Raw genomic sequence first — 57,237 nt, forward strand, 5'->3', positions numbered from 1 at the left:
CCGACCCTGCTCATCGCCGGCACGCGCGACGTCGAGCGACACCGGGAGTCGCGCGACGCCGCCCGCCGCATGCCCACCGCCGCCTTCTTCGAGCTCGTCGGCCAGGACCATGCGTCGTCGCTCATGCCGGTCGACCAGGTCACCGACCTGCTGCGCACCTGGCTCGAGGCCCTCGACGCCTGAGCCGGCACGACCCGAGCACCACGCGCGACCCCGGCACGACCCCGGCACGACCCGAGCACCACGCGCGACCCCGGCACGACCGGGCCGCGACGCGGCGCACGCCCGTCGCCCTGCACGGGCCCGCCCTGCGATGATGGAGCCACCATGGTCATCAGTCGTCGCGCGTTCCTGACGGGGTCGGCCTCGGCGGCGGCCGTGGCGTTCCTCGCGGCGTGCACGACCGACGCCCCGACGCCCGCGCCGAGCACGCCGGGGCCGACCCCGACGCCCTCCCCCACGGCGACGGCCACGCCGACCGCCGGGCCTGCTCCCTCGGCGTTCCGTCGCAGCAGCTGGGCCGACGACCCCTTCGCGCGCGGCTCGGGCAGCTACCTCACGACCTCGTCGAGCGCCGCCGACCGCGAGGCCCTGCGACGCCCCGTCGACGACCGGGTCTTCTTCGCCGGCGAGGCGACCGCGCGCACGGCCCCCGGCACCCTCGGCGGCGCCCGGGTCAGCGGGTTCGACGTGGCCGAGGCGGTCGCCGCCGTCGCCGAGCCGGGCGAGCGCATCGCCGTCGTCGGCGCGGGCATGGCGGGCGCCACGGCGGCCCGCAGCCTCGCCGGCCGCGGCTACGACGTCGTCGTGGTCGAGGCCCGCGACCGGGTCGGCGGCCGGGTGGCGACGCACACCGGCGACGACTGGCCGTTCCCCGTGCAGATGGGCGCCGCCTCCCTCGACGGCGAGGCCGCCGTCGCCCTCCGGGCCGCATTGGCCCTCGACCGGGTCGCGACGGTGCCCCTCGGCGACGCGCTCGAGGTGCGGTCGACCGCGGGGCAGGCGACGTCGCTCGGCGACGTGTCCGCCCGCTCGCTCTCGGCGGCCGCCGCCTGGGCCGACGACCAGGCGGCCGCCGTCACGGTCGGCCAGGCCGTCACGGGCGCGGGCGTCGGCCCCGAGCGGCAGTCGCTCGAGCCGGACTCCGCGGGGGTCTCCGACGCCGACCGCCTGCTCTTCGTGCTCGACGAGGCCCTGCCGGTGCGCTGGGGCGCGTCGGCCGACGACCTCGCCGAGCGGCAGGACTCCGGCGACGTCGCCGCGCAGGCCGCCGCCGACCCCGACGGGCTGTTCCCGCTGGGCACCCCGTTCGTCACCGGCGACCTGTCGGCGTTCGTCGAGGCCCAGCTCGACGGCCTCGACGTGCTGCCCGGCAGCACGGTCGCCCGCGTCCAGTACGGCGACCGCGGCGTCGGCCTGCGCCTCGCCACCGGCGAGAGCCTGTCGGTCGACCGCGTGGTGGTCACCCTGCCGCTCGGCGTGCTCAAGGAGGGCACGACCGAGTTCTCGCCCGAGCTGCCGACCGCCCACACGGCCGCCGTCGAGACCCTCGGCGTGGCCCAGCAGGAGGTGCTGTGGCTGCGCTTCGACGAGCGCGTGTGGAGCACGGAGGCGTCGGTGCTGACGGTCGTGGACGGCTCGTCGACCTGGCGCGTCTTCGTGAACCTGTTCCCCGCCACCGGCGAGCCCGTGATGGTGGCGCTGGCCGGCGGCGACGACGCCGTCGCGAGCCTCGAGCTGAGCGACGACGAGGCCCTCGCCGACGCCCTCGCAGGCCTGGCGCCCTACCTCGACCTGGTGCCCGAGTCGTCGCCCGCGCCCGGCGACCCGTCGTCCACCGACGAGCCCGCCACCGGCGGCGCGGAGTCACCGGCAGCCTGAGCCCCGGCAGCCTGGGCCCCGCCGGCCCGAGCCCCCGTGCCCGCCGACGCCGCGGCGCCCGCGCCGACGTCGAGCGCCCCGCCGGCGTCGAGCGCCCCGCCTGCCTCGACCACCCCGCCGGCCCCCCGCCGCAGCAGCAGCAGCACGCTCGGCCGCGGCCCGGGCCGCAGGTGGCTGAGCGCGATCAGCCCGCTCATCACCCCGACGATGACGCCGAGCGCGATGGCGTTGTACATGACGAACTCGTCGGGCCAGCGCACCTGCGCCGGGTCGAGGAAGAAGTACGGGTACCACCCGACGTCCGCCCCGCGGACGATCGTCGCGATGCCCCAGACGACCGGGAAGACGAGGACGACCGACAGGATCGACCAGCTGACCCGGGTGCGGCCCGGGGCGAGGACCCAGTCGACGACGAGGAACCCGGGGATCCAGAAGTGCAGCACCTGGGTCGACCAGGGCACCCCGATCGCGAAGTCGTTGCTGAGCGACTCGACGAGGATGACGCCGTAGACGATGCCCGACACGACCACGTACGTCGTGACGAGCGCGTGCACGGCGGCGAACGCCCGCCCCTCGCGCCGGCCCCGCAGCGCCAGCACGCCCGAGACGGCGAGCACGACGACGTTCGCGATGTTGCTCTGCTGCGTGAAGTACGCGAAGTAGTTGAGCGTCGAGAAGGTCGAGAAGCCGAGCACGTAGACGAAGTACGACACGAGCGCCGCGGCGCCCAGGGCGGCGACGACGAGGCGCAGCACGCCGACGACTGTTCGCACCCTGTTCACTCGCTCCTGGTAGCGCGGGGACGCCTCGGGTGGCCTCCCGTGCAGACGACGACCCTACTAGGACGGGCCGGTCTCCCCCTGCGGGGAGACCGGCCCGTCGGCACAGCCGGGGCCCGGCCGACGCGCGCCGGCCCGAGGGCGGGACGCGTCGGCCGGGAGGCGTCAGCTGGGGATGTAGTCGAACGTGTCGGGGTCGGGGCCGGTGCGCTCGTTCTTGTCGAGGTCGGTGATCGCCGCGACGTCCGACTCGGTGAGCTCGAAGTCGAAGAGCGCGAAGTTCTCCTCGACGCGCGAGCGCGTCACCGACTTCGGGAACACGATGTCGCCGCGCTGCACGTGCCAGCGGAGCGTGACCTGGGCCGTCGAGCGGCCGACGCGCTCGGCGATCTCGACGAGGGTCGGGTCGTCGAGCACCTTGCCCTGGGCGATGGGCGACCAGGCCTCGGTGTGGATGCCGTGCTCGACGCCGAAGAGGCGCAGCGAGTCGTTGGCGAGGTAGGGGTGCACCTCGATCTGGTTGACGGCGGGGACGACGTCGCCCTCGTCGAGGAGGCGCTGCAGGTGCGCCTGCTGGAAGTTCGAGACGCCGATGGCCTTGGCGCGGCCGGAGGCGTGGATCTCCTCCAGGGCCTTCCAGGTCTCGAGGTAGTCGACGTCGGTGGTCGGCAGCGGCCAGTGGATGAGGAACAGGTCGACGTAGTCGCTCTGCAGCGCCTCGAGGGTGCCGTCGAAGGCCTTGAGCGCGTCGTCGCGGCGGTGGAACCCGTTGTTGAGCTTCGAGGTCACGAAGACGTCGGAGCGGTCGAGGTCGGAGGCGCGGATGGCCTCGCCGACGCCCGCCTCGTTGCCGTACATCTGGGCGGTGTCGATGTGGCGGTAGCCGACCTCGAGGGCCGTGAGCGTCGCGTCCTTCGTCTGGTCGGGCTCGACCTGGTAGACGCCGAAGCCGAGCTGGGGGATCTCGACGCCGTTGTTCAGGGTGATGGTGGGGATCGTGGTCATCAGCCCATCGAACCACCGCCTCCACGGGCGTTCCCAGCCAGGTCGCCGACCGGGCCTGGTGCTCCCGGCCTCGGCGTGTTACCGTTGCAGGTCGCTTGGCAACGATCCTCTCAGATCGTTCCCGACTCACGGCCCGTCGTCCACACGCAGGCCGAGTCGAACAGCCTGCAGACCTCGTCTGCAGTCTCGAGTGCACCACCGGTCCGAGCCCCATCCGCTCGGCTGCTCACCGGTCGCTGCCCGAGACGAGGCCCGACCAGGCTCCCTGAGCCTGAGGACATCCGTCCGCCCCACCGCCGAGAACGGCGGTCCACGCACGCCCCGCGCTGCGTGCCACGACGCTGAGCAACACAGCACACATCGAAGAAGAGAACACGCATGAACGAGAACATCATCACCCTCACGGGCACGGTCACCACCGCGCCCGTCCTGTCCACCGCCCGCCTCGCCGAGTTCGTCGTCGTCGACGCGTCCGGCGCCGAGTTCGTCGTCCGCGCCTGGAGCGACGTCGTCACCGACGACGTCCACGTCGGCGCCGTCGTCACCGTCGAGGGCGCCCAGGGCTGGGTCATCCCCGGCCGCAGCTGGCGCCGCGAGCCGAGCCGCACCATCGTGCAGGCGTACGCCGTCGGCGCCCACGCGCTCGCGCTGGCCGCGTAGGCGGGCCTCGAGGAGGCGCGTCCCGCCTCCTCGGGTCCGGTCGCGCCACGGCTCCGGCCGGCACCGCACCGCGCCACACCACGACGCACCACGACGAGAGGCCCCGCTGCACGCGCAGCGGGGCCTCTCGTCGTCGTGGCCCGGGGCAGGGAGCCGGCTAGGCCGTGACGAGCCCCGTCGCCCGCACGAGGATCGGCCGGTGGTCGCTGACGCCGGCCGGCAGCGTGACGACGTCCTCGATGGTGAGGTCGTAGCTCGTCGCGAAGTCGAAGTGCCCCTTGACGTACTTGTAGCCGAGGTAGGTCGGCGTGCTGCTGCGGGTCAGCACGAAGCCGTCGCGCTCGATGCGCTTCTTCAGCCCGCCGTGGAACCACGGGTAGTTGAAGTCGCCGACCATGAGCATCGGCGCGCCGGGGGCGAGCGCCCGCATGAGCTGGTGGGCCGACTCGACCTGCTTCTTGCGCAGGGCGTTCGTGGCCGTCAGCGGGGCGGCGTGGAACGAGCCGATCAGCACGTCCTGCCCCGAGACGCGGTCGTGCAGGTGCATGGCGAGCAGGCGCTCGTGCGCCGGCGACATGACCCGGTCGTGCATGCTCTTCTTCAGCGCGTAGACGTTGGTGCCGAGCAGCTCGAACCGCGACCGGCGGTAGTAGGCCGCGAGGCCCAGCCGGTTGTTGCGGGTCGCCGCGGCCAGCGAGAACTCGCCGAACTCGTCGGGGATGTCCTTCGTGTCGGCCTCCTGCAGGCAGAGCACGTCGGCGTCGTGGTCCTCTGCCAGGGCCCGGATCTCGCCCTTGGCCGTGTGCTCGCGCAGGTTGTAGCTCACCACGCGCATGGTGTTGCCGCTCTGTCCAGTCACGAGTGTCGAACCTAGTCCCTCCGTGTTCCCGACAGGTGGACCCTTCGCTCAGAGGACGACGCGCCGCGGCGCGGGCGACGGACGAGGAGGCGGTCCGCACCCTCCCGAGGGAACGTGCGGACCGCCTCCTGCGCCGTCAGCTCACGCCGTCAGCCCGTGGCCCGGGCTCAGCGCCAGGGCAGGCCGGGGAACCAGTGGTGGAACAGGTCGCCGATGGCGTTCCAGATCCAGCCGATCAGGCCGGGCAGGTCGAACCCGCCGTGGCCCGGTCCGCCGTGGCCGGGGCCGCCGGGCTCCCCCGGGCCGGGGCCCGGGTCGGTCGGCGTCTCGGGCTCCTCGCCGGTGGTGACCGTGAGGTAGCTCGCCGTGCCCGTGTCGCCGTAGACGACGCGGCCGAGGTAGCTGCTCTCGTACGCGAGGCCGGACCAGGAGGCGGTGACCGTCGTGGTCTCGCCGAGGCCGGCCTCGAGCACGGCCGGGTCGAGGGCGAGGCCGCCCTGGGCCGCGGCCGGGTCGAGGAGGTACGACGTCAGCGTGTAGCCGAGGTCGCCGGCGCCCGAGTAGAAGTCGACGAGCAGCACGTACTCGCCTGCCTCCGGGGCCTCGACGTCGAGCTGCTCGTCGGCCGAGCCCGTGGCCGCCGCGTCGACCAGCTCGTCGGGCTGGCCCGACGCGTCGGCCGTGTAGAGCAGCAGGTCGAGGTCGGCCGTGTCCTCGGCGGAGTCGAGCACGAAGCGGGCGTGCGTCGTGCCCTCGGCGACCGTCAGCGGCACCTGGGCCGCGTCGGCGCCGGCCGTGCCGGAGCCCGTCGCGACCTGGCCGAGGGCGAGGCCCTCGGCGCCGAGCGGCAGCGACAGGGCGTCGCCGGCGGTCACGTCGACCGTGGCCTCGCCCGTCACGCCGGTGCCGGCGAACTCGGCGGCGACGTCGAGCTGCACGGGGCGCACCGCGAGGGGGCTCCGGGCGTCACGGGTGCCGTCGGTCCAGGTGAGGTACCCGGTGGCGAACGCGTCGAGCGCGGCGGTGGTGCGGGTGAAGGTGACCGTGTAGTCCTGCGTCTCGCCCGCCTCCCCGAAGGTCAGCGTCGACGGCGAGACCGCGGCGGTGACGCCGGCCATCTCGACCGGCTCGGCCGTCCAGGTGCCGGGGCCCGTCGCCGTGACCGACCGGGTGACCGTCGTCGTGCCCGCGAGCGAGCCGACGCTGATCGACGGCAGGTTGAGCGACGAGTCGGTGCCCTCGACCGTGTCGATCGAGTCGACGTACGCCTGCCAGTCGGCCGACCCGCTGCGGTACAGCAGGCCGGGGTCGAGGAACGCGGTGGGGTCGACGTGGCCGGCGCCCTGGGCGAAGACGTCCTGCGTGGGGGCGCCGTCGGCGCCGACGAGGTCGTAGGCGGTGGTCATCATCGCCGACTTCACCTCGGCCGGGGTCCAGTCGGGGTGCACCGTGCGCGAGAGGTACAGCGCCGCGAGGCCCGCGACGTGCGGGGACGACATCGACGTGCCCGAGAGGAACTCGTAGCTGCCGGGCTCGCCCGCGGCGTTGGCGCCGTCGGCGAGGATCGCGACGCCGGGCGCCGAGATGTCGGGCTTGAGCAGGTTGCCGCCGTCGGCCGTCACCGGGCCGCGCGACGAGAAGCCGGCGATCTGCGGGGTGGCGGGCTCGGGCAGGCCGGCCGGGTTGCCGTCGACCAGGGTGACCGTCGCGCCCTCGGTGGCCGCGTAGGCGTGCAGGGCGTCGTGGGCGGCCGCGTCGACGTGGACCGTCGGCACGCTGTGCTCGTCGAGGTCGACCGAGCTGGGGGTCGGGTTCACGAGCAGCATGCCGACGCCGCCGATGCGGTCGACCTCGGCGCTCTTCGCGACCCGGTCGTAGACGCCGCGGTCGCAGAGCACGACCGCGCCGGCGGCCGTGGCCGCGTCCGCGTCGAGCGAGTCGGGGCGGCAGAGCGCCGCGTCCTCCGCCGAGGCGCCGTCGACCGCGAGGGTCGCCGCGTCGACGAGGGGGCCGCTGACGCCCTCGGTGCCGGTCGGCACCGTGATGCTGCCGCCGAGGTACGACTGGCCGTCGCCGGTCAGCGCGGTGGCCGCGTAGCTCGGCACCGTGCTCGCGGCGACCGTGGTGATCCACGGCGCGGCGTTGTCGGCCGTGGTCGGCGCGGGGCCGTCGTTGCCGGCCGAGGCGGCCACGAAGACGCCGGCCGAGGCCGCGCCGAGGAACGCCTGGTCGGTGGCCGAGAAGGTGCTCGTCGCCCCGCCGCCGCCGATCGAGTAGTTGATGACGTCGACGCCGTCGGTCACCGCGGCCTCGATGGCCGCGACGAGGTCGAGCGTCGCGCAGCCGTCGTCGTCCGTGCCGACGCGGTCGGGACCGTCCCAGCAGACCTTGTACGCCGCGATCTTGGCGGCCGGGGCGACGCCCGAGATGGTGCCGAAGTCGCGGTCGCCGATGGTCACCTCGACGTCGGCGTTGCCCGCCGCGGTCGAGGCCGTGTGCGAGCCGTGGCCGTTGCCGTCGCGGGGCGAGAGGTACTCGCCCTGTTCCTCGGTGCCGATGTTGCCGACGCCGAAGCCGTCGACGAAGTACCGGGCGCCGATGAGCTTCGTGTTGCAGTCGGAGGCGGTGAACTGCACGCCCGTCTGGCACACGCCGGTGAAGGTGCCGCCGTCGCCCTTGTCGTAGACGATCGAGTCGCCGTCGAGGTGCGGTTCGGCGCTGTCCTGCTCGCCGAGGGCGTCGCCCGCGAACGAGGCGTTGCCCGCCGCGATGCCCGAGTCGATGATGCCCACGACCACGCCGTCGCCGGCCGCGTCGCGCCCGCCGATCTCGTCCCAGACGCCGCCGTTGCCCTCGGCGTCGCCGAGCCCGAGGAACTCGGTCGAGGGCGTCGCCTGCAGCTTGAGCAGCTCGTTCTTCGACACCGCCGCGACCGACGGGTCGGCGGCCAGCGCCCGCGCCTGGTCGGCGCTCAGGTCGGCGGCGAACGCGTTCGTCGTCACCGAGAAGTGCGCGTCGACGGTGGCGCCGACGGCCTGGGCGACGTCGGCCTGGGTCTGCTCGAGGTGCTCGGACCACTCCTGCACCGGCGCGGCCTGCGCGTCGAGGCGCGCGCCCTCGGGGGCCGCGGTGCGGGCGAAGCCCGCCTTGCCGCCCTCGTAGGTCGCGGCCGCGGGCTCGCGCAGGGTGACGATGTACGAGCCGCTCGAGAACTGCGAGTCGCCGACCACGGCCGGGCCGTCGGCGGCGAGGGCCGAGGTGGCCGGCAGCGCGACGACGCCCGCGGCGACGAGTCCCGAGATGAGCAGGGCGGAGAGTGGAGCCTTCGGCCGCCGTCGGCCGGACGTTGTGATCACAGGGTGCCTTCCGGATGCCGCACCCGGTCGGGCACGGTCGATCCGTAAGAGTTACCTGAGAATTCGACGCCCCTCAACCGGGGGGCATGGCCGGTCGCGGCCACTGGCCGGGTTCGGCCAGATGATTTACACGGTGGCACCCGAACGGGGTACACGCGGTCCCCCACGATGCCCACTGGACAGGCCCGCCGTGCCGACCCGCGCCTCCTGCGGGGTACGACCCGAGGAGGCGCGGGTCGGGTGCAGCCCGGAGCTCAGACCCAGCCGCGTCGCGCCGCCTCGACCCCCGCGTGGAACCTGTTGCTCGCGCCCAGCTCGTCGAACAGGTCGTGCAGCCGACGGCGGAGGGTGCGGGGCGAGATGCCGAGCTGGCGGGCGATGACGTCGTCGGTCGCGCCCGCCGCCACGAGCGCGAGCAGGTCGCGCTCGTCGACGGTCGGGGCGCGGAGGCCGCTCGCAGGGACGGGGACGCCGTCGGCCGCGCCGAGGCCCGCGGAGGCGAGGAGGGCCGCGTCGGCGGCGCCGGTGCCGCCGGAGCCCTGCGTCGCCGCCGCGAGACGGGCCGCGACCTCGGCCCAGTCGACGGCGCCCGCGGCGGCCCCCGGCTCGGCGAGCGCCGGCACGGGCACCGCGGTGCGCCAGCGCGACTCGAAGAGGTCGCAGAGCGCCGCGATCAGGGCGGGCGACTCGGTGAGCAGCGCCTCGGGCTCGGCCGACGCGTCGTCGAGCGGCCCGACCGAGACGAGCGCGACCTGGCGGTCGGCGACGGCCAGCTTCACCGGCAGGTCGTGGGTGACCCGCGCCTCCTCGCCGTCCGCCCCGAGGCGGTGCACCCCCTGCAGGCTGCCGTCGACCGTGAAGCTGGCCACGGTGTAGATCGCCCGCCAGTGCACGCCGCGGTTGAGGGCTCCACGCTCGACGGACTCGTTCGTCGCGACCACGTAGGGCGGGCGGTCGAACGCGAGGAACTCGTCGCGGGCGCGGTGCTGCAGCCGCGAGTACCAGTCGCCGACGGCCGCGTGGCCCGTGAGGACGGTCGTCGTGCCCGAGGGGTCGGCGACGCGGCGGCCGTCGTCGAAGAGGGCGCCGAGGCCGGCGACCGCGGTGCGTGCGTCGGACAGCTGCTCGTCGTGGGCGGCGACGAGCGCCGAGACGGCGACGCGCGGGTCGACGGCGCCGTAGCCCGGGGCGTGACGGCCGTGGCCCTCGGCCGTGCGGTGCACGAGGCCGATGTTGCGGAGCTGCTCCAGGGCCGTGACGACGACGGCGTCGTCCAGCTCGCGGGCGGCGGCGATGGCGGCGACGTCGACGGTGTCGCCGCAGGTCAGCACGAACTCGTAGACCGCGGCCGTGACCGGGTCGATGCCGAGCGCGGCGAGGGAGGGCAGGGTCATCTGGACATCGTGCCCTGCCGGACGGCCCGGTGGCGACCCGGCAGGCCCGCCGGGGGTAACGTCGTGCGGATGACCGTCTCCGAGGTCGGCCCGTGAGCGACGGGGCGACCACCGCCTCCTCGCTGCGCCCGGCGGTCCGTCGGCGACGGTCGCCCGACCTCGCGGCGTGGCTGCCCGCCCGGTGGTCGACGGTGCTCGCCGTCTACCTCGCCTCGCGGGCCTTCTCGCTCGTGCTGCTCGCCGTCGTGTGGGAGGTCGGCCACCTGACGGGCTTCGAGTTCCGCACGCCCGGCGCCGAGCTCTCGCTGCTCGACTTCACCGTCTCGTGGGACGCCGACCGCTACCGCACCATCGCGCTGCACGGCTACCCCACCGTGCTGCCCACGGACTCCGCGGGCCACGTGCTGCCCAACGAGTGGGCGTTCCTGCCTGCGTTCCCGACGCTGTGCCACCTGCTCATGGTCGCCACGGGCATGTCGTTCGGGGCCGCCGCCCTGCTGCTGTCGACCGCCGCCGGCGCCGGCGCCGTGCTCGTGCTCTACCGCCTGGTCGACTCCGCCGTCGGCCACCGCGGTGCGATCTGGGCCGTGCTGCTGCTCTGCTTCGGCCCGCTCGGGTTCCTGTTCTCGGTGGGCTACGCCGAGGGGCTCATGCTGCTCGCGCTCTTCGGGGGCGTGCTCGCGATGCGGCAGCGGCGCTACGGGCTCGTGCTGGCCTGCGGCGTCGTCGCCGCCTTCACCCGGCCGGGCGCACTCGCGCTCGCCCTGGCCCTGGCCGTGCACCTCGTCGTGCGCTGGCGGACGGAGCGGCCGGAGGCGGAGGTGCGGACCGCGGGCACGCTGCGGACACCGACGGAGGGTCCGGAGGCGGCGGTGCGGACCGAGGGCACGGCGCGGACCGAGGGGGCGGCCTGGACCGCCCCGTGGCACGTGCTGCCCCGGCGCGAGCTCGGGCAGATCGTGGTCGCCGGGCTCGCGATCGCGGCCGCAGGGCTCGCCTGGCCCGTGGTCGCCCACCTCGCCACCGGCCGCCCCGATGCCTACCTGCAGACCGAGATGGCCTGGTGGGTCGACTACGTGGGGCGCCCCGACTTCGTGCCGCTGACGCCGTGGTTCCTGCTCGCCGGACGCTGGCTCGGCCTGGCCGGCATCGCCCTCGTGCTCGCGCTGCTCGTGCTCGCCGCGATCTGGTTCACCCGCCGGTCGACGCTGCGGCTCGGGCACGAGACCGTGGCCTTCACCGCGAGCTTCGCGCTGTACCTCGTGGCGGTGTTCCTGCCGCAGCAGAGCCTGTTCCGGCTGCTGCTGCCGCTGAGCCCGCTGCTCGGGGCGCCCGCGGTGTCCGAGCGGCCGGCCCTGCGCCGCACGCTGCTCGTCGGCGGGATGGCGCTGCAGCCGGTGGCCGTCGTGCTGCTCTGGCTGTACGTCGCGCCGTAGCCCGGCGCCCTCGAGCGCGCCGAGTCCTGGCTCGGCGCCGTCCCCCGTCCGGGGGTGTTCATCTGCCGCACCGCCCCCGTTCACCCGGACGACACGGGCGGGCGGTCAGCTGTGCGCGGACGTGCAGCGACTGCACGTCCGCCCTCCCCCCGATCACTGGAGCAGACACGTGACACCCACGAGCACCCGCCGCCGCCGCGCGGCACTGGCCACGGGGGCGGCGGCGACCCTCGCCTCCTTCGCCCTCGTCCTGAGCCCGGCCGTCGCCCTCGCGGCGACGCCGGCCGACGTCGCCACGAACGGCGGCGCCGCCCGCAGCGCCGACGACAGCACCGCCGCCCTGCTCGAGTCGGTGAAGGCCGGACCGGCGAAGAACGTCATCCTGCTGATCGGCGACGGCATGGGCGACAGCGAGATCACGTCGGCCCGCGACTACGCGTACGGCGCGGGCGGGACCCTGCCGGGCATCGACGCCCTGCCACTGACGGGCCAGTACACGACCTACTCCCTCGGCAAGGACGGCAAGCCGGACTACGTGCCCGACTCCGCGGCGACCGGCTCGGCCTGGGCCACCGGCACCAAGACCTACGACAACGCGATCTCCGTCGACATCGCGGGCACCCCGCAGGACACCCTCGTCGAGATCGCCAAGGCCAACGGCCTCAAGACGGGCAACGTCTCGACCGCCGAGCTGCAGGACGCGACCCCGGCCGTCCAGGCCGCCCACGTCGCCGCGCGCAGCTGCTACGGCCCCGACACCGTGACCCAGTGCGGCGCCGACGCCCTCGACCAGGGCGGCCTCGGCTCGATCAGCGAGCAGATCATCGGCACCCGCGCCGACCTCACGCTCGGCGGCGGGGCCGCGTCGTTCCGCCAGACGGCGCGTGCCGGCCAGTGGCAGGGCGAGAGCCTCGACGCCCAGGCCTCCGACCGCGGCTACCAGCGGGTCACCGACCAGGCCGGCCTCGACGCCGTCACCGCAGCGGACCAGACCGCGCCCGTGCTCGGCACCTTCGCGGACGGCAACTTCCCGACGCGCTTCGCGCCCACGACGGCGACCGTGGGAGGCGCGGACCTGGCACCGCAGACCTGCCAGCCGAACCCGGCGCGCCTGAGCACCGACCTCTCGCTCGCGTCCCTCACCGAGAAGTCGATCGACCTGCTCGACGGCGACGACGGGTTCTTCCTGCAGGTGGAGGGCGCCTCGATCGACAAGCGCGACCACAGCGCCGACGCGTGCGGCCAGATCGGCGAGGTCCTCGACCTCGACGAGGCCGTCCGCTCGGCCCTCGACTTCGCCGAGGCCGACGGCGAGACCCTCGTCATCGTCACCGCGGACCACGCCCACACGAGCCAGATCGTCGACTCGACTCCCCCGGCCACGCTCAGCACCGCGCTGACCACGGTCGACGGCAGCACCCTGAAGATCGCCTACGGCACGGCGGCCGCCGGCGGGTCGCAGCAGCACACCGGCACGCAGCTGCGCGTCGCGGGCTACGGCCCCGGCGCCGCGAACGTCGTCGGCCTGATCGACCAGACCGACAACTTCTTCACCATCGCGAACGCGCTGCAGCTCGACCGTGACCTGCCCTCGCTGAGCGCCGACGCGACGATCTCGGCCCCCGCCGAGGTGGCGCCGGGCGCGACCTTCGACGTCACGGTCTCCGGCCTCGACGGCGACCGCCAGGCGTCCGGCACGTACGGCGACCTGGACCTCGGCACGGTCGACGTCATCGACGGCGTCGCGACCTTCACGGTCACCGCGTCCCAGACCCTCGGCGACGCCACGGTCACGGTGACCGGCGTGCAGACCGGCACCGCCCGGCAGGCCGTCGTCTCGGTGGTCGAGGCGCCCGTCGCCCCGGCGCCGGCCGACCCCGCCCCGGGCGGCGCGGCCGGCGGCTCGGGCTCGGGCACCGGGGCCGGCACGGCCGCCGGTGCCGGCGGTGCGGGCACGGCGGGCTCCGGCCCCCTCGCCTTCACCGGCTCGGAGGCCCTGCCCGCCCTCGTCCTGGCGCTGCTGCTCGCGGGCGCCGGCACGGTGCTCGTCGCTCGCCGCCGTCGCCGCGTGCTGATCGACCACTCGGGGCTGTAAGCCCAACGGCACGGTCACAGGAGGCGCGGGTCCGACAGGGCCCGCGCCTCCTCGGCGTCCGGCCGCCGTGCCCCGCTGCGCCGCGGCTCGGCGCGCGTCGCGGCGTCGAGCATTCAGGTCACGTCGCCGTCACCCGGCCGCGACGCCCGCGGGCAGGGCCGGCCGCGACGCGCGCGCCTGAGACCTCGACATGCACACGGCGGACGGCGATGCCGCACCGCCCCGCGCCGCGCCGCGTCGACCATTCAGGTCACGTCGCCGTGACACGGGCACGGTGCCCGCCGGCGGACCCGCCCGCGACGCACACACCTGAAACCTCGACACGCCCGCGGCGGACATCGCTGCCGACACCTCGCCGCACGGCACTGCGTCGACCATTCAGGTCACGTCGCCGGCACCCGGGCGCGACGGCCGCGGGCAAGGCCGAGCGCGACGCGTGCGCCTGAAACCTCGACACGCACACGGCGCACGGCGATGCCGCCGCGCCGCGCGTCGCGGCGTCGACGATTCAGGTCACGTCGCCGTCACCCGGGCGCGACGGCCACGGGCAGGGCCGCCGCCGACGCCGGCACCTGAGTGCTCGACGCGGCGGCCGCCCCGGGTCGCGGGCTACGCCGCGACGCGGGCGTGCGCGTCGGCGAGCAGCTCGACCGAGCGCAGGCGGTCCGACGTGGCGAGCGACGAGTGCGCGACGATGACCTCGTCGGCCTCGGCGCTGCGGGCGAACTCGGCCACGTAGTCCGCGACCTGCTCGCCCGTGCCGACGCCCGTGAAGGTCGTCATGCTGGCCACGTGCCCGCCGACCGGGGTGCGCAGCAGGTGGTCGAGCTCGTCGTCGCCGAAGGTGCGGTCGACGGTGATCTGACCGCTCTGGCGCAGCAGCATGAGCAGGCGGGCTCGCTTGACGTCCGCGAACTGCCGGTGCGCCTCGTCGGCGTCGTCCGAGGCGATCGCGTTGAGGCCCGCGATCACGTACGGCGCGTCGAGCTGCGTCGACGGCTGGAACTCGCGGCGGTAGATCGCGACGGCGTCGTGCAGCATGTCGGGCGCGAAGTGCGAGGCGAACGCGAAGGGCAGTCCGAGCGCCGCGGCGAGCTGCGCCCCGAAGGTCGACGAGCCGAGGATGTACAGCGGCACCTCGGTGCCGGCCCCCGGCGTCGCGCTGACGCCCGGCACGCGCGACTGGCCGGCGAGGAACGCCTGCAGCTCGACGACATCCTGCGGGAACCGCTCCGACGAGGCCGGGTCGCGCCGCAGGGCGCGGAACGTCGCCTGGTCGCTGCCCGGCGCCCGCCCGAGGCCGAGGTCGATGCGACCCGGGTGCAGCGTCTCGAGGGTGCCGAACTGCTCGGCGATGGTGAGCGGCGAGTGGTTCGGCAGCATGACGCCGCCCGAGCCGAGGCGGATCGTCGACGTCTGGCTCGCCACGTGCGCGATGAGCACCGACGTCGCGCTCGACGCGATCGACGACATGTTGTGGTGCTCGGCGTACCAGACCCGCCGGTACCCGCTCTTCTCGGCCTGCTGCGCGAGGGCGACGGACGCCGCGAAGCTGTCGCGCGCCGTCTCTCCGGGAGCGATGGGGGCGAGGTCCAGGATCGAGAGGGGAACGGTCATGGGGTCTGCAACCACGGAGGCGCGGGCGGTGTTCCCGAGCCAGGTCGCGGACCTGCCCGGAGGCCCGCCGCTACTGCTCGAGGTCGTCCGGGCTGAGCCGGTCGCCCGGCTCGGGGGTGCGGAAGAGCGGGTTCTCGGGCAGGCCGGCGAGGTCGTCGTCCGCCCCCGACTCGCCCTCGGCGACCGGGGTGCCGTCGACGTCGAGGTCCTCGTCCGCCGACGCGGACCCGGGAGCGGCCGAGGCGTCGTCGCGGTCGTCGGCGTCGGCGTCGGCCGCGAGGCCGCCGTCGATCGTGAGGTCGTCGTCGGGGACGACGTCCCCGGCGTCGGACGGCTCGGGCAGGTTCGGCTGGAAGGGCTCGGACATCGACATGACCCGAGCATGCGCCCGCGCGGCCGCCCCGTCCGCGGTGTTCGTCGAACGTTCAGGTGACGGCGGCCAGGTCCGCCCGGGGGGCACGCGGCCCGGCACGCCCGCGACGACGTCGCCTGAGTGCTCGACGGCGCCCCAGCACCCCGGCGCCCCGGCACCCCGGCTCGACGGCACCACCGCGCCCCGCCACGACGCGGCGGAGGCGGCCCGCGCCGCCCCTCGGGACCGCACGGACCGCCTCCTCGGCGCCCGGCTCGGGCTACAGCCCGCGCGCCAGGCGGTGGTAGGCCGCGTTCCAGCGCACCTCGCGCGTGAACTCGCGCATGGTGGTGTGCTCGTCGATGACCAGCAGCTCGGTCTCGAGGATGCGCGCGAGGTCCTCGAACGCCTCGAGGCCGACCGCGGTCGACATGACGGTGTGGTGCGCGGCGCCGGCGGTGAGCCAGGCCTCGGCCGAGACGGCGAACGACGGACGCGGCTCCCACACGGCGCGGCCGACGGGCAGGTTCGGCAGGTCGGCGTCGGGCGCGACGACGTCGACGACGTTGACCGTGAGGCGGAACCGGTCGCGCACGTCGCTCATCGCGACGACGACGGCCTCGCCCGGGTCGGCCGTGAAGACCAGGCGCACCGGGTCGTCCTTGCCGCCGATGCCGAGCTCGTGCACCTCGAGCGAGGCGCGGCCGGCCGTCAGCGACGGGCTCACCTCGAGCATGTGGGCGCCGAGGATCTTCTCGGCACCGGGCACGAGGTGGTAGGTGTAGTCCTCCATCAAGGAGGCGCCCCCCGGCAGCCCTGCGCCCATCACGGCGGCGGCGCGCACCAGCACCGCGGTCTTCCAGTCGCCCTCGGCGCCGAAGCCGTAGCCCTCGGCCATGAGGCGCTGCACCGCGAGGCCGGGCAGCTGCTTCAGCGCGCCCAGGTCCTCGAAGTTCGTCGTGAAGGCGCCGAAGCCGCCTGCCTCGAGGAACGTGCGCAGGCCGATCTCGATCGCGGCGCCGTCGCGCAGCGACTGGTGGCGCTCGCCCCCGGCCCGCAGCTCGGGGACGACGTCGTATTCCCGCTCGTAGAGTGCGACGAGGTCGTCGACCGCGGTCTCGGGGGCCGCGGCCACCGCCTCCGCCAGCTCGTTGACGCCCCAGGTGTTGACCTGCACGCCGAACGCGAGCTCGGCCTCGGTCTTGTCGCCCTCGGTGACGGCGACGAAGCGCATGTTGTCGCCGAAGCGGGCGAGCTTGAGCGAGCGCATCGCGGCGGCGCCGGCCGCCGCGCGCATCCAGGTGCCGACCTGGCGCTGCACGCGGGGGTCGCTGACGTGGCCGACGACGGTCTTGCGCGGGGCGCCGAGGCGCGTCTGCACGTAGCCGAACTCGCGGTCGCCGTGCGCGGCCTGGTTGAGGTTCATGAAGTCGAAGTCGATCTCGCCCCAGGGCAGCTCGACGTTCGCCTGCGTGTGCAGGTGCAGCAGCGGCTTGCGGAGGGCGTCGATGCCGCCGATCCACATCTTGGCCGGGCTGAAGGTGTGCATCCACGCGGTCACGCCGATGACCGAGTCGTCGAGGTTGGCCTCGAGCATCGTGCGCTTGATCGTCTCGGCGTCGGTGAGGACGGGCTTCCAGACGAGCTCGACCGGGACGTCGGAGGCGGCGGCCAGCTCGTCGGCGATGGCCCGCGACTGCTCGGCGACCTGGCGGAGGGTCTCCTCGCCGTAGAGGCCCTGGCTGCCGGTGAGGAACCAGACCTGCTTCGACGCGAGGAACGCGGCGGGGTCGACGGGGGCGGTGGTGGGTTCGGTGGTCACTGGAGTTCTCCTGCTGGCGCTTGGCCGTAGACGTTCTGGTACCGGTCGAAGAGGGCGTCGATGCTCTCCTGCGGGATGGGGAGGGGCTCGCCGAGCTGGCGGCTGAGGTGCACGGTGCGGGCGACGTCCTCGGTCATGACGGCGGCCTTGACGGCGTCGCGGGCGTCCTTGCCGATGGTGAAGACGCCGTGGTTCTGCATCAGCACGGCACGGCTGCGGTGGCCCTCGAGGGTCGCGACGATGCCCTCGCCGATCGACTCGTCGCCGATGATCGCGAACGGACCGACGGGGATCTCGCCGCCGAACTCGTCGGCCATGGCCGTGATGACGCACGGGATCGACTCGCCGCGGGCCGCCCACGCCGTGGCGTAGGTCGAGTGCGTGTGCACCACTCCCCCGACCTTCGGCATGGCCCGGTACACGTGGGCGTGCGCCGCGGTGTCGCTCGAGGGGCTGCGCTCGCTGCCGGGGCTGCCCGCGACGACGGTGCCGTCGAGGTGGCAGAGGATCTGGTTCTCGGGCGTCAGGTCGTCGTAGTCGACGCCGCTCGGCTTGATCACGAACAGGTTCGTGCCGGGCACGCGCTGGGAGACGTTGCCGCCCGTCCAGACGACGAGGCCGTAGCGGGTCAGCTCGGCGTGCAGGTCGCAGACGGCGCGACGCGTGGCGTCGATGGCCGACTCGGTGGCGCGGTCGACGAAGCTCACGCGGTCACCCCCGCGGCGTCCGCGGACGAGGCCGACGAGGCCGACGAGGCGGCGGGCGCCTCGGGCTCGGCGACCGGCGCGCTCGAGCCGCCCCGCGCCTCCCTGCTGATGGCCTTGAGCCGGTGCATGACGTCGTTGCCGCCGCGGCCGAACCAGTCGTGCAGCAGCAGGTACTCGGCGTAGAGCGCGTCGTAGGCGTCGGCGGCTGCGGGGTCGGGCGTGTAGGAGGCGCGGTCCACGCTGCCCATCGCGTCGGACGCCACGCGGGTGTCCGGGTAGGCGCCGGCCGCGACGGCGGCGTGGATCGCCGAGCCGAGGGCGGGGCCCTGCTCGCTGCGGATCGTCGAGATCGGCATGCGCAGCACGTCGCTGTAGGTCTGCATCAGGTGGCGGTTCTTGAGCAGGCCGCCGGCGGCGATGAACTCGGTGACGGGAACGCCCGAGTCGTTGAACGCCTCGACGATGCGGCGCGTGCCGAAGGCCGTGGCCTCGAGCAGGGCGCGGTAGCCGTCCTCGGGCGCGGTGCCGAGGGTCTGCCCGACGATCACGCCGCTGAGCTCGTGGTCGACGAGCACCGAGCGGTTGCCGCTGTGCCAGTCGAGCGCGACGAGCCCGTGGGCGCCCACGGGCTGCTCGTACGCGAGGTCGGTGAGGTACTGGTGCACGCTGGTGCCCGCGGCCTCGGCCGCGTCGACGGCCGACTGCGGCACCTGGTTGCGCACGTACCAGGCGAAGATGTCGCCCACGCCCGACTGGCCCGCCTCGTAGCCCCAGAAGCCGTCGGTGATGCCGCCGTCGACGGCGCCGCACATGCCGGGGACCTCGGCCAGCTCGGAGCCGTTCATCACGTGGCAGGTGCTCGTGCCCATGATGGCGACCATCTGGCCGGGCTGGGTGGCCTTGGCGGCCGGGGCGGTGACGTGCGCGTCGACGTTGCCGACCGCGACGGCGATGCCCTCGGGCAGGCCGGTCCACGCCGCGGCCTCGGCGGAGAGGGTGCCGGCGGCGTCGCCGAGCGCGCCGATCTCGTGGGCGACCTTGGTCTCGGCGAAGTCGGCGAAGTCGGGGTTCAGCGCGGCGAGGAACTCGCGGCTCGGGTACTCGCCATCCTGCAGGATCCCCTTGTAGCCGGCGGTGCAGGCGTTGCGCACGTACCGTCCGCTGAGCTGCCAGACGATCCAGTCGGCGGCCTCCACCCAGTGCTCGGTCGCCGCGTAGACCTCGGGGTCCTCCTCGAGCAGCTGCAGGCCCTTGGCGAACTCCCACTCGCTCGAGATGAGCCCGCCGTAGCGGGGCAGCCACGACTCGCCGCGCTCGCGGGCGAGCTCGTTGATGCGGTCGGCCTGGCCCTGCGCCGCGTGGTGGCGCCACAGCTTGACGTAGGCGTGCGGGCGGTCGGCGAACTGCTCGAGCTCGTTGAGGGGCGTGCCGTCGGCGGTCGTCGGCACCATGGTGCAGGCCGTGAAGTCCGTGCCGATGCCGACGACGGACGCCGGGTCGACGCCCGAGGCGGCCAGTGCCCGGGGCACGGCGCTCTTGAGCACGTCGACGTAGTCGCTCGGCACCTGCAGCGCCCACTCGGCGGGAAGGCGTTCGCCGCTGGTGGGGAGGGTGCGGTCGACGACGGCGTGCGCGTACTCGTGGGTGGCGGTGCCGAGCTCGGCGCCGTCGGAGACGCGGACGACGACCGCCCGTCCGCTCAGCGTGCCGAAGTCGACGCCGACGACGTGTGCGTCGGGCGCGGCGGTGGTGTCTGCCATGGAACGTCCTTGTCCTGGTGGTGCATGCCCCGGAGGAGCGGGTCGAGTGGGGTGCCCACGCGAAAGTGAGCGCTCACATTGTCGCACGGCCGAGGCGCCGCGTGCAACGCGGACGGGCCGTCGGCGAGCGGGCTCAGCCGCGCGGAGCCGAGGTCGAGCGACGCACGACGAGCTCGGGCCGCATCGGCGCGACGGCCTCGTCGTCGCCGGCGAGGACCGCCTCGACCGTGTCCATGATCCGGCGGCCGAGCGCCTCGAAGTCCTGGCGCACGGTCGTGAGCGGCGGCAGGTAGTGGGCCGCCTCGGGGACGTCGTCGAAGCCGACGACGCTGACGTCGCGCGGCACGTCGAGGCCGGCGTCGCCGAGGGCGTGGACGGCCCCGAGCGCCATCTGGTCGTTGGCGCAGAAGACGGCGGTGACGTCGCCGCGGGCGGCGAGCTCGGCGCCGAGCCGGTGGCCGGAGGCGGGGGTCCAGTCGCCGCGCAGCAGCGGACCCGGCTCGAGCCCCAGGCGCTCGCACGCCCGGCGCCAGCCCCGTTCGCGGTCGCGGCCGTCCATCCAGGCCTCGGGCCCCGCCACGTGCGCGACCGAGCGGTGCCCCAGCGCGGCCAGGTGCTCGACGGCGAGCTCGGCACCGGCCGCCTGGTCGATCGACACCGCGTGGTGGCCGTCGTCGGCGACGCTGTCGGCGGTGACCAGCGGGACGGACACGCGGGAGGAGCGGAGCACGTCGAGCGCCTCGGCGTCGGGGGCGATGAGCACGATGGCCGCCACGGCCTGGCCGACGAAGGCGTCGACCGCCTGCTCGACCGCCCGGGTGTCGTCGCCGTCGAGGGTGGCCATCGACACCTGGTAGCCGGCCCGGCGCGCGGCGCCGTTGAAGCCGTGCATCGTGCTGGACGGGCCGTAGAAGGGGAACCCGGTGCTGATCAGGCCGATCGACCGGGTCTTGCGACTGGCGAGCGCTCGGGCCGTGAGGCTCGGCCGGTAGCTGAGCTTCTCGACCGCGGCGTCGACCTTGGCCTTCGTGGCGGGCCGGACGGTCGGGTCGCCGTTGACGACTCGCGACACCGTCTGGTGCGAGACGCCGGCCACGGCCGCGACGTCGAAGAGGGTTGCCACTGTCTGATCCTAAGGTCGGCGGGTCCGGGCAGCCGTGGTGCGGCGGCGGCGGGCGACGGGGTGCGAGGGCGGGCGGGCGAGGCCGGGCGAGGGCGGGCGACGTCGAGCGCTCAGGCACGGGCGACGGCGTCGCCCGGAGACGACGGAGGCGCGGTCCCCCCTGGGCCGCGCCTCCTGAGTCGTCGACCGACCGACCGGTCGACGAGCCTCGCCGTGCTGCTGGTTACTTGCCGCTGGAGGCGGCGCGACGCTTGTTGAAGACGTCGAACGCGACCGCGGCGAGCAGCACGAGCCCCTTGATGAGGCTCTGGTACTCGGTGCCGACGCCGAGGATCGACATGCCGTTGTTCAGGATGCCGATGATCAGGCCGCCGACGATGGCGCCGGTGACCGTGCCGATGCCGCCCGTGACCGCCGCGCCGCCGATGAAGACGGCCGCGATGGCGTCGAGCTCGAACCCGTTGCCGGCGCTGGGGCTGGCGAGGTTCAGCTGGCCGGTGAAGACCAGGCCCGCGAGGGCGGAGATGACGCCCATGTTCACGAACAGCAGGAACGTGACGCGCTTGGTCTTGATGCCGGACAGCTCGGCGGCGTGCAGGTTGCCGCCGATGGCGTAGACGTGGCGGCCGAACACCGAGTTCTTCATGACGGTCGAGTACACGACCACGAGCACGGCGAGCACGACCAGGACGATCGGGGTGCCCGAGTAGCTGGCGAGCAGGAACCCGATGTACATGACGAGCGCGACGGTGAAGACCATCTTCGTGATGAACCAGAGGAACGGCTCGTCCTCGAGCTGGTACTTGCGACGGGTCGCACGACCGCGCAGGCCGGTGCCGATCAGGGCGATCGAGGCGATCAGGCCGAGCACGAGCGTGAGCGGCTCGTAGCCGGTGGTGCCGAACGCGGGCAAGAAGCCCGAGCCGATGTCGCGGAACCCCTGGGGGAAGGGCGAGATCTGCTGGTTCTGCAGGGCGATCTGCGCGGCGCCGCGGAACGCGAGCATGCCGGCCAGGGTGACGATGAACGCCGGGATGCCGAAGTAGGCGATCCAGAAGCCCTGCCACGCGCCGACGAGTCCGCCGAGCACCAGGCACAGCACGACGGCGACCGGCCAGGGCAGGCCCCACTGGGTGATCATGACGCCGGCCATGGCGCCCGTGAACGCCACGATCGAGCCGACCGAGAGGTCGATGTGCCCGGCGATGATCACCATCACCATGCCGATGGCGAGGATCAGGATGTAGCTGTTCTGCACCACCAGGTTCGACACGTTGATCGGCGCCAGGGTGATGCCGTTCGTCGTGATCTGGAAGAACAGCACGATGACGATCAGCGCGATGAACAGGCCGATCTGGCGAAGCTGTCCGCCGAGGTACGAGACCGCGCCGAGGAGGGGGTTCCCGCCGGAGCCGCTCTGCGGCTGACGGGAGGTGGGCGACCCGCCCGTGGGCTTCGGGTCGGTGGCCTGGGTGGGGCTAGGCGCGCTCATTGACGGGGCTCTCTCGTTCGAGGGTCATGTACTTCAGGAGGAACTCGGGGGTCGCCTCGGCGATCGGCACGTCGGCCGTGATGCGGCCCTCCGAGAGGGTGTAGACGCGGTCGCAGATGCCGAGCAGCTCGGGCAGCTCGCTCGAGATGACGATCACTCCCTTGCCGGCGTCCGCGAGCTGGTTGATGATCGTGTAGATCTCGTACTTGGCGCCGACGTCGATGCCGCGGGTGGGCTCGTCGAGGATGAGCACGTCGGGGTCGGTGTACATCCACTTCGACAGCACGACCTTCTGCTGGTTGCCGCCCGAGAGCTTGCCCGTCAGGGCGGCCACGTTCGGCGCCTTGATGTTCATGCTCTTGCGGTACTTCTCGGCGACCGTGCTCTCTTCCGAGCTGTTGACGAAGCCGGCCTTCGCGAGCTTGCGCAGGGCCGAGCCCGAGACGTTGCGGGTGATGTCGTCGATCAGGTTGAGGCCGTACTTCTTGCGGTCCTCGGTGGCGTAGGCGATGCCGGCCGCGATGGCCTTGCTCACCGTGCTCGTGTCGATCTTCTCGCCCCGCTTGTAGACGGTGCCCGAGATGCCGGTGCCGTAGCTCTTGCCGAAGACGCTCATGGCGAGCTCGGTGCGGCCGGCGCCCATCAGGCCCGCGATGCCGACGATCTCCCCGGCCCGGACGTTCAGGTTCGCCTGGTGGATGATCTCGCGGGTCGCGTCGAGCGGGTGGTGCACCGTCCAGTCCTCGATGCGCAGCAGCTCCTCGCCGACGTGCGACTCGTGGGCCGGGTAGCGGCTCTCGAGGTCGCGGCCGACCATGCCCTTGATGATGCGGTCCTCGGTGACCTCGCCGGCGTGCATGTCGAGGGTCTCGATCGTCTTGCCGTCGCGGATGATCGTGACCTTGTCGGCGATCGCCTTGATCTCGTTGAGCTTGTGGCTGATGATGATCGACGTGATGCCCTGCCCCTGCAGGCTCTTGATCAGGTCGAGCAGGTGGGCCGAGTCGTCGTCGTTCAGGGCGGCCGTCGGCTCGTCGAGGATGAGCAGCTTCACCCGCTTCGAGAGCGCCTTGGCGATCTCGACGAGCTGCTGCTTGCCGACGCCGATGTCGGTCACCTTCGTGACGGGGTTGTCGCGCAGGCCGACGCGGGCCAGCAGGCCGGCCGCGTCGAGGTTCGTCTTGTTCCAGTCGATGAAGCCGCCCTTGGCCTGCTCGTTGCCGAGGAAGATGTTCTCGGCGATCGACAGGAAGGGGCTGAGCGCGAGCTCCTGGTGGATGATGACGACGCCCGCGGCCTCGGAGTCGTTGATGTTCTTGAAGTCGACGGGCTGGCCGTCGAGCAGGATCTGGCCGTCGAAGGAACCCGAGGGGTAGACCCCCGACAGCACCTTCATGAGCGTCGACTTGCCGGCGCCGTTCTCGCCGCAGATCGCGTGGACCTGGCCGCGCTCGACCTCCAGCGTGACGTCCTGCAGGGCCTTGACGCCGGGGAACGTCTTCGTGATGTCGCGCATCTCGAGGATCGTGTTCGCCACGTGTTCCTTCTTTCGTGCATGGGGTGGGGCGGTGCGGTGGGACGCAGGAGGTGCGGGGCGGCTGCACCGCACCTCCTGCGTCCCGAGGGAGGGGGACCTACTTGAGGTCGGCCTCGGTGTAGTAGCCGCTGTCGACGAGGACTTCCTTGTAGTTGTCCTTCGTGACGATCGTGGGCTGGAAGAGGTACGTCGGGACGACCTTCTCGCCGTTGTCGTACGTCTTGTCGTCGTTCGTCTCAGGCGTCTTGCCGTTGAGGATGTCGTCGGCCATCACGACGGACTGGTCGGCGAGCTGACGGGTGTCCTTGTAGATGGTCGAGTACTGCTGACCGGCGATGATCGACTTGACCGAGGCGGCCTCGGCGTCCTGGCCGGTGACGACCGGGAGGGCGTCGCTGGCGTAGCCGGCGCCCTCGAGCGCCGAGATGATGCCGATCGAGATGCCGTCGTAGGGCGAGAGCACGCCGTCGAGCTTGGTGCCGCCCGAGTAGGTCGAGGCGATCAGGTTCTGCATGCGCGCCTTGGCGGTGGCGGGGTCCCACTGCAGCGTGGCGGCCTGCGTGAACTGGTCCTGGCCGGAGCCGATCGTGAGCGAGCCGTCCTCGAGGTAGGGCTTGAGGGTGTCCATCGCGCCGCCGAAGAAGAAGTTGGCGTTGTTGTCGTCGGGGCTGCCGGCGAAGACCTCGATGGTCTTCTTCTCGGCGCCGTCGACCTTCTTGCCGTCGGCGTCGGCGAGGCCGAGGCCGGTGAGCAGGCTCGTGGCCTGGTCGACGCCGACCTTGTAGTTGTCGAACGACACGTAGTAGTCGACGTTCTCGTTGCCCGTCAGCAGGCGGTCGTACGAGATGACCTCGATGCCGGCCTTGGCGGCCGAGTCGAGCTGGTCGCTGAGCGAGCCGCCGTCGATCGACGCCACGATCAGGACCTTGGCGCCCTTGGTGATCATGTTGCTGACCTGCTGGACCTGCTGCGGGATCTTGTTGTCGGCGTACTCGAGGTCGACCTTGTAGCCCTTGTCCTCGAGCGCGCTCTTGACGGCGTCGCCGTCCTTGATCCAGCGCTCGGAGACCTTGGTGGGCATCGCGACGCCGACCAGGGCACCGGCGTTGTCGCCGCTGTCGCTGCCGCTGCCGCTGTCGGCGCCACGGCCGCCGCCGCCGGCGCAGCCGGCGAGGGAGACGGCGAGGCCTGCGGCGACGATGCCGACGAGGAGCTTCTTGTTGTTCACGGGGATTCCTTCGTGTCCGTGTCATCTCGACGGCGTCGTCGATGACGGATGGTGGTGCTGTGGGGTGGTGCAGGGATCGGCTGGCCGGGCGGCAGGACGTCGCGGGACCGGGCCGGGGTGCGGCGGGACGCGACCGGGGTCGTGTCGGGCCGGCCGACGCGCGGTGAGGCGCGCCGGAGCTGGGGGCCTAGGCGGGCGAGGTGGCGCGGGCCGAGGAGGCGCGGGTCGGCAGGGCCGAGGAGGCGCGGGTCGCCGACGGGGCGACGGTCGCGTCGGGCGACGCGGGCACGCGGTGGCTGGCGGGTGCGCCGGCGTGCGGGGCGGCGGGTGCGGTGCGGTTCACGGGTGACCTCTTCGTCAGGTGGTGTGTCGCGGGTGCGGCTGCGCTGGGTGTGTCTCGGGTGCCGACCGTACCGTGGAGCGGGCCGTGGGTGCGGTGGCCGCGCCGAGCGGTGCCGGGCGATGTGACCGTTTCATGTGAGCGCTCACATCTGTGGTCCGGGGCAACTATGAACGAGGCCGTGACCGATGTCAAGTCGCGCACACGGGGGTCAGGGTTCACACGCCGGATACACGCCGTTCACGGGCCTGAGCGGAACGCGGTGCACCATGTGCCCATGATGACCGTCACGGCCACCGTCCACACCGCGCACGACAGCGCCGGACTGTTCTGGCTGTCGCGGCGGCTGCTCGCCGAGCACACGACCGCCCGGGTCGACGAGGGCCAGTACCTCGTGCAGCTCGCCGACGCGGGCACCGTGCTGCTCACCGAGCTGCCCGACATGCTGCGCTTCGACGTCGTCGTCCGCGACGAGCTCGCCGGCCGGCGCACGCGCCGCGCCCTCGAGGGCGTGCTCGCGCGCTGGTCGCTCGGCGCCGTCTCGGCGGTCACGTGGCAGACGGCGCCGCTCGGGGCGGAGCCGCTCAGCGCGTAGGCGACCCGGCCTGCGGGCCCTCGGCGCGCCCCCTCGGGGCCAGGGCCGCCCGCGGGGGCGACCTGGCCTGCGGGGCCGCGCCGCGCCTCCTCGGGTTCGGCGACCGAGTCAGGCGACGGGGTCAGACGGTGGCGGTCAGGAGATCGCCGCGATGGTCCACGACGCCGTGTGCGACTCCCCCGGCGCGAGGCGGACGAGGTCGACCCCGCTCGTGAAGGCGTCGGGCGGGCAGGTCATCGGCTCGACGGCGAGGCCGAGGCGGTCGAGCTCGGGCTCGGGCCGGTCGCCCGTGTGCACCTGCACCCAGGGCAGCTCGGACACGGCCCACGACATGGCGACCCCGCGCCCGTCGCCGGCGACGACCTCGACCGTCGCACGCCCGTCGGGCCCGCCCTCGATCTCGGTGAACGCGTGGTCGACGAACAGGTCGCCGACGACGCGCGCCTCGCGGAAGTCGAAGCCCTCTCGCTCGGTGACGCCGTGCACGCCGGTCGGCACGAGGCGGTCGTCGGTGACCTCGAGGTAGCTCGCCGCGGGCAGCCGCAGCGACCAGTCGTCGACGCGCCCCTCGCCCGCGACGAGGTAGGGGTGCGGGGCGACCCCGTACGGCGCCGTGCCCTGGCCGACATTCGTCGCGGTGACCGTGGTGACGAGCCCCGTGTCGCCGAGCTCGTAGGTCGCCCGCAGCTCGAGGCGGAACGGGTAGCCGTCGCTCGGCGCGAGCGTCGTCACGAGGGAGGCGCGGTGCGGCCCCTCGGAGCCGGCCGCGTCGACGTCCCAGTCGCTCCACTGCACGAGGCCGTGCAGGGCGTGGCCCCGCTCGACCTCGGTGATCGGCAGCTGGCGCTCGACGCCGTCGTCGTCCTCCCACGAGCCGTCGACGACGCGGTTCGGCCACGGGGCGAGCAGGGCGCCGCGGTACAGCGGACGCACCTCGTCGAGGCCGAAGGGCACGACCAGGTCGCGGCCGTCGTGCGTCAGCGAGCGCAGGGTCGCGCCGACGCCGGCGAGCTCGGCGCGGTAGGGGCCGTGCTCGAGCACCGTGCGGGCGCCGCTGACCGGGAGGGTCGCGGCGGTCGTCGTCGGGGCGTCGGTCGTCGGGGCGTCGGCCGTCGTCTGGGCGTCGGTCGAGCTGTCGGTCGAGGTGGTCTCAGGCACGGGGTGCTCCTCCGAAGACGGTGCGGTCGAGGTGGGCGTTGCGGAAGCGGCCCTCCGGGTCGACGGCGGCGGCGTGCGCCGCGAAGTCGTCGAGACGAGGGTAGCGACGACGCAGCACCCCGTGGTCGAGGGTGGCCACCTTGCCCCAGTGCGGGCGGGCGTCGAACGGGGCCAGCGCCTCCTCGACGCTCGGCAGCACCGCGAGCACCGCCTCGGTGTCGCGCCTCCAGGTGAAGTGGAACGCGATGCTGTCGCGTTCGCCGCTGGGGCTGAGCCAGGCGTCGTCGGCGGCGACGCCGCGGATCTCGCTGACGAAGATGACGTCGGCCAGGCTCTCGCCGATCGCGCGGAGGGCCTCGGCCGCGGCCGGGGCGTGCTCGGCGGGGACGAGGTACTCGCTCTGGATCTCCTCGCCCGCGCTCGGCGTGAACTCGGCGCGGAAGTGCGGCAGGCGGTCGAGCCACGGCCCGGGCACGCCCAGCTGCGGGGTGACGGCGTCGGCGGCGGTGTCGGGCAGCATGTGCACGGCCTCCGACGCGGGACGGGCGCCCAGCGCGACGAGGTCGAGCGGCGTGGCCAGGGGCGCGTCGCCGACGCGGGCCTTCGCCCAGACCTGGCCGACGTGGTCGCCCGTGAAGCGGGTGAAGAGGCTGACGCTGTAGGCGTGCGCCATGAGGCGGTCGAAGTGCTCGAGGGCCGCGTCCCAAGGGAGGTCGTGGTGCACGGTCTGGACGACGTCGAACGTCGGCACCGTGTCGAGCACGAGGGCGGTGACGACGCCGAGGGCGCCGAGGCCCACGACGGAGGCGCCGAACGCGTCGTCGCCGCGACGGACGACGTCGAGCGAGCCGTCGGCCCGCACGATCTCGACGGCCGCGACGGCCGACGACAGCGCGGGGTTGCGCACCCCCGAGCCGTGGGTGCCCGTCTGGACGGCCCCGGCCACGCTGATGTGCGGCAGCGACGCGAGGTTCGACAGGGCGCGACCGCGGGCCTGCAGCTCGCGGGCGAGGACGGCGTGCGTCGTGCCGGCGCCCACGCGCACGGTGCCGGCGGCCTGGTCGAGCTCGATCGGCAGGCCGAGCGCCTCGGTCGAGACGAGCACCCCGTCGGTGTCGGCGATGCGGTTGAACGAGTGCCGCGAGCCGATGGCCTTCACGCGGCGGCTGGACGCGACGACGTCGCGCAGCTCGTCGACCGAGGTCGGGGTGCGGAGGTCGGTCGTCGTGTACTCGACGTTCTCGGCCCAGTTGTGCATGAGACTCCTTCGACTCGGTGACGGCGCCCAGTCTAGTGAGCGCTCACTCCTCGCGGCCCGCGGCGGGCTCGGGCGGGCGGGCGCGCGGCGGCGCGTCGAGGACTCAGGTGGCGCGGGCGGAGGCGCGCGCGGCGGCCCGGCGGCTGGCCGGGCGACGACGCCGAGACCTGAACCCTCGACGGGGCCGCCCGCGGTCGGCCGTGTCGAGGACTCAGGTCGCGACGCCGACCCGGGCCCGCGCGGCCCGGCGCCCCGCGGGGCCGTCGCGTCGTCGCCTGAGCCCTCGACGGCGCCGCCCGGAGGCCGGCCGCGAGCGCCCTCGGTCGCCGCCGGCGGCGCCGTGTCCCCCTCACTGGGGACCGGCTACCCCCCGGACTGGGCCCGCGTCCCCCGTTGTCCCCCACGCCCGGACGCGGTTCGCTGGGTGCAGGCCCCGGGAGACCGCCGCCGACCGACCACGACCAGGGGAACACCACGATGGACTCGACCGCACACGGCACCGACGCCGTCCGCGCCTCCGCTCCGCTGCAGCTCGCTGACGACCGCCGGGTCCGCCTCGAGCGCACGGTCCGCCTGCACCGCGCCCCCGTCTTCGTGCTCACCTGGCTCGACCTGCCGAACGACGGCTCCGACCCTGCCCTGCCCCTCGGCACCTGCCTCGTGCTGCGTCGCGTCGGCGGCCAGACGCCCCGCGACGTCGTCGTCGACCTGCCCGGTGGCGTCGCCCGCCGCACGGACGCGCTGCGTCGCCGCTCGACGATGGGTGTCGCCACCCCGACCGAGATCGGCGCCCTCGCCGAGCACGGCACCCTGTTCGTCGAGTGGACCTCGTCGGACGGCGTGCGCCGCACGACCTGGCTGCGCGTGCCGACCGTGCCCGCGCGCTACCGCGTCCGCCCCTCCGCGTAGCGAACCGCGGGCGCCTCCGGGCCGCCCGTCACCGCCGGCGCGCTGCCGCCGGCCGTCCCGTCAGCGCCGGTGCGCCGCCGCCGGGTGCGTCGCGGGCAGGCGCGGACCGCCTCCCGTGAGCCGCTCGCGCAGCGTCTCGCCCGGCACGTACGCCTCGCGCACCCGGCCCCGCCGCCGCAGCTCGGGCACGACCAGCTCGACGAAGTCGCGCAGGGTGTCGAACGAGTGGTACTGCCGCAGGTTGATGCCGTCGATCCCCTCCTCGTCGAGCCAGCGCTCGATCTCGTCCGCCACGACCGTGGGGGTGCCGGCGACGAAGAACGCCCCGCCCCACGCCTCGTCGACGCTCGCCACGAGCTGCCCGACGGTGATGTCGAGGGGCAGGGAGGCGGCTCCCGGGTGGTCGAGACGACCCTCGGCCGTGAGCGCCTCGCGCACCGTGGTCGCGGGGTCGTGCGACAGCGCGTCGAACGGCACGCTGCGGTGCACGAGCGCGCCCTGCTCGCTGGCGAACGACTTGTAGCGGGCCAGCTTCTCGGCCACCGCCTCCTCGGTCTCGGCCGTGACGACCCCCGCCTGCACGATGAAGCGGACGTCGTCGGCGGCCCGGCCGAGCTCGACGGCGGCGGCGCGCGTCGCCTCGGCCACGCGGGCCACCGCCCGGCCGCCCGTGAAGACGACCTCGGCGTTGCGCGCGGCCTGCTCGACGCCGGTCGGCGACGCGGTCGCGAGGAACAGCACGGGCGTGCGCTGCGGCGAGGGCTCGCTCAGGTGCGGGCCGACCACCTTGTAGAAGCGGCCGTCGTGGTCGATCGTGTGCACCTTGGTCGGGTCGGTGTAGACGCCCGAGCCGGGGGCCAGGCCGTCGGCGGTCGGGTCGGCGACGACGGCGTCGTCCTCCCACGAGCCCTCCCAGAGCGCGTAGACCACGTCGAGGTACTCGGCGGCGCGCGCGTAGCGCTCCTCCTTCGGGATCTCGGCGTCGAGGCCGAAGTTCCGGGCCGCGCTGGGCAGGTACGACGTGACGACGTTCCAGCCGACGCGCCCCTTGGTCAGGTGGTCGAGGGTCGACATGCGGCGGGCGAAGGCGAAGGGCGGCTCGTAGCTGGTCGAGGCGGTCACGCCGAAGCCGAGGTGCTCGGTGACCGCCGCCATCACGGGCACGACGAGCATCGGGTCGTTCGCGGGCGCCTGGATGCCCTCGAGCAGCGCCGCCTCGGGGCCGTCGCCGTAGACGTCGTAGGTGCCCAGCACGTCGGCGAGGAACACCGCGTCGAAGCCGCCCCGCTCGGCGAGCCGCGCGAGCTCGGTCCAGTAGGCGATGTCGGTGTACTCGCGGCGGTGGTTGCCGGGCAGCCGCCAGAGGCCGTGCGTGATGTGGCCGACGCAGTTCATCTCGAACAGGTTCAGGATCAGCGGCTTCTTCGCGGCCGCCGGGGCTGCGTCGGTCTCGGGTGCGGTGTCGTCGGTCACCCCGACGACACTGCCACAGCAGGAGGCGCGGGCCGAGGCCCGTGACGCCCCGCGTCACGTGGTACCCCGGTACCACGACGACGGCACCGCGCTCCGACGAGGGCGCGCGTCGCGCTCCGTAGCGTCGGGGACATGATCGAAGCCAGCCACCTCACCAAGCGCCACGGCGCCTCCCTCGCCGTCGACGACGTGTCGTTCACCGTCGCGCCGGGCACCGTCACCGGGTTCCTCGGGCCCAACGGTGCCGGCAAGTCGACCACCATGCGCATGGTCGTCGGGCTCGACCGGCCCACCTCGGGCACGGTCACCGTGAACGGCCGTCGGTACGCCGACAGCCCCGCCCCGCTGCAGGAGGTGGGGGTGCTGCTCGACGCCGGCGCCTCCCACCCGGGACGCACCGCCCGCGCCCACCTGCGCACCGTGGCCCGGACGCACGGCATCCCCGACCGCCGCGTCGACGACGTCATCGCCCTCACGGGCCTCGAGCCGGTCGCACGTCGCCGCGCCGGCACCTTCTCCCTCGGCATGCGCCAGCGCCTCGGCATCGCCACCGCGCTGCTCGGCGACCCCTCCACGATCGTCCTCGACGAGCCGGTGAACGGCCTCGACCCCGAGGGCGTCGTCTGGGTGCGGCGGCTCTGCCGCTCGCTCGCCGCCGAGGGACGGGCCGTGCTGCTCTCGAGCCACCTCATGAGCGAGATGGCGCAGACCGCCGACCACCTCGTCGTGCTCGGCCGGGGCCGCGTCATCGCGGACGAGTCCGTCGCGGACGTCATCGCCAGGGCGGGCGGCGACCGCGTCGCCGTCCGGACCGACGCGGCCGACCGCCTCGAGGCCCTGCTGCGGCCCCTCGGCGCCACCGTCGCCCACCTGCCCGACGGCCGGCTCGAGGTGGGCGGCCTCGGCACGGAGCAGATCGCTGCCGCCGCCGGGCCGGCCGGAGTGCTGCTGTACGAGCTCACGCCGGTGCAGCCGTCGCTCGAGGACGCCTTCTTCGGCCTCACCGACGACTCGGTCGAGTACCGGTCCGGGTCGACCAGTCAGGTGTGACCGGCCGCGCCGCCCCCGGGAGGTGCGTCGCGGCGGCGTCGTGACCGGCGCCTCCTGAGACCTTGACCGGCTCGGCGCCGTCGGCCCGCGCCCGGGTCGCCCTCGGCCGCACTGCCGCGGCTCTCCCACCTCATCCCCTTCCCCTCGTTCGGAGACCACCATGACCACGACCACGCCCCTGCTCCGCCCGCTCGACCGGGCACCGCGCCTCACGTTCGCCCACGTGGTGGACTCGGAGCGGACCAAGCTGCTGACCCTCCGCTCGACCGCGCTCGTCGGGCTGCTCGTCTTCGCCCTGACCGCCGCCGCCGGCGCCTCGGTCGCCGCCACCGACGCGACCGACCCCGCCGGGGCGCTCGCCGACGGCGTCGCGACCACCGTCCGCACGATCTCGTACGGCGACCTCGTCGGCCAGCTCTTCGTCGCCGTGCTCGCGGTGCTCGTCGTCACCCAGGAGCACGCGACCGGCCAGGGCCGCACCACCTACGCGGCCGTGCCCCGGCGCCTGCCCGTGCTCGCGGCCAAGACCCTCGTGGCCGCGGCCGGCGTCGCCGTGCTGTCGGTCGTCTCGTCGATCGCGGCCTGGGGCGCGTCGACCGCCGTGCTGTGGAGCACGGGCCTGCGGACCTCGCTCCTCGCCCCCGAGGTGCTGCAGGTCATCGGCGGAACGGCCGCGTGGCTCGTGCTGCTCGCCGTCGTCTCCGTGATGATGGCCACGCTGCTGCGCAACTCAGCGGCGGCGATCGCGGTCGTGTTCGGCCTGCTGTTCGTGCTGCCCCTCGCGGTGACCGTGCTCAGCCAGGGCGCCGGGTCCGACCTCTCCGTGTACCTGCTGACGTACGCTGGCGGCACCATGGACCACCTGTTCACGGGCACCGAGCCCGCCGCCGACCTGGGCCGCGACCTCGCGGTCGTCGCCGCGTGGCTGGTCGTCCCGGCCGTGGCCGCGGGCTGGGCCACCGTCCGGCGCGACGTCTGAGATGCGCGTGCGCCGCGCCTCCTCGGCTCCCGGGTCTGCGTCGTCTCCCGGCGCGGCCGGCGGGTCTGCCGAGCTGACCACGTCGGCCGGCGGGGGCGCGGGCCGAGCCCCCGCCGGCGGTGCGCCGGGCGGGGGCTCCGCCGTCGAGGCGCTGCGCCCGCCGGGGGCGATCCGCCGACGCCTCGCCGCCCACCCCGTCGCGACCGACGTCGTCGTCGCCCTCGCGGCCGCGGCCCTCGGCCTCGTCAGCGGCGTCGCCAAGATCGACACGTGGGTCGTCGTCCCGTCCGCGCCGTGGCCCTGGTACGTGCTCTGGCTCGTCTCGTACGGCAGCCTCCTCGCGCGTCGCCGGGCGCCCGTCGTCGTCACGGCCGTCGCCTTCGCCGCGCTCCTCGCCCAGACGGCCACGGGCCAGGTGACCCTGCCGTGGGCGGTGCTGATCGCGCTGTACTCCGTGGCGGTGCACCGGGGAGCCCGGTGGGCGTGGGGCTGCGCGGCCGCCGTCGTGGGGCTCATCGCGGTCGCGTCGCCGGTGGTCCCGCAGCTCGAGCCGCCCGTGGGAGCGGCCTCCGGCATCGTCGTCGTCGTGCTGGTCGGCCTGAACGTGCGCAGCCGGCGCCTGTACCTCGCGGCCCTGCTCGACCGGGCGGCCCAGCTCGAGCGCGACCGGGACCAGGAGGTGCGCCTCGCGACGGGTGCGGAGCGCGCCCGCATCGCCCGCGAGCTGCACGACGTCGTCGCCCACGGCATGTCCGTGATGATCAGCCTCTCGGACGGGGCGGAGGCGGTCGCCGACCTCGACCCCGCCCGCAGCCGGGACGCGGTGCGGCAGATCGGCGTCGTCGGGCGCGAGTCCCTCGCCGACATGAGGCGCCTCCTCGGGGTGCTGCACGAGGGCGACGAGACCGCCGCCCTCGCGCCCCAGCCGGGACTCGACGACCTCGACGCGCTCGTCGAGACCTACCGGTCGGCGGGACTTCCGGTCGCACTGACGCGGGTCGGCGAGCTGCCGACGGGGTCGGCCGTGCAGGTGGTGCTGTTCCGGACCGTGCAGGAGGGGCTGACGAACGCCCTCCGCTACGCCGAGCAGCCGGGACGGGTGTCGGTGGTGCTGCGCGCGGCGGGGGTGGACGTCGGTGCGGGTGCGGACGGTGCTGCTGGCGCGGCTGCGGGCGGGGTGGGTGGTGCGGCTGGCGCGGCTGCGGGCGGGGTGAGCGTCGAGGTCGCCGACGACGGCCGGGGCACGATCCCGGCCGCGTCGGTCGGGACGGAGCGCGGACTCGTCGGCCTGCGTGAGCGCGCCGCGCTCTTCGGGGGCACGCTGGAGGCCGGACCCCGTGCCGAGCTCGGCGGTCGGGGCTGGCGCCTCCTGCTGACGTTGCCGGGCACCGGCCAGGTGGACGGCGCGGCGGGTGCCGACGCCGGAGGCGGGGCGGTCGGCGACGGCGGTTCGCCCGGATCCCCTGAGGAGCACGAGGAGGCCCCGTGACCGACACCACCGTGATGCTCGTCGACGACCAGGACCTGCTGCGCACCGGCATGGCGATGGTGCTCGGCGCCCAGCCAGGGCTGCGGGTCGTGGGCGAGGCGTCCGACGGCCTCGCGGCCGTCGAGCGGGACGCCGAGCTGCGCCCCGACGTCGTCCTGATGGACGTGCGCATGCCCGGACTCGACGGCATCGAGGCGACGCGCCGCATCGTCGCGGCCCGCCCCGAGGCCCGCGTGCTCGTGCTGACCACCTTCGACCTCGACGAGTACGCGTTCGGCGGCCTGAACGCGGGCGCGAGCGGGTTCCTGCTCAAGGACGCCCCGCCCGCCGAGCTCGTCGCGGCCATCCGCACCGTCGCCGCGGGCGACGCGATCGTCTCGCCGCGGGTGACCCGCGCGATGCTCGACCTGTACCGAGGTCGGCTGCCCGACGCCGGGGACGCCCGCCGTCCCTCCTCGCTGGACTCCCTCTCGGAGCGCGAGCGCGAGGTCCTCCTGGCCATCGGACGCGGGCTGAGCAACTCGGAGATCGCCGGTGAGCTGTTCCTCTCGGAGTCGACCGTCAAGACGCACGTCGGGCGCGTGCTCGCCAAGCTCGAGCTGCGCGACCGGGTGCACGCGGTGATCTTCGCGTACGAGAACGGCCTCGTCGGCGGCTGAGGCGCGCGGGCCGGCGGCCCGCCCCGCGCGGGCCGCGCCGGACAGGCGTCGAGGATTCAGGTGCCGATGGCCGGGTGCAGCCTGCTCCCCCTCACCGGAGCGGCGCCCGGCGACCCCGCCTGAACCGTCGACGCGATGCGGGGTTGGGCGGGGGCGGACTGGCGGGCGGCGGGCGGCGGGCACGCGAGCGGGGTCGAGCCGGGCCTGGCCAGGCCGGGCCCCGCCTGGCCGCGACGACGGGCTCGTCGACGCGTCGAGGACTCAGGCGACGATGGCGGACAGCCGCGCGCTCGCCCCGCGCCGCGGAGGCGCCCGGCGCACCGCGCCTGAATCCTCGACACGACTGATGCGACGCGACCGCGACGCGACGCGACCGCGACGACACGCGACGTCGGCGCGGCTGCGGGCGCTCCGCGCCTCGCGCGCGCCCGCTCAGCGCGGGCGGCGCCCGCCCCGCACCGCGGGCCCCGCGGGCACCGACCCCGTGCGCGCCGCCTGCACCGTCGCGATCGACTCCGTCACGACCGACACGGACGAGGTGATGGTGCGCAGGTTCGACGTCGACAGCGTGGTCTGCGTGTGCCCGGTGGTCGGGAACCCGCGGCGGGCGAGGACGACCACCACGAGGCTGGCGCCCACGACGACGGCCGCCGCGAAGGGCAGGGCGCCCAGGCCGAGGCCGCCGATCCCGAAGACCTGTGCGCCGAGCGCGGCCCCGCCGGCGATGCCGACGTTCGAGCCGGCGTTGACGAGGGCTCCGGCGATGTCCGGGCTGACGCCTCCGGTGCGGATCGCGGCGGCCATGAACAGGGTGCCGGTGGTGCCGTTCGCGGCGACCCAGAGACCGGCGACCACGAACGTGCCGACCAACGAGTCGTGGACGAAGGGCAGGGCCGCGAGGGCCACGGCCATGACGGCGACGGCCGCGACGAGCGTCTGCCGCGGCGCTCGGTCGACGAACGCTCCCGCCGTCAACAGGCCCACGATCCCGGTGACCCCGAGCACGAGCAGGGCGGGCGCGACGGCGTCCTCGCCGAGCCCGGCCGTCACCAGGTACGGGCCGATGTACGTGTAGACGACGTAGTGCCCGGCGAAGAGCAGCAGGTCGGCGACGACGACCGCGAGCAGCCCGGACCGGGCCCACGCGGTGACCGACCCCAGGTGCGGCGACGACTCGCCCCGCACCGCCGGGAGGAACACCACGGCGACCACGGCGAGCACCGCGGAGGCGATCGCGACCGCGAACACCGCCGAGCGCCAGCCCAGGTGGTCGCCGACCGTCGTCGCCACGGGCACGCCGAGCACGAAGCCGAGCGAGCTGCCCGAGTAGACGAAGGCGATGGCCCGCCCGGCGAGGCGCGGCGGCACGATGCGCGTCGCGTAGGCGGACGCGACCGAGAAGAACAGGGCGTGGGCGACGCCGCCGACGACGCGTCCGACGCAGACCAGCTCGAAGTTCGGCGCGAGCGCCACGATGAGGTTCGAGGCGGTGTAGCCGCCGAGCGTCGCCACGAGCACGGCCTTGCGCGGAACGCGGGCCGTCGCCCAGGTGAGCGGCAGCGCGAGCAGGGCCACCGCGAGGGCGTAGACGGTGACCACGATGCCCATGCGCGACTCCGAGACGCCGAGGTCGGCGCTCATCGTCGAGAGCAGCCCGACCGGCATCAGCTCGGTGGTGATGGCGAAGAACGTGGCCAGGCCGAGCACCGCGATGCCGACGATGGCCGACGGCGTCAGCACGTGCGGCGTGCCGTCGTGGCCGTGGGTCGGGCGCGGTCCGGGCGTCTCGATGCCGCTGACGCGCATCGAGCCGGTGTAGGTCGACGGCACGCGCTCAGGGGCGAGGGCGGCGTCGGGACGCGGGGTGTTCTCGGGCACGGTCGGGCCTCCTGGACGGGCCGGGACGGCGCGCACGACGAAGAGGCATCGTCGGGGCTCGCGAGGACGACCAGGCCCGGAAGGAGAACGCGGGAGGTGTCGGGAGGCGAGGCGCGCTCGTCACGGCAGATGGGACGGGCGGTCAGGGTGGGGCCACTCCACGACGAGGGCGTCCCTCCAGTGTGACACGGCCCCCCTCCCCCTCCGCAAGGTCGGGGCGGGCATCCGGTCCGGGCCCGGACCGTCCGCCGGTCAGGAGGCGCGGCGTGCGGCCAGCGCCGCCTCGAGCAGGTCGGTGAGCACGGTGCCGCGCGACCCTGCGTCCTCCGGGTGCCACTGCACGCACCAGACGGGCGCCTCCTCGTGCTCGACCGCCTCGACGGTGCCGTCGTCCGCGCGGGCCACGACGCGGAGGCCCGTGCCGACGCGCCCGACGGCCTGGTGGTGCGAGCTGCGCACGTCGAGCTCGGTCGCGCCGAGCGCACGGGCGAGCCGGCTGTCGGGCTCGACGGCGACGCGGTGGTCGACCATGCTGTCGGCGGGGTCGTCGCCCACGTGGCCTCCCTCGTGGAGGTGCTGCACCAGGTCGCCGCCGAGCGCCACGTTGACGAGCTGCATGCCCCGGCAGATGCCGACGAGCGGGGTGTTCCCGGCGACCGCCTGCCGCACGAGGGCGACCTGCGCTCGGTCGGCCGCGGGGAACGTCTGGCCGAGGTGCGGGTCGTCGGCGTCGCCGCCGTAGAAGGAGGGGTCGACGTCCTCTCCCCCGGTGACGACGACGGCGTCGGCCGCCGCGAGCCGTGCGTCGAGCTCGTCCTGCGGCAGCTGCGCCGCCGGCACCCGGTCGACGACGAAGCCGACGGCGGAGGCCGCGGTGACGACGCTCGCGGTCAGGCGCTGCAGCTCGGCCTCGAAGGCCGGTCGTCGCGGCCGCCGTCGGCCACGTCGACGACGAGCAGGACGGGGCGCGGACGGGCGAGCGAGGCGTCGTCGTGTCGAGGACTCAGGTCGGACATGTCGACATCGTGCCAGGAGCGGGCCGCGGGGGCCCCGCTCGACGCGCGCACCTGAGTGCTCGACGGCCCCCGCACGCGCCGGACCGCTACCGTCGGAGGCGTGCTGCCGGCCCCTGTTCCGCGCAGCGGAGAGGGATGACATGTTCGAAGCGGAGAACCTGCGCGACTGGATCGGCCTGCCGGTCGTCGACCCGAGCGGCGACAAGATCGGGCAGCTCGAGAGCGTCTACTTCGACACCTCGTCGGACAGCCCGTCGTTCGCGACGGTCCAGGCCGGCCTCGTCGGCAAGAAGCTGCTCTTCGTGCCGCTCGACGGCGCGGTCGTCGCGCCGAAGCACCTCAAGGTGCAGTTCGACAAGAAGCTCGTCAAGGACGCCCCGTCCATCGACACCGACGGCGAGCTCGAGGCCTCGCAGGAGGCCGACGTCTTCGCCCACTACGGCCTGCCCTACGCCCTGGGCACCGGCGGCGAGCGGCGTCTCGGCCGCCGCTGACACGGCGGCGGGACACGAGGAGGCGCGGTGCGACAGGCACCGCGCCTCCCGTCGTCGGGGCATGCGGGAACGTCGGGCTGCCGGGGCCTTGAGGGACGTGGGGCCGCCGGGCTGCCGGGCCCTGAGGGCCGCCGGGCCTACGGGGCGTCGGGGCATCGGGCCGTCGGGGCCGGGAAGCAGCTAGGCCAGCACGCCGAGGTGCTCGAGCAGGATGCTCGTGCCGATCAGGATGAGCACGACACCGCCCGCGATCTCGGCTGGCTTGCCGAAGCGTGCTCCGACGCGGTGGCCCACCAGCACGCCGACGAACGTGAGCACGGTGGTCGTCACGCCGATGAGCAGGACGGCCCAGCCGATCGACACGGGCAGGAACGCCAGCGTCACGCCGACGGCCAGCGCGTCGATGCTCGTGGCGACGGCGAGCAGCAGCAGCTCGCGCGTCGAGATGCGGTCGACGTCCTCCTCGTCGTCGGCGCCGGCGCGGAACGCCTCCCAGAGCATCTTCGCGCCGATCAGGCTGAGCAGGCCGAACGCGATCCAGTGGTCGATGTCGGCGATGTACCGCGCGAAGGCCGTGCCGAGCAGCCAGCCCGCCAGGGGCATCAGCGCCTGGAACACGCCGAACGTGACGGCGATGACGGCGGCGCCCCGCACGGTGAAGCGGCGCATGTGGAGCCCCTTGCCGAGGGCGACGGCGAAGGCGTCGGCAGAGACGCCGAGGGCGATGAACAGCAGGGCCCAGAAGCTCACGACGGGCTCCTCTCAGGACGGCGACAGCGGGCGTCGTCGCCCCGGAACCCGTCGATCCTGCCACGTCCCGCAGCACCAGCGGGACGAAAAAGACCTGATCAGACAACTTCGGGACGCCGAATTCGCGGTGTCGGCGACCCGCGCCTCCTGAGCCCCGGCACGGGGGCCCCGGCGACCGGGCCGGGAGGCGACGGGTGCGGGCGTGCCGACCCGCACCTCCTCGTGTCAGGCCGGTCGGCGGACGGTGCTGACGACGTCGACGAGGCTCGGCCGTGCCGGGGCCGAGCCGAAGCCGAAGCGGACGGGGGGCGAGAGCGGGGCGAGGGCTCCGAGGTCGACGCCGCCGCGGGTCGCCGTCACGGCGTCGAGGTCGCGGACGAGCGTGACGCCGTAGAACTCGCGACGGCCGCCGCCCGCGGTGCCGGCCGTGCGGGCTCCCCGCACGAGCACGCGCGCCACCGGGTCGACGAGGGCCAGCCACGCGGGGCGGGTCGCGATCGACGCGGGCACCGCGCGGAGCAGGGCGCCGAGCCACGAGATCCGCCCGACGACGAGCGTCACGTCGAGGTCGCCCGCCGTCACGGCGATGCCGCCGTCGACCCGTCGCCGCGTCACGGGCACGACCCGCACCTCGTCGAACGAGTAGGTCGACGACACGTAGTCGGCGACCTCGGGCGACGGGGCGAGCAGGAGGCGGTGGCCGCGGGAGTCCTCGAGCATCACGTCGGCGAAGCGGCCGAGCGGCGAGTCGTCCCACATGCCGATCACGACACGGGTGCCGGAGGCCGTGCCGAAGCCGGCGATGCGGCCTCGGAACCGGTCGTCGGGGAGCCGTGCGGACGACGGGGTCGGGCGGGTGCGGCCGGCGGGACGGGCGGGGCTGGCGGGGCTGGCGGGGCTGGCGGGGCGGAGGCGCGGCATGGGGCGAGGCTACGCGGGCCGGGCCGTCGAGGATTCAGGTCGTGGGCGGCGGCACGGGCGCGTTCGGCGGCTGGTGGCGCCGGGTCGGGGCAGGACGCCTGAGTGCTCGACGGGGGCGGCCCGCGCCGCACCCCGGCGACCCCGCGCAGGCTGGCCGGCCAGGCCGCCCGCGCCGCGCCGCCCCCGGCGACCCCGCGCTGGCCGGCGGGCGGCTCGGCTCAGTACCCCGCGTCGACGTCCACGACGCCGACGGGCTCGCCGCCCTCGGCCAGCGCCCGGACGTTCTCGGCGACGCGAGCCTGGAAGAGCGGCTCGGTCATGGCGTTCGTGTTCGCCTGGTGCGGGGTGACCAGGGCACGCGGCTCGTGCCAGAGGGGGTGCCCGTCGGGCAGCGGCTCGGGGTCGACGACGTCGAGCCCGGCACCGCCGATCTCGCCCGCGGCGAGCGCCGCGACGAGCGCGTCGGTGTCGACGAGCGGGCCGCGCGCGATGTTCACGAGCACGGCCGTCGACTTCATCGCCGCGAGCTCGGCCTCGCCCACGATGTGCGCCGTGCCGTCGGTGAGCGCGGCCGCGACCACGACGACGTCCATGTCGGGGAGCACCTCCGCCAGCTGGGCGGACGTGACCGTGCGCGCGGCGCCGGGGACCTCCCGCGGGGTGCGGACCACCATCGTCACCTCGACGTCGAACACCCCGAGCAGCCGCAGCAGCTCGGTGCCGATGCCGCCCGCGCCGATGATCAGCACGCGCGAGCCGTTCAGCGAGATGCCGCGCTGCTCGTCCTCCCACGAGGTCGCCCGGGCACGGACCTGCAGCGACCGCAGCGTCGCCAGGGTGAGCGCGAGCGCGTGCTCGGCGACCGGCGCGCTGTACGCGCCCTTGGCGCTGGTGAAGACGAGCCCCTCGCGCCGCGTGGCGCGCATCGTGTCGACGTAGGCGTCGACCCCGGCGCTCGGCAGCTGCACGACCGACACGTCCGGGTGCTCGTCGACGGCGCGGCGGAGCTCGTCCTGGTCGATGCGGCCGCCGACGACGATCATCCGCGTCTCCGGGCCGAGCTCGACGAGGCGGGCGCCCGCCTCCTCGACGGCCCGGGTGGCCGGTGCGACGCCCCAGGCTCCAGCGCCTCCGCCCTGGTCTGCGGACGGGAGGACGGTCACGGCGATGTCGGTCATCGCCCCAACCTAGCCACCGGGTCGGCGGCCGGCCGGGCCGGCCGCGTCGCCTACTCGACGCGGCGGTCGTCGCCGAGCGACGGCGGCCGCCGTCGAGGGCTCAGGAGGCGGTCGTCGCCACCGCCCGGAGGCCGGCCCCGCCGGCGGCTCGCCTCGCCCGGCACCTGAGTCGTCGACGGTGGGAGCCGGTGCCCGTCGTCCACCTCGACGACGTGCCCGCTCCTCCCCCGGGCCGGTCGTCCGCTCAGCCGTCCACAGCACGCCCCCTCCGCCGAGCGGCCCGGGCACGAGGGGCAGCACGCTGTCGACATGGACACCGCGACGCTCACCGACATTGTCGGCGACTCCGGCGGCTTCGCCACGCGGCGGCAGCTGCGACGGGCAGGCGCCACCGATCGCGACCTGACCCGCGCCGTGCGCTCGGGCGACCTGCACCGGCCCCGGCTCGGCTGGTACAGCAACCTGCCGCCCGACGACGACCGCGTCACGGCGGTCCGGGTGGGCGGTCGCCTCACCGGCGCCTCGGCCTTGTTCCACCTGGGCGGCTGGATGTGGCGGCGGCCCGACCGGGTCGCGGTGTCCGTCGCCCCCAACGCGGCGAGGCTGCGACGGTGTCGTCGGTCGCGGGTGGTCTGGGACGGGATCGACGTACGAGATCGAGGCGGCGTCGCCGTCGTCGCGGTGCAGGACGCCCTCGTCCGGGCGGTCCTCGAGGAGGACTTCGAGATCGCCGTGGCCCTCTGCGACTGGGCGCTGCACGGCGGACGCGTCTCGGCCGACGAGTTCGCCGAGGTGCTCGCGCGCCTGCCGGCGGATGCCCGTGGCATCGCCGACTGGGTCGACGCGGACAGCGAGAGCATCCTCGAGAGCGTCGTCCGCACCCGGCTGCGTCGGGCGGGGTTCCACGTCACGTCGCAGGTGCCCGTCGGCTTCGGGCGCCACACCGATCTCGTGGTCAACGGGGTGCTAGGCGTCGAGACCGACGGCCGCAGGTGGCACGCCGACCGGTTCGACGCGGACCTCAGCAAGGACATGGCGACGCTCATCCGGCGCCGCATCCCCGTCCATCTGAGCTACGACCTGATCGCCCGCGAGTGGGACACGGTGCTGGCCGCCGTCGAGGCGGGTGTCCTCATGCACCGCGACGGCACGATCACGGGTCCCGCTCGGCCGACTCCCGTCCGTGAGGTCGGCGCGGGCACGAGCCGTCACGCCGGCGCACGACACGGTCGACGGGTGGGCGCCGGGCAGGACGGGCGGGCCGGGCGCGCCGGGCGGGCCGGGCGCGCCGCACGTGTCGGGCAGGGCGCCCGGGCCTGGTGGCTGCCGCGGCGAGCGCCGAGCCAGGTCAGCCACAGCTGGTCGTTCCGTCACGCCCTCGCGGCGACGCCGCTCCCGGCTGCGCGCTCGCGACGAGAGGCCCCGCCCGACCCAGGTCATACTGGTCATGACCACCGCACCGTCGCGAAGGGCACTCGATGACCGTCAGCACCTCGACCTCCTCCTCGTCCGGTCCGCCGCGACCCTCCGCCGGGGCCGAGCCGCACCGCGCCGAGCGGACGCCCCCGAGCCCCACCCTGACGCGGTCGAGGGTCATCGCCGTGCTGCGGGCGCCCGCACCCGCCGACTGCGACCGCGTGGTCGAGGCGCTCGTGCGCGGCGGGGTGGAGAGCATCGAGCTGACGCTCACCACGCCGGGCGCCCTCGACGTGCTGCCCGCCCTCGTCGAGCGGTTCGCGGGCGTCGCCGAGATCGGCGTCGGCACCGTCACGACGGTCGCCGAGGCCGTCGAGTCGGTGGACCGCGGCGCGGCCTACGTCGTGACCCCGGTGACGAGCGCCGCCCTCGCCGAGGCGGTCACGAGCCGGGGCGTGCCCTTCTACCCGGGCGGACTCACGCCCACCGAGCTCTGGTCGAGCTGGTCGGCCGGGGCCACGGCCGTCAAGCTGTTCCCCGCGTCCACGGTCGGCCCCGGCTACCTCGGGCAGCTGCGCGGTCCGTTCCCCGACCTCGAGGTCGTGCCGTCGGGCGGCATCGAGCTCGACGACGTCCCGGCGTGGCTCCGCGCCGGCTGCCTGGCGGTCAGCCTGGGCGGCCCGCTCCTCCGCGACGCGTTCGCAGGAGGCGCCCCGAGCGCCCTCGAGGAACGCGCGCGCCGGGTCGTGGGGCTGGCCGGCGAGGCCGAGGAGGCGCGGTGACCGACGCGACCGGCGCCTCCTCGTCCTCGTCCGCGGCTGCGCGACGGCCTCGGGTGGTGACGATGGGCGAGACCATGGGGCTGTTCTCGAACACGACGCCGGGGCCGCTGGCGCACGCGGGCACGATGCAGCTGGGCATGGGCGGGTCCGAGTCGAACGTGGCGATCGGCCTCAGCCGCCTCGGCGTGGACGCGGTCTGGTTCGGTCGCGTCGGCGACGACGCCGTGGGGCGCCTCGTCGAGCGCGAGATCAGGGCCGAGGGCGTCGACGTCCGGGTCGTGGTCGACGACCGGGCCCCGACCGGGCTGATGGTGAAGGAGCGACGGACGTCGACGTCGCAGAACGTGACCTACTACCGAGCGGGCAGCGCCGGGTCCCGGCTGTCGATCGACGACCTCGACGAGGCGACGATCGCCGGGGCCGACGTGCTGCACCTGACGGGCATCACGCCGGCGCTCTCGTCGTCGGCGGCGGAGGCGGTGGGATGGGCTGCCTCCGTGGCCCGGGCCGGCGGCGCCCTCGTGTCGTTCGACGTCAACTACCGCCGAGCACTCTGGTCCCGGGACGAGGCCGCGGCGTTCTGCCGCGCCTTCGCCGCCACGTGCGATGTGCTCATCGCGGGCGAGGACGAGGCCGCGATGATGCTCGGGCTGGACGCCGACGTCGCGGCCCGGACGGACGCCGCGGCACTGGCTCGGCGACTCGCGGACCTCGGCTCCCGGGAGGTGGTCGTCACCTGCGGCGCCGCCGGGGCCGTGACCGTGGTCGACGGCCGGACGAAGAGCCAGCCCGGCGTCCCGATCGTCGCCCACGACACGGTCGGCGCCGGCGACGCGTTCGTGGCCGGCTACCTCGCCGAGCTGGCCGCCGGGCACGACGTCGCGGACCGCCTGCGCACGGCGGCGACCGCCGGGGCGTTCTCGTGCCTGGCCGCCGGCGACTGGGAGGGCCTGCCGCGGCGGGCCGAGCTCGGGCTGCTGCACGCCCGCGAGCCCGTGACGCGCTGAGGGACCAGACAGGTCAGGGCCGGGCGGACGCTGCCTAGACTGGTCGGACGGCGGGCCTGATCAGTCCCGCCACCCGATCGGAGCGCGCCCATGACCGATGCCATCACGCCGGGAGCTCCCCGCAGGCCGGCCCCCGACGAGTCCGGCGACCCGCTCGCGTCCGCCGCCGAGACCACCGACGAGATCAACTTCCGCACCCGCAAGTGGGTCCGGCCGGAGGACCTCAACGCCAACGGCACCCTGTTCGGCGGCAGCCTGCTCCGCTGGATCGACGAGGAGGCGGCGATCTACGCGATCCTGCAGCTCGGCAACGGCCGGGTGGTCACGAAGTACATCTCGGAGATCGACTTCCTCTCGAGCGCGCAGCAGGGCGACCTCGTCGAGATGGGCCTGAGGGCGACCGCCTTCGGCCGCACCTCGCTCACCATGCGGGCCGAGGTGCGCAACATGGTGACGCGGCAGCGCATCCTCACCATCGACTCGATCGTCTTCGTCAACGTCGGCCCCGACGGCCTGCCCGCTCCGCACGGCTACACCTCGATCACGTACGACCGCGACCGCATCCCGACGCACTCGCTGAACAGCCAGGCCTGAGCAGCGGGCCAGGCCTGATCGGCGCAGCCTGAGCAGCGCGTCAGGCCCCGCCCGGCCCGGCCGGCCCCGCGCGGCCCCGCCCGACCCGGCCTCCGGCGTCCTTGTCGCCGGGTCCGGGGCTCGGGCACGATGGAGCCATGCCCCTCGTCACCGCCGTCTGCCGTGTCCACGCCCTCCTCGACGACACCGGCAGCGTGGGCGTCACGGCCATCGACAAGCGGCCGGTCGACGGCCCCGTCCCGGTGCGGCGGCTCGGACTGCGCGGCGACGTCCAGGCCAGCCGCGCCCACCACGGAGGCGTCGACAAGGCCGTCTACGCCTACGCCGACGAGGACGCCGCCCACTTCGCCGCCCTGCTGGGCCGCGACGTCGCGCCCGGCTCGTTCGGCGAGAACCTGCGCACGTCGGGCCTCGACGTCACCGGTGCGGTCATCGGCGAGCGCTGGGCCGTCGGTGAACGGCTGGTGCTGGAGGTGACGATGCCGCGCACCCCGTGCGCCACGTTCGCCCGCCGTCTCGGCGAGCGCGGGTGGGTCAGACGGTTCCAGCAGGAGGGCAGGCCAGGGGCCTACCTCAAGGTCGTGACGACGGGCGACGTCACGGGCGGCGACGAGCTCCGCGTGCTCTCGCGCCCCGGGCACGGGGTGACCGTCGGGGAGTGCTTCGCCGGGCTCGCGCCCGCCCGCGCCGCGTCGCTGTTGAGCGATCAGGACTCGCCGGCGCTCGCGCCCGGGATGCGCGACGCTGCGGAGCTCGCCGCCTCCCGCGCCTGAGTCCTCGACTGCTCCTCCCCCGCGTCGCCCCCGGCGCGACCGCCCGGCTCCGACGGGCGCCTCGCCCTGTCCGGCGACGTACGCTGCACGGCCTGCACGATATTTGACGCCGGGCGACTACTCGTGCGAGAGTACCGCGGTGTCGTCCATCCGCCTCTTCGTGCTCGACTCGTTCGCGCGCCACGGCGAGATGCACGGCCACCAGCTCCGACTGCAGGCCGAGCAGGAGCACGTGCACCAGTGGACCGACATCTCGGTCGGCGGCCTCTACGGCGCGATCAAGCGCCTCGCCGCCGAGGGCCTGCTCGCCCCCGTGCGCACCGAGCGCGAGGGCAACTTCCCCGAGCGCCAGGTCTGGGCCGTCACCGACGCCGGACGCGCAGCCCTCGCCGAGTCCCGCCGCCACGCCCTCGAGACCGTCGTGCTGCGCCCCGACCCCTTCGACCTGGCCCTGACGCGCGTCGACCCCGAGGCCGTCGGCGACCTCGTCGAGACGGTCCACGACCGCCGCGAAGCCGTCCGCCGCCTCCTCGACGACGAGGTCGAGCACCACCGTCGCGCCAGCCCCTGGCTGTCCGTCGCCGAGAAGCACGCCATGGCCCACCGCGAGCACCGGCTCCGCGCCGAGCTCGCCTGGCACGACACGCTGGTCGACGCGCTCCCCGAGATCGTCGCCGACGAGGAGGCGGGGGCCAAGCACGCGCTCACTCCCGGCTCCCCCGGTCGGTGACGACCGCCTCCTCCGTCTCCCCCGCTCTCTCCTCCTGGATCACTCCCGGCCTCGCGCCGGACACCCGACCCTGCCCCCTGAAAGGCACACCATGACCGACGCCACCGCGCGGGCAGCCGCCCCCGCGCCCGCCATCCCACGCCAGTCGTGGCTCGCCCTCTCGGCGCTGCTGCTGGGCATGTTCATCGCACTGCTCGACACGACGATCGTCAACGTCGCCCTGCCGACGATCCGGACGAACCTCGACGCCTCGGAGTCGACGCTCTCGTGGATCATCTCGGGCTACGCGCTCGCCTTCGGGCTGACGCTGATCCCGGCCGGGCGCATCGGCGACCGCATCGGCCACAAGTGGGTCTACTTCGCCGGCGTGCTGCTCTTCACGCTCGCCAGCCTCGCCTGCGGCGTCGCGACGAGCGACCACCAGCTCGTCGTGTTCCGTGTGGTGCAGGGCCTCGCGGGCGGCATCTTCGTGCCGGCCGTCACCGCGTTCATCCAGCTGCTGTTCCCCGGTCGCTCACGCGGCAAGGCGTTCGCGATCATGGGCGCCGTCATCGGCGTCTCGTCGGCGCTCGGGCCGATCATCGGCGGACTGCTGATCCAGGCGTTCGGGGACGAGCACGGCTGGCGCCTCGTCTTCTTCGTCAACCTGCCCTTCGGCATCATCACCCTGATCGCCGCGGCCGTGCTGCTGCCCCGTCGCGACGAGTCCGTGCCCCGGCCCGACCGCGGCCTCGACTGGTTCGGCCTGCTGCTCGTGTCGGGCGCGTTCGTCGCGCTGCTCGTCCCGCTCATCCAGGGACAGGACGAGGGCTGGCCGCTCTGGACGTACCTCAGCATCGCCGGCGGCCTCGTGCTGCTCGCGCTCTTCGGCCTCTGGGAGGTCGCCTACACCCGCCGCGGCCGCACGCCCCTCGTCCCGCCGAAGCTGTTCTCGCACCCGCAGTTCACCGGCGGAGTCGTGCTGGCCCTCGTCTACTTCGCGGCGTTCACCAGCATCTTCTTCACGATCTCGCTGCTCTGGCAGTCGGGTCTCGGCAACAGCGCGCTCGCCTCGGGCGCCGTCGCCATCCCGTTCGCGGTGGGCAGCATCATCTCGTCGTCGCAGAGCAACCAGCTCGCCCAGAAGCTGGGACGCAACGTGCTCGTGCTCGGCACCGCCCTCGTGACGCTCGGCCTCGGCGCGATGTGGGTCATCCTGACCGTCGTCGACGCGGCCGACCTCACCAACTGGCTGCTGCTCGTGCCGCTGCTCGTCGCCGGCCTCGGCAACGGCTTCTTCATCGCGCCGAACGTGCAGTTCATCGTCGCGACCGTCGACCCGCAGGACGCCGGCTCGGCCAGCGCCGTCATCTCGGCGATCCAGCGGATCGGCTCGGCGGTCGGCATCGCGATCATCGGCAGCGTGCTGTTCGGGTCGCTGCCCGGCGGCCGCGAGCTCGCCACGGACGCGGGGCGCGCCGCCGGGTTCACCGACGCGGCGGCCGCAGCCATGGGCGTCAGCGCCGCGTTCGCCCTGGTCGCGTTCGCGCTCGTGTTCGCGCTGCCGCGCCGGGTCGGCCACGGCCGGCCGGCGGGTGCGGGTGCCGGTGCGGGTGCCGGTGCCGGTGGCGGCAGCGCCGCGGGCGCGGGGGCCGAGCGAGGCGCGGAGCGCAGCGAGAGCCCCTCGGCCTGACGCACCCGGCGTGTCGGCCGGCGCGCGGGTGATCGCGCACCGTGCCCGGCGTGCCCGCCACAGCAGACGCAGGGCGTCGACGACTCAGGAGTCGTCGGCGCCCTGCCGTCGTCCCGCCAGCCGCAGCGGGGCGCGGCCCCGCCGGCACCTGACTCCTCGACGCCTCCTCGGCTGCGCCGCATGCCGCCCCGCCCTCGCCCACCCGCACCCGCGCGCGCACCCCGCCCGGCCTCGGCCGCGCCGTCCCCCGCACCCGGGCAGATCCGAGGTCGAGCAGGCACACTGGGCTGATGCCCCTCGCTCCCCCGACGACATCGACGCGCCGCGACCGCGTCCTGCCGCTCGACGGCCTGCGGACGATCGCCATCGCCTTCGTGGTGCTGTACCACCTGCACGTGCCCGGCTTCGGCAGCGGATTCGTCGGCGTCAACGTCTTCTTCGTCCTGTCCGGCTACCTCATCACGACCCTGTTGCTCGGCGAGCACGCCCGCACGGGTCGCATCCGGCTCGGCCGCTTCTGGGTGCGCCGCGTGCTGCGGCTGTACCCCACGCTGCTCGCGGTCGTCGTCGTCGGCGTCGCCCTCTGGTGGCTCATCGGCGACTACCAGGGCTCGACCATGAGCGCCCTCGGCGCCGCCGCGGTCGCCCTCACCTACACCGGCAACGTCGCCCGCTCGTTCTTCGGCGAGTCCCAGGGCGTGTTCTCCCCCATGTGGAGCCTCTCGATGGAGGAGCAGTTCTACATCGTCTGGCCTCCCCTCCTCATGCTCCTCGTCGCCGTGGTCGCCACCCGCCGCGTCATGGTCGCCGTGCTCGGGGCGCTCGTCGTGGCCTCCGTCGTCGCGTCCGGGCTCCTGTTCAGCGCACCCTCGGGCGGCTCGACCCCCGACATCTACTTCAGCCCGGTCCTGAACGTCGCCCCGCTGCTGCTTGGCTGCGCGCTCGCGCTCGTCATGGGGTCGGAGAAGGGCCGTGCCGCGTTCCGAGGCCGCTTCGGCTCCGTCGCCACGTGGGTCGGCCTCGCCGGCGTCGTCGGATCGCTCGCGCTCATCGGCAGCGGCTGGCAGCAGACCGTCACGACGTTCACCGTGATGCTCCCCGGCGTCGCCGTGGCGTCCGCCCTGCTGATCGGCGGCCTGGTCTCCCGCGCGTCGCTGCCGGCTCGCGTGCTCTCGCTGGGCCCGATCGCCTGGTTCGGCCGGGCGCTGTCGTACCCGATCTACCTCTGGCACGTCCTCTTCATCGCGCTGATCACCCCGGTCGTCCCGGGTGCCCTGGGCATCGTCGCCGTGATCGCCGCGTCCATCGCCACGGCGTGGCTGTCGCACCGGTTCGTCGAGGGCCCGGCCCTGCGCCTCAAGGACCGCTTCGGCTCGTCCTCGAAGGAGGCGCGGGTCGAGTCCCCGAAGGAGCGCGAGCTCACGAACGCCTGACGCCGACGACGCCCGACGGAAGCGACGTTCCCCGTCGAGCGTCTGCGCTGCAGGGCCCGTGCCCGCTCATGTCGGCGGCAGCTGGCATCCTTGGGCGCATGGCCATGACGACCGTCGAAGTGCAGGCGTTCTGCGCCGAGCAGCCCTCGGCCGAGCTGACGTTCCCCTTCGGCTTCGAGATCGCCGTGTACAAGGTGCGGGGCAAGATCTTCGCGCTCGTGCCGGTCGACGCCGAGACGCCCAGCGTCTCGCTCAAGGTCGTGCCCGAGCACGGCGAGCAACTGCGCGCGGAGCACCCCGAGATCACGCCGGGGTGGCACCTGAACAAGCGCCACTGGATCACGCTCGATCTGTCGGGCGACCTCCCCGCCACGATGGTCGAGGACCTGGTCGGCAACTCGTACGACCGCGTCGTCGCGGCGATGCCCGCGTCGCGTCGGCCGCTCGCGTAGTCGCCGCGTCGCGCACCTAGTCGGCGCCCCGCGTCGAGCCAGCGCATCATGCCACCGCAACGCGCGTCACCGCGTCACGGCCTGACGCTTCGCACGTCGAGGATTCAGGCGCGGTGGGTGCAGGGACTCGATCGACGGCCGTGAGCCCGTTCCGCAGCATCTCCATCACCTGAACCGTCGACGCACTCTGGCCGAGGCCTGCTGACACGGATCGATCGCTGCGGGTGCCGCGGCTGCTGCGGGCGCCGTCCCCGCTCGCTCGGCGTGGCTCGCAGCGTCGAGGAGTCAGGACGCGGAAGCACTGGCGGGCGGCGGCGAACGGTTCTCGACCGCACTACGGCCCCGTCTCCTGAACCCTCGACGCGCCACGTCCGGCAGGCGCGCGTCGGCCGTCGGCGGCCAGCGCAGGACTCGGCCACGAGGCTCCCCCTCGGGGCGAGCTGCGGCGTCGAGCTCTCAGGAGGCGCGGGGGCGCTCCGCGGCTCCGTGCGGCAGCGGGTCGGGCGACCGCACGAGTCACCTGAATCGTCGACACGAGCGATGGGCCGGGCCCCGACGCGGCGACGACGAGCTCGCCCCCCCGCTCGCGGAGAACGGGCGCGCAGTGCGCAGTGCGCGGGCTACGCGCCGCGCGGCCGTGCGACCGCGGGCACGCCGACGGCGACGCTCCCGGGCGGCACGTCGTGCGTCACGGCGGCCCCGGCGCCCACGACGCTGCCTGCCCCGACGACGACGCCGCCGAGCACGGCCGCCCCCGCCCCCACGGTGACGCCGCGCTCGAGGGTCGGGTGGCGGCGGCCGGCGGCTCCGCGTCCGCCCTTCCCGCCCAGCGTCACGCCGTGGAACACGGTGCAGTCGTCGCCGACCACGGCCGTCTCGCCGATCACGGTGCCCATGCCGTGGTCGATGAAGAACCGGCGGCCGATGACGGCCCCGGGGTGGATCTCGACGCCGGTGGCGGTGCGGGCGAGCTGCGAGAGCACGCGAGCCGCGAACCGGGATCCGAGCAGTCGGAGCAGCCCGTCGGCCCGCCAGAGCCGACTCGTGACCCGGTGCGCCCAGATCGCGTGCAGGCCGGGATAGACGACGACCGTCTCGACCCGCCCCCGCGCCGCGGGGTCCCGCTGCCGGACGGTCGCCACGTCCTCGCCCAGCCGCGCGAGCAGCCGCACGTCAGCCTCTCCCGGACGGTCGCCGGCGGCTCCGCACGCTAGGCGTCCGCGAGGTCCTGGAACAGCACTGTCGAGAGGTACCGCTCGCCCGTGTCGCACACGATGGCGACGATGCGCTTGCCGGCGTTCTCGGGCCGGGCCGCGATCTCGAGCGCGGCGTGCACGATCGCACCGGACGAGATGCCGGAGAGGATGCCCTCCTTCGTGCCGAGGTCGCGAGCGACCCGGAGGGCGTCGTCGAGCTGCACCGGGAACACCTCGTCGATCTGCGACCGGTCGAGCACCTCGGGCACGAAGTTCGCGCCGATGCCCTGGATCTTGTGGGGTCCGGCCTTGCCCTCGCTGAGCAGCGGCGAGTCGGCGGGCTCGACAGCGACGACCTGCACGCCCGGCACCTCCTCGTGCAGCACGCTGCCGACGCCGGTGATGGTGCCGCCCGTGCCGACGCCGGCGACGAAGACGTCGATCTCGCCGCCGGTGTCACGGAGGATCTCGCGGGCCGTCGTGCGCCGGTGGATCTCGGCGTTGGCCTGCGTCTCGAACTGCTGCGCCCAGATGGCGCCCTCGGTCTCGTCGACGATCTGCCTGGCGCGCTCGACGGCCCCGCGCATGCCCTCACTGCCGGGCGTCAGCACCACCTCGGCCCCGTAGGCCTTGATGAGGGTGCGGCGCTCGACGCTCATGGTCTCGGGCATCGTGATGACGACCCGGTAGCCGCGGGCCGCCCCGACCAGCGCGAGCGCGATGCCGGTGTTGCCGCTCGACCCCTCGACGATGGTGCCGCCGGGCTGCAGCTGCCCCGAGGCCTCGGCCGCGTCGACGATGGCGACGCCGAGGCGGTCCTTGACGCTGGCGCCCGGGTTGTAGAACTCGAGCTTCACGACGACCTCGGCCCCGCCCGGCACGGCCAGCCGGTTGAGGCGCACGAGGGGCGTGTCGCCGAAGGCCGAGGTGATGTCGTCGTGGATGCCGGTCATGGGCGGGCCTTCCCTGCGGGGGTCAGAACGGTCGGGACGAGTCTAGGCGGACCGGTCGGCCACCACGCGGCTGCGACGCCGGGTGACGAGCACGAGGACGAGCCCCAGGAGAGCGAGGCCGAGTCCGGAGGCGCCGGCCACCGTCGTTCCCGTCGAGTCGGTGCCGGTGTAGGCGAGCGCGGTCGTCCCGGCCGCGACGGACGAGTCCGCCCCGGGAGACGCCGGACCACCCGCGACGGGCACGACGGCCGGGGCCGCCGGGTCCTGGGCTGCGACGACCGAGAACGCCGTCGGGTCGGACCAGTCGGAGAACTGCCCCTCCCAGTCCGTCTCGCCCGAGAACTGGTCCACCGTGGCCGCTCGCGCGCTCACGGTGTAGTCGCCGGGAGCGAGCGGGACGGTGACCGACCACTGCCCCGCGCCGTCGGTGAGGACGGGCGGGTCGAACGCCGTCAGGAAGTAGGTGCCCGCCGGCGGGAGCTCGTCGTCGTCGAGCAGCGAGAGCTCGAAGGAGCTGAGCCTGCGGAGGTGCTCCCACCCCGGCGGCAGGACGATGAGGCTGATGCCGACGTAGCGGTACGAGACGCCGCTGAACGTGGCGCCGTCGCCCACGACCTGCTCTCCGGCCGACGGAGTGGACACGACGGGCGTCTTGAGCGGGTACACGTACGTGGTGACCGAGATCTGCTCGGTCAGGACGATCCCCGAGGTCACCCCGGCGACCGTCAGCGTGAGCGTCGACCCGCCGGGCTCCTGCGTGGTGGACCGCACGGAGAAGTTGTACTCGTCGTACCGGAGGCCGTCCTCGCGGACCCGTGACGTCCGGAAGTCGTTCACCACCTCGGTCGGCACGACCGAGTCGTCCGACCGGGTCAGCGTGACCGTCGCCTTCTCCGCGGGGAGGAGCCCGTTGGCGGTGACGTAGACGCCGAAGTCCAGGAGGTCGAGGTCGGTCACGGTCGTCGGGCTGACGCTGAGCGACGGCACCTCGGGGCTCGGCGCCGCGGCCGCGACGGACGGCGAGGCCTCCGCCGTGGGCGCGACGGACGTCGAGACAGGGGCCGAGGGCTCGACCTCGACGTCCACTCCGTCCTCGGGTGCGGCAGGCTCGGCCGAGACCGGCGGCACGGCGACGGACGCCGACGACGGCGCGGCGTCCTGCACCGGCGCCGCATCGGCCGGTGCCGCGTCGCCCGCTGTCGCGTCGCCCGCTGCCGGGTCGGCCACCTGCGCATCGGCCACCGCCGCGTCGGTCGAGCCGGTCGGGACCTCCGCGTGGGCCGGCACCCCCACGAGGGCTCCCCCCGAGACGAGGGCGAGTGCGGTCGTCGCGACGACGAGCCTCCGGACGAGCGGTGATCGCATGGGGTGCCTTCCTGGCGGTCGAGAGGACGCCCTGCCGCTCCGCCCGGTGAGCGTGCGACGGGCGGTCCGGGAGGCGAGGGGTCCGGTACTGGATCGAGGATACCTCGACGACGGGGACGGGACGACGACCGAGGAGGCGCCTCCCCGTCCTCGAGGACGGCACACGGTGCGCGCACCGCCGCCCGCACCCCGGGGGCACCACCGCCCGCACCCCCGGACGCACCACCGCCCCGCCGCGCACGAGGCGCGACGGGGCGGAGGAACGACGGGGCGGCGGCAGCCCCTGCGGGCCCTACTTGCCGGTGACCTTGCCCGGGTTGAACACGCGCCCCGGGTCGGCCGAGTCGAACAGCCCCTGCATGACGGCGACGCCCTGCTCCGAGACGTCCTGCGCGAGCCACGGGGTGTGCTCGAGGCCGACGCCGTGGTGGTGCGAGACGGTCGCGCCGGTGTCGATGAAGGCCTGCTGGATGGCGTGCTTCACGACGTCGTACTCGGCCTCGGCCTGCTCGCCGTGCTCGAAGGCGAAGGTGAAGTAGAGGCAGGCGCCCGAGTGGTACGAGTGCGACAGGTGCCCCATGATCCAGCCCTGGACGCCGATCTGGTCGAACGCCTGGTTCGCGGCGGCGTAGACGCGCGACGACACGGCGCGCAGCTTCGACCACGGCGCGGCGGTCTCGGAGACGTCGGCGGCGCCGCCGTGGTCCATGAAGAAGTCGCGCAGGTAGGGGGTGTCGAACTTCTTCTGGTCGTAGAGCTTGCCGGGGCCCTTGCCGACGCCCATGCCGCGGTTCGCCTTGACGATCTTGGCGACGGCCTTCTGGGTGTGGGCGACGTGCTCGGGGCTGCCCTCGTAGCCGATGAACGACAGGCACATCGCGTCGACGTCCCAGCCCTTGGCCTTCAGCACCTTGGGGAGCGCGTCGTTGACCACCTTCGAGATGCCCGTGCTCGCCTTGGAGGTCGCGAACGAGAACGCGGTCTCGTGCGCGTCCGAGACGCGGGTCACCGACGGGCTGGCGTCGCTCTCGGCGATGGCCTGCATCGCGGCGAGGCCGTCGTGCCACGACGGGAACAGGTAGGCGAGGATCTCGCGCTTCTCGGGCAGGCGGTGCACCTGCGCGGTCACCTCGGTGATGACGCCGAGGCGACCTTCCGAGCCGATGATCATCTCGCGCAGCGACGGGCCGGTCGAGGCGCTCGGCACGGCGCGGATGGCGAGCACGCCGCCGGGGCGCACGACGCGCAGCCCCTTGGTGATGTCGGCGATGTCGCCGTACTTGTCGCTCTGCATGCCGGAGGAGCGGGTCGCGACCCAGCCCCCCATCGTCGAGTGCGTGAAGCTGTCCGGGAAGTGCCCGAGGGTCCAGCCGCGGGCGTTGAGCTGCTCCTCGAGGTCGGGGCCCTGGCCGCCGGCCTGGATGCGGGCGAGCCCGCCGTCCTCGTCGATGTCGAGCACCTTCGAGAGGCGGCCCATGTCGAGCGACACGACGGTGCGCTCCTCCGTGGGCATCGGCTCGAGGCTGCCGACGATGTTGCTGCCGCCGCCGAACGGGATGAGCACGACGTCGCTGGCCACGGCCAGGTCGACGATCTGCTGCACCTCGGCCTCGTCGGCCGGGTAGACCACGAGGTCGGGCACGCGCTCGAGGACGCCGGCGCGGATGCGGATCAGGTCGCGGATGCTCTTGCCGTAGGTGTGGACGACGCGGTCGTGGTCGCCCTGGTCGAGGTGCTCGGGCCCGACGATCTGCACGAGCGAGTCGACGACCTCGGCCGAGGCGCGCGAGGCCGGCACCGTCAGCTGCGAGAAGTCGAGGCCGGTGTCGTGCTGGCCGCTCGTCAGCTCGACGCCGACGATCTTCTTGACGAAGGGCGCGAAGCCGGGCTTGTCCTCGTGGTGGAACGCGACGCCCTCGACGCCCCAGCCCCACCACTTCATGTGCGCGACGCCGTGGTCGACGACCGTGGTCTCGGGCTTGTTCTGGACGTCGGTCACGGGCGTGCTCCTTCGGACGGGTGTTCTGGGCCCAGGATACGGGCGGTGTTGGCGTCCTTCAGACGCAGTATCTCGGCGCGCAGCCGAGCGGAGAACTCGAGGGGGGTCTCGCCGGGCTCGGGCCGCATCGGGTCGCCGAACGCGACGCCGACCGGCAGCCGCCCGGGGCGCGGCCAGCTCGACCCGCGCGGGTGGGCGATGTGCGCCCCGATGAGCGCGAGCGGGATGATCGGCACGTCGCAGGCGGCGGCCAGCGCGGCCGCGCCGGGCTTGAAGGAGGCGACGGTGCCGTCCTTGGACCGGGTGCCCTCCGGGAACACCAGCACCGGGTAGCCGCGCTCGAGCAGCGAGCGGGCGCTGACGGTGGGCTGGCCGGCCCGTCGACGGGCGGCGATCTTGGCCGCCGCGCGCTTGCGGGCGGCACTCGGGCCCGCGGACGCCGCGCTGGTGCCGGCGCCGGCGGTGCTGCCGGCGCCCGCGGGCGCCGACCCCGCGGCAGCCGCGGCGGCCGCCACGGCGCCGGGCGCCTCGGGCCGCGGCGACCCGGGCGTGCCTGCCGGCGTCGCCGTCGACGAGCCGCGCTGCACCGGGAACGCGTTGAAGAAGAGCTCGGTGAGCTTGCGCCGCCAGGGCACGTCGAAGAAGTAGTCGGCGGCGGCCCCGGTCGCGAGGTAGCGGGCGAGGCGGCGGGGCAGCGCCCCGAGGATGAGCGGCGCGTCGAGGTGGCTCGAGTGGTTCGCGACGACGATGAAGCCGCCCTCCACGCCCTTCAGTCGGTCGCGGTCGATGACCGTGACGCTCGTGATCGACCAGATGGTGGGCTTGAGCACGACGCGCTGGGCGACGTAGCGGGCCATCGCGTGGCCGCGCGAGCTGAAGCGGTCCTTGACGTCGACGGCGGCGCGGGCGACCGCCTCACGGCGAGGGTGCGGCGCGCGTCCGGTCTCGTCGGGTCCGTCGCCTGCCACCGTCACCGCTCCACCGGCGCGTCGGCCGGGGTGCGTCGGCTCGACGAGATCGCCGCCGAGACGGCCCGCACGGCGCTGCCGGGAGCGTGCTTGACCAGCCCCATGAGCACCTTGTACCGGAGCGTGGGCATCGACACCACCTTGCCTCTCTCGACGTCGCGCAGGCACGCGGACACCAGTCGTTCGGCGCTGAGCCACATCGAGTTCGGTATGGACGACGACCGGATGCCGGCGCGCTCGTGGAACTCGGTGCGCACCCACCCCGGCTGGAGCACCGTGACGCCGACGCCGCTGCCCCGCAGCTCGACCGCCAGGCCCTCGCTGAACGAGTTGACCCACGCCTTGATCGAGGAGTAGCTGCCCATCGCCATGTGCCCGGCGACGCTGCCGACGTTGACGACGTGGCCCGAGCCACGGAGGCGCATCGCGCGTGCCGCGGACGCCGACAGCACCAGCACGCTCCGCACCATGACCTCGAACGCCTGGTCGTGCACGGCCGTGTCGGTGCTCGTGAGGGGCTCGTGGACGCCGAACCCGGCGTTGTTGACGAGCAGGTCGACGGGCCGGACGGCGTCGGCCAGCCGAGCCGCGACGCGGTCGACGTCGGAGCGGTCGCCGAGGTCGGCGGCGAGCACCTCGACGTCGCG

The 57,237-nt window shown here is 74.3% G+C and carries 51 protein-coding genes (2 of these 51 only partly in view); 21 read left to right on the forward strand and 30 right to left on the reverse strand.

The features are described from left to right. Both FHR78_RS04795 and FHR78_RS04800 read left to right on the forward strand, forming a co-directional pair. A protein-coding gene (locus FHR78_RS04795) for an alpha/beta fold hydrolase (protein WP_166759308.1) crosses the window boundary here: on the forward strand, window positions 1-183 show its end. 615 nt of this gene lie to the left of the window's left edge; only the last 183 of its 798 coding nucleotides appear in the window; its start codon lies off the left edge, out of view; its stop codon occupies window positions 181-183. Between the two features lie 144 nt (window positions 184-327). Further along, entirely contained in the window at window positions 328-1,881 is a 1,554-nt protein-coding gene (locus FHR78_RS04800) for an FAD-dependent oxidoreductase (RefSeq protein ID WP_166759309.1), read from the forward strand. Here FHR78_RS04800 and FHR78_RS04805 read toward each other — a convergent pair. Both FHR78_RS04805 and FHR78_RS04810 read right to left on the reverse strand, forming a co-directional pair. Then, window positions 1,785-2,654: a Pr6Pr family membrane protein gene (locus tag FHR78_RS04805; protein WP_166759310.1), complete on the reverse strand. Its 870-nt coding sequence runs from the start codon at window positions 2,652-2,654 to the stop codon at window positions 1,785-1,787. The genes FHR78_RS04800 and FHR78_RS04805 overlap by 97 nt on opposite strands. A gap of 171 nt (window positions 2,655-2,825) precedes the next feature. Continuing rightward, window positions 2,826-3,665: an aldo/keto reductase gene (locus FHR78_RS04810; RefSeq protein WP_166759311.1), complete on the reverse strand. Its 840-nt coding sequence runs from the start codon at window positions 3,663-3,665 to the stop codon at window positions 2,826-2,828. Window positions 3,666-4,043: 378 nt separating this feature from the next. Here FHR78_RS04810 and FHR78_RS04815 point away from each other — a divergent pair, with 378 nt between their 5' ends. After that, window positions 4,044-4,325 carry a hypothetical protein gene (locus FHR78_RS04815; RefSeq protein WP_166759312.1) on the forward strand — a complete coding sequence of 94 codons (282 nt, stop codon included), beginning with the start codon at window positions 4,044-4,046 and terminating at the stop codon, window positions 4,323-4,325. Window positions 4,326-4,482: 157 nt separating this feature from the next. Here FHR78_RS04815 and FHR78_RS04820 read toward each other — a convergent pair whose 3' ends face one another. From FHR78_RS04820 to FHR78_RS04830, 3 genes are all read right to left on the reverse strand, one after another. Next, window positions 4,483-5,160: an endonuclease/exonuclease/phosphatase family protein gene (locus FHR78_RS04820; protein WP_166759719.1), complete on the reverse strand. Its 678-nt coding sequence runs from the start codon at window positions 5,158-5,160 to the stop codon at window positions 4,483-4,485. A 191-nt stretch (window positions 5,161-5,351) separates the two neighbouring features. Continuing rightward, window positions 5,352-8,540, reverse strand: a complete 3,189-nt coding sequence (locus FHR78_RS04825; RefSeq protein ID WP_166759313.1) for a S8 family serine peptidase — start codon at window positions 8,538-8,540, stop codon at window positions 5,352-5,354. A 254-nt stretch (window positions 8,541-8,794) separates the two neighbouring features. After that, on the reverse strand, window positions 8,795-9,934 hold the full coding sequence (locus FHR78_RS04830; RefSeq protein ID WP_208392755.1) for a helix-turn-helix domain-containing protein: 1,140 nt from the start codon (window positions 9,932-9,934) through the stop codon (window positions 8,795-8,797). Window positions 9,935-10,026: 92 nt separating this feature from the next. Here FHR78_RS04830 and FHR78_RS04835 point away from each other — a divergent pair, with 92 nt between their 5' ends. Both FHR78_RS04835 and phoA read left to right on the forward strand, forming a co-directional pair. After that, window positions 10,027-11,370 (forward strand): hypothetical protein, encoded by a 1,344-nt coding sequence (locus FHR78_RS04835; RefSeq protein ID WP_166759314.1) that lies wholly within the window; start codon window positions 10,027-10,029, stop codon window positions 11,368-11,370. A gap of 169 nt (window positions 11,371-11,539) precedes the next feature. Then, window positions 11,540-13,465 carry an alkaline phosphatase gene (phoA, locus tag FHR78_RS04840; RefSeq protein ID WP_166759315.1) on the forward strand — a complete coding sequence of 642 codons (1,926 nt, stop codon included), beginning with the start codon at window positions 11,540-11,542 and terminating at the stop codon, window positions 13,463-13,465. A 609-nt stretch (window positions 13,466-14,074) separates the two neighbouring features. On the opposite strand, the gene FHR78_RS04845 is transcribed toward phoA, so the two are convergent. The 10 genes from FHR78_RS04845 to FHR78_RS04890 all read right to left on the reverse strand — a co-directional run bounded on the left by FHR78_RS04845 (window position 14,075) and on the right by FHR78_RS04890 (window position 25,446). Then, the gene (locus tag FHR78_RS04845; RefSeq protein WP_166759316.1) at window positions 14,075-15,082 is read right to left on the reverse strand and encodes an LLM class flavin-dependent oxidoreductase; all 1,008 of its coding nucleotides are present in this window, start codon (window positions 15,080-15,082) and stop codon (window positions 14,075-14,077) included. A 70-nt stretch (window positions 15,083-15,152) separates the two neighbouring features. Continuing rightward, window positions 15,153-15,449 (reverse strand): hypothetical protein, encoded by a 297-nt coding sequence (locus tag FHR78_RS04850; protein ID WP_166759317.1) that lies wholly within the window; start codon window positions 15,447-15,449, stop codon window positions 15,153-15,155. 265 nt (window positions 15,450-15,714) lie between these two features. Further along, window positions 15,715-17,256 carry an L-arabinose isomerase gene (araA, locus tag FHR78_RS04855; protein WP_166759318.1) on the reverse strand — a complete coding sequence of 514 codons (1,542 nt, stop codon included), beginning with the start codon at window positions 17,254-17,256 and terminating at the stop codon, window positions 15,715-15,717. Then, window positions 17,253-17,963 (reverse strand): L-ribulose-5-phosphate 4-epimerase, encoded by a 711-nt coding sequence (locus FHR78_RS04860; protein ID WP_166759319.1) that lies wholly within the window; start codon window positions 17,961-17,963, stop codon window positions 17,253-17,255. Before FHR78_RS04860 ends, araA begins: the two co-directional genes overlap by 4 nt. Then, entirely contained in the window at window positions 17,960-19,723 is a 1,764-nt protein-coding gene (araB, locus tag FHR78_RS04865) for a ribulokinase (protein WP_166759320.1), read from the reverse strand. Before araB ends, FHR78_RS04860 begins: the two co-directional genes overlap by 4 nt. A gap of 133 nt (window positions 19,724-19,856) precedes the next feature. Further along, window positions 19,857-20,846, reverse strand: coding sequence for a substrate-binding domain-containing protein (locus FHR78_RS04870; protein WP_166759321.1), 990 nt, complete (start codon window positions 20,844-20,846; stop codon window positions 19,857-19,859). Window positions 20,847-21,069: 223 nt separating this feature from the next. Further along, window positions 21,070-22,338, reverse strand: a complete 1,269-nt coding sequence (gene mmsB / locus FHR78_RS04875) for a multiple monosaccharide ABC transporter permease (protein ID WP_166759322.1) — start codon at window positions 22,336-22,338, stop codon at window positions 21,070-21,072. Beyond that, window positions 22,325-23,875, reverse strand: a complete 1,551-nt coding sequence (mmsA, locus tag FHR78_RS04880) for a multiple monosaccharide ABC transporter ATP-binding protein (protein ID WP_166759323.1) — start codon at window positions 23,873-23,875, stop codon at window positions 22,325-22,327. Before mmsA ends, mmsB begins: the two co-directional genes overlap by 14 nt. A 97-nt stretch (window positions 23,876-23,972) precedes the next feature. After that, window positions 23,973-25,103 (reverse strand): multiple monosaccharide ABC transporter substrate-binding protein, encoded by a 1,131-nt coding sequence (gene chvE, locus FHR78_RS04885; protein WP_166759324.1) that lies wholly within the window; start codon window positions 25,101-25,103, stop codon window positions 23,973-23,975. Between the two features lie 187 nt (window positions 25,104-25,290). Then, window positions 25,291-25,446, reverse strand: a complete 156-nt coding sequence (locus tag FHR78_RS04890) for a hypothetical protein (protein ID WP_166759325.1) — start codon at window positions 25,444-25,446, stop codon at window positions 25,291-25,293. Between the two features lie 274 nt (window positions 25,447-25,720). Here FHR78_RS04890 and FHR78_RS04895 point away from each other — a divergent pair, with 274 nt between their 5' ends. Then, the gene (locus FHR78_RS04895) at window positions 25,721-26,038 is read left to right on the forward strand and encodes a hypothetical protein (protein WP_166759326.1); all 318 of its coding nucleotides are present in this window, start codon (window positions 25,721-25,723) and stop codon (window positions 26,036-26,038) included. Window positions 26,039-26,173: 135 nt separating this feature from the next. Here the strand turns inward: FHR78_RS04895 and FHR78_RS04900 are convergent, their stop codons facing one another. Together FHR78_RS04900 and FHR78_RS04905 are read right to left on the reverse strand one after the other, a co-directional pair. Further along, entirely contained in the window at window positions 26,174-27,196 is a 1,023-nt protein-coding gene (locus FHR78_RS04900; RefSeq protein WP_347878053.1) for an aldose 1-epimerase family protein, read from the reverse strand. Continuing rightward, window positions 27,189-28,454, reverse strand: coding sequence for an FAD-binding protein (locus tag FHR78_RS04905; RefSeq protein ID WP_166759327.1), 1,266 nt, complete (start codon window positions 28,452-28,454; stop codon window positions 27,189-27,191). Before FHR78_RS04905 ends, FHR78_RS04900 begins: the two co-directional genes overlap by 8 nt. Window positions 28,455-28,931: 477 nt before the next feature. Between FHR78_RS04905 and FHR78_RS04910 the strand changes: the two genes are divergently transcribed. Beyond that, the gene (locus FHR78_RS04910; protein ID WP_166759328.1) at window positions 28,932-29,363 is read left to right on the forward strand and encodes a hypothetical protein; all 432 of its coding nucleotides are present in this window, start codon (window positions 28,932-28,934) and stop codon (window positions 29,361-29,363) included. Between the two features lie 60 nt (window positions 29,364-29,423). Here FHR78_RS04910 and FHR78_RS04915 read toward each other — a convergent pair whose 3' ends face one another. Further along, window positions 29,424-30,836, reverse strand: coding sequence for an NtaA/DmoA family FMN-dependent monooxygenase (locus FHR78_RS04915; protein WP_347878054.1), 1,413 nt, complete (start codon window positions 30,834-30,836; stop codon window positions 29,424-29,426). Between the two features lie 132 nt (window positions 30,837-30,968). Here FHR78_RS04915 and FHR78_RS04920 point away from each other — a divergent pair, with 132 nt between their 5' ends. The 4 genes from FHR78_RS04920 (at window position 30,969) to FHR78_RS04935 (ending at window position 35,013) form a co-directional block, all read left to right on the forward strand. Beyond that, a complete protein-coding gene (locus FHR78_RS04920; protein ID WP_166759329.1) occupies window positions 30,969-31,886 on the forward strand; it encodes an ABC transporter ATP-binding protein in 918 nt (305 codons plus the stop codon). A gap of 160 nt (window positions 31,887-32,046) precedes the next feature. Then, window positions 32,047-32,865, forward strand: a complete 819-nt coding sequence (locus FHR78_RS04925) for a hypothetical protein (RefSeq protein ID WP_166759330.1) — start codon at window positions 32,047-32,049, stop codon at window positions 32,863-32,865. 7 nt (window positions 32,866-32,872) lie between these two features. Then, on the forward strand, window positions 32,873-34,354 hold the full coding sequence (locus tag FHR78_RS15355) for a histidine kinase (RefSeq protein WP_166759331.1): 1,482 nt from the start codon (window positions 32,873-32,875) through the stop codon (window positions 34,352-34,354). A 14-nt stretch (window positions 34,355-34,368) separates the two neighbouring features. After that, entirely contained in the window at window positions 34,369-35,013 is a 645-nt protein-coding gene (locus tag FHR78_RS04935; RefSeq protein WP_166759723.1) for a response regulator, read from the forward strand. Between the two features lie 432 nt (window positions 35,014-35,445). Here the strand turns inward: FHR78_RS04935 and FHR78_RS04940 are convergent, their stop codons facing one another. From FHR78_RS04940 to FHR78_RS15360, 3 genes are all read right to left on the reverse strand, one after another. Beyond that, a complete protein-coding gene (locus tag FHR78_RS04940) occupies window positions 35,446-36,891 on the reverse strand; it encodes an MFS transporter (protein WP_166759332.1) in 1,446 nt (481 codons plus the stop codon). 252 nt (window positions 36,892-37,143) lie between these two features. After that, window positions 37,144-37,731 carry a gamma-glutamyl-gamma-aminobutyrate hydrolase family protein gene (locus FHR78_RS04945; protein WP_347878055.1) on the reverse strand — a complete coding sequence of 196 codons (588 nt, stop codon included), beginning with the start codon at window positions 37,729-37,731 and terminating at the stop codon, window positions 37,144-37,146. Between the two features lie 50 nt (window positions 37,732-37,781). Continuing rightward, window positions 37,782-37,907, reverse strand: coding sequence for a hypothetical protein (locus FHR78_RS15360; protein WP_279589937.1), 126 nt, complete (start codon window positions 37,905-37,907; stop codon window positions 37,782-37,784). A gap of 140 nt (window positions 37,908-38,047) precedes the next feature. On the opposite strand from FHR78_RS15360, the gene FHR78_RS04950 reads away from it, so the two are divergent. After that, window positions 38,048-38,401, forward strand: a complete 354-nt coding sequence (locus FHR78_RS04950; RefSeq protein ID WP_166759334.1) for a PRC-barrel domain-containing protein — start codon at window positions 38,048-38,050, stop codon at window positions 38,399-38,401. Between the two features lie 180 nt (window positions 38,402-38,581). Here the strand turns inward: FHR78_RS04950 and FHR78_RS04955 are convergent, their stop codons facing one another. The 3 genes from FHR78_RS04955 to FHR78_RS04965 form a co-directional block, all read right to left on the reverse strand. Then, the gene (locus FHR78_RS04955; protein WP_166759335.1) at window positions 38,582-39,151 is read right to left on the reverse strand and encodes a manganese efflux pump; all 570 of its coding nucleotides are present in this window, start codon (window positions 39,149-39,151) and stop codon (window positions 38,582-38,584) included. A gap of 225 nt (window positions 39,152-39,376) precedes the next feature. Beyond that, complete coding sequence (locus tag FHR78_RS04960) at window positions 39,377-40,072, reverse strand: hypothetical protein (protein ID WP_243862008.1); 696 nt, start codon at window positions 40,070-40,072, stop codon at window positions 39,377-39,379. Window positions 40,073-40,290: 218 nt separating this feature from the next. Beyond that, complete coding sequence (locus tag FHR78_RS04965; RefSeq protein ID WP_166759336.1) at window positions 40,291-41,250, reverse strand: D-isomer specific 2-hydroxyacid dehydrogenase family protein; 960 nt, start codon at window positions 41,248-41,250, stop codon at window positions 40,291-40,293. Window positions 41,251-41,559: 309 nt separating this feature from the next. On the opposite strand from FHR78_RS04965, the gene FHR78_RS04970 reads away from it, so the two are divergent. From FHR78_RS04970 to FHR78_RS05010, 9 genes are all read left to right on the forward strand, one after another. Continuing rightward, the gene (locus FHR78_RS04970; RefSeq protein WP_166759337.1) at window positions 41,560-42,732 is read left to right on the forward strand and encodes a type IV toxin-antitoxin system AbiEi family antitoxin domain-containing protein; all 1,173 of its coding nucleotides are present in this window, start codon (window positions 41,560-41,562) and stop codon (window positions 42,730-42,732) included. Then, window positions 42,729-43,448, forward strand: coding sequence for a bifunctional 4-hydroxy-2-oxoglutarate aldolase/2-dehydro-3-deoxy-phosphogluconate aldolase (locus FHR78_RS04975; RefSeq protein ID WP_166759338.1), 720 nt, complete (start codon window positions 42,729-42,731; stop codon window positions 43,446-43,448). Before FHR78_RS04970 ends, FHR78_RS04975 begins: the two co-directional genes overlap by 4 nt. Next, window positions 43,445-44,455: a sugar kinase gene (locus FHR78_RS04980; protein WP_347878056.1), complete on the forward strand. Its 1,011-nt coding sequence runs from the start codon at window positions 43,445-43,447 to the stop codon at window positions 44,453-44,455. The genes FHR78_RS04975 and FHR78_RS04980 overlap by 4 nt, the downstream gene beginning before the upstream one ends. A gap of 90 nt (window positions 44,456-44,545) precedes the next feature. Beyond that, the gene (locus tag FHR78_RS04985) at window positions 44,546-45,049 is read left to right on the forward strand and encodes an acyl-CoA thioesterase (RefSeq protein ID WP_166759339.1); all 504 of its coding nucleotides are present in this window, start codon (window positions 44,546-44,548) and stop codon (window positions 45,047-45,049) included. A gap of 137 nt (window positions 45,050-45,186) precedes the next feature. Further along, window positions 45,187-45,822, forward strand: coding sequence for an MOSC domain-containing protein (locus FHR78_RS04990; protein ID WP_166759340.1), 636 nt, complete (start codon window positions 45,187-45,189; stop codon window positions 45,820-45,822). A 139-nt stretch (window positions 45,823-45,961) separates the two neighbouring features. Continuing rightward, window positions 45,962-46,552: a helix-turn-helix transcriptional regulator gene (locus FHR78_RS04995; protein ID WP_208392756.1), complete on the forward strand. Its 591-nt coding sequence runs from the start codon at window positions 45,962-45,964 to the stop codon at window positions 46,550-46,552. A 91-nt stretch (window positions 46,553-46,643) separates the two neighbouring features. Further along, window positions 46,644-48,224 (forward strand): MFS transporter, encoded by a 1,581-nt coding sequence (locus FHR78_RS05000; protein ID WP_166759341.1) that lies wholly within the window; start codon window positions 46,644-46,646, stop codon window positions 48,222-48,224. Between the two features lie 290 nt (window positions 48,225-48,514). After that, on the forward strand, window positions 48,515-49,657 hold the full coding sequence (locus FHR78_RS05005; RefSeq protein ID WP_166759342.1) for an acyltransferase family protein: 1,143 nt from the start codon (window positions 48,515-48,517) through the stop codon (window positions 49,655-49,657). Window positions 49,658-49,761: 104 nt separating this feature from the next. Beyond that, a complete protein-coding gene (locus tag FHR78_RS05010; RefSeq protein WP_166759343.1) occupies window positions 49,762-50,109 on the forward strand; it encodes an MmcQ/YjbR family DNA-binding protein in 348 nt (115 codons plus the stop codon). A 620-nt stretch (window positions 50,110-50,729) separates the two neighbouring features. Here FHR78_RS05010 and epsC read toward each other — a convergent pair. The 6 genes from epsC to FHR78_RS05040 form a co-directional block, all read right to left on the reverse strand. Continuing rightward, complete coding sequence (gene epsC, locus FHR78_RS05015) at window positions 50,730-51,281, reverse strand: serine O-acetyltransferase EpsC (protein WP_166759344.1); 552 nt, start codon at window positions 51,279-51,281, stop codon at window positions 50,730-50,732. 38 nt (window positions 51,282-51,319) lie between these two features. Then, window positions 51,320-52,258: a cysteine synthase A gene (gene cysK / locus FHR78_RS05020; protein ID WP_166759345.1), complete on the reverse strand. Its 939-nt coding sequence runs from the start codon at window positions 52,256-52,258 to the stop codon at window positions 51,320-51,322. Between the two features lie 42 nt (window positions 52,259-52,300). Continuing rightward, entirely contained in the window at window positions 52,301-53,623 is a 1,323-nt protein-coding gene (locus tag FHR78_RS05025; protein WP_166759346.1) for a hypothetical protein, read from the reverse strand. Between the two features lie 292 nt (window positions 53,624-53,915). Next, window positions 53,916-55,622, reverse strand: coding sequence for an FAD-binding oxidoreductase (locus tag FHR78_RS05030; protein WP_347878057.1), 1,707 nt, complete (start codon window positions 55,620-55,622; stop codon window positions 53,916-53,918). Further along, window positions 55,619-56,590 carry a 1-acyl-sn-glycerol-3-phosphate acyltransferase gene (locus FHR78_RS05035; RefSeq protein ID WP_166759347.1) on the reverse strand — a complete coding sequence of 324 codons (972 nt, stop codon included), beginning with the start codon at window positions 56,588-56,590 and terminating at the stop codon, window positions 55,619-55,621. The genes FHR78_RS05030 and FHR78_RS05035 overlap by 4 nt, the downstream gene beginning before the upstream one ends. Before the next feature lie 2 nt (window positions 56,591-56,592). Next, a protein-coding gene (locus tag FHR78_RS05040) for an SDR family NAD(P)-dependent oxidoreductase (protein ID WP_166759348.1) crosses the window boundary here: on the reverse strand, window positions 56,593-57,237 show its 3' portion. 147 nt of this gene lie beyond the right edge of the window; the window shows 645 of its 792 coding nt (coding positions 148-792); the start codon falls outside the window, past its right edge; its stop codon occupies window positions 56,593-56,595.

The sequence above is a fragment of the Frigoribacterium faeni genome (assembly GCF_011761235.1).
Classification (GTDB): Bacteria; Actinomycetota; Actinomycetes; order Actinomycetales; family Microbacteriaceae; genus Frigoribacterium; species Frigoribacterium faeni_A.

Coding starts and splice junctions, on each gene's coding strand:
- FHR78_RS04800 (WP_166759309.1), top strand. CDS start 328: ATGGTCATCAGTCGTCGCGCGTTCCTGACGGGGTCGGCCTCGGCGGCG.
- FHR78_RS04810 (WP_166759311.1), bottom strand. CDS start 3,665: ATGACCACGATCCCCACCATCACCCTGAACAACGGCGTCGAGATCCCC.
- FHR78_RS04815 (WP_166759312.1), top strand. CDS start 4,044: ATGAACGAGAACATCATCACCCTCACGGGCACGGTCACCACCGCGCCC.
- FHR78_RS04820 (WP_166759719.1), bottom strand. CDS start 5,160: ATGCGCGTGGTGAGCTACAACCTGCGCGAGCACACGGCCAAGGGCGAG.
- FHR78_RS04830 (WP_208392755.1), bottom strand. CDS start 9,934: ATGACCCTGCCCTCCCTCGCCGCGCTCGGCATCGACCCGGTCACGGCC.
- FHR78_RS04845 (WP_166759316.1), bottom strand. CDS start 15,082: ATGACCGTTCCCCTCTCGATCCTGGACCTCGCCCCCATCGCTCCCGGA.
- FHR78_RS04850 (WP_166759317.1), bottom strand. CDS start 15,449: ATGTCCGAGCCCTTCCAGCCGAACCTGCCCGAGCCGTCCGACGCCGGG.
- araB (WP_166759320.1), bottom strand. CDS start 19,723: ATGGCAGACACCACCGCCGCGCCCGACGCACACGTCGTCGGCGTCGAC.
- mmsB (WP_166759322.1), bottom strand. CDS start 22,338: ATGAGCGCGCCTAGCCCCACCCAGGCCACCGACCCGAAGCCCACGGGC.
- FHR78_RS04895 (WP_166759326.1), top strand. CDS start 25,721: ATGATGACCGTCACGGCCACCGTCCACACCGCGCACGACAGCGCCGGA.
- FHR78_RS04905 (WP_166759327.1), bottom strand. CDS start 28,454: ATGCACAACTGGGCCGAGAACGTCGAGTACACGACGACCGACCTCCGC.
- FHR78_RS04910 (WP_166759328.1), top strand. CDS start 28,932: ATGGACTCGACCGCACACGGCACCGACGCCGTCCGCGCCTCCGCTCCG.
- FHR78_RS04920 (WP_166759329.1), top strand. CDS start 30,969: ATGATCGAAGCCAGCCACCTCACCAAGCGCCACGGCGCCTCCCTCGCC.
- FHR78_RS04925 (WP_166759330.1), top strand. CDS start 32,047: ATGACCACGACCACGCCCCTGCTCCGCCCGCTCGACCGGGCACCGCGC.
- FHR78_RS04935 (WP_166759723.1), top strand. CDS start 34,369: ATGCTCGTCGACGACCAGGACCTGCTGCGCACCGGCATGGCGATGGTG.
- FHR78_RS15360 (WP_279589937.1), bottom strand. CDS start 37,907: ATGTCCGACCTGAGTCCTCGACACGACGACGCCTCGCTCGCCCGTCCG.
- FHR78_RS04950 (WP_166759334.1), top strand. CDS start 38,048: ATGTTCGAAGCGGAGAACCTGCGCGACTGGATCGGCCTGCCGGTCGTC.
- FHR78_RS04960 (WP_243862008.1), bottom strand. CDS start 40,072: ATGCCGCGCCTCCGCCCCGCCAGCCCCGCCAGCCCCGCCAGCCCCGCC.
- FHR78_RS04965 (WP_166759336.1), bottom strand. CDS start 41,250: ATGACCGACATCGCCGTGACCGTCCTCCCGTCCGCAGACCAGGGCGGA.
- FHR78_RS04970 (WP_166759337.1), top strand. CDS start 41,560: ATGGACACCGCGACGCTCACCGACATTGTCGGCGACTCCGGCGGCTTC.
- FHR78_RS04975 (WP_166759338.1), top strand. CDS start 42,729: ATGACCGTCAGCACCTCGACCTCCTCCTCGTCCGGTCCGCCGCGACCC.
- FHR78_RS04985 (WP_166759339.1), top strand. CDS start 44,546: ATGACCGATGCCATCACGCCGGGAGCTCCCCGCAGGCCGGCCCCCGAC.
- FHR78_RS04990 (WP_166759340.1), top strand. CDS start 45,187: ATGCCCCTCGTCACCGCCGTCTGCCGTGTCCACGCCCTCCTCGACGAC.
- FHR78_RS05000 (WP_166759341.1), top strand. CDS start 46,644: ATGACCGACGCCACCGCGCGGGCAGCCGCCCCCGCGCCCGCCATCCCA.
- FHR78_RS05005 (WP_166759342.1), top strand. CDS start 48,515: ATGCCCCTCGCTCCCCCGACGACATCGACGCGCCGCGACCGCGTCCTG.
- FHR78_RS05010 (WP_166759343.1), top strand. CDS start 49,762: ATGACGACCGTCGAAGTGCAGGCGTTCTGCGCCGAGCAGCCCTCGGCC.
- cysK (WP_166759345.1), bottom strand. CDS start 52,258: ATGACCGGCATCCACGACGACATCACCTCGGCCTTCGGCGACACGCCC.
- FHR78_RS05025 (WP_166759346.1), bottom strand. CDS start 53,623: ATGCGATCACCGCTCGTCCGGAGGCTCGTCGTCGCGACGACCGCACTC.